General features: G+C 64.2%; 53 protein-coding genes and 2 pseudogenes (1 of these 55 cut by a window edge). 13 read left to right on the top strand and 42 right to left on the bottom strand.

What is annotated here, in order from left to right:
• The 25 genes from V0R59_RS22745 to V0R59_RS22625 form a co-directional block, all read right to left on the bottom strand.
• Window positions 1–972, bottom strand: the beginning of a protein-coding gene (locus tag V0R59_RS22745) for a TonB-dependent receptor family protein (protein ID WP_330077023.1). It extends 1,104 nt beyond the left edge of the window; only the first 972 of its 2,076 coding nucleotides appear in the window; the start codon lies at window positions 970–972; its stop codon lies beyond the left edge, outside the window.
• A 121-nt stretch (window positions 973–1,093) separates the two neighbouring features.
• A complete protein-coding gene (locus V0R59_RS22740) occupies window positions 1,094–1,477 on the bottom strand; it encodes a helix-turn-helix domain-containing protein (RefSeq protein WP_408005242.1) in 384 nt (127 codons plus the stop codon).
• Window positions 1,478–1,794: 317 nt separating this feature from the next.
• Complete coding sequence (gene nuoN, locus V0R59_RS22735; RefSeq protein WP_330077025.1) at window positions 1,795–3,264, bottom strand: NADH-quinone oxidoreductase subunit NuoN; 1,470 nt, start codon at window positions 3,262–3,264, stop codon at window positions 1,795–1,797.
• A 7-nt stretch (window positions 3,265–3,271) separates the two neighbouring features.
• Window positions 3,272–4,804: an NADH-quinone oxidoreductase subunit M gene (nuoM, locus tag V0R59_RS22730; protein ID WP_330077026.1), complete on the bottom strand. Its 1,533-nt coding sequence runs from the start codon at window positions 4,802–4,804 to the stop codon at window positions 3,272–3,274.
• A 39-nt stretch (window positions 4,805–4,843) separates the two neighbouring features.
• On the bottom strand, window positions 4,844–6,697 hold the full coding sequence (gene nuoL, locus V0R59_RS22725; RefSeq protein WP_330077027.1) for an NADH-quinone oxidoreductase subunit L: 1,854 nt from the start codon (window positions 6,695–6,697) through the stop codon (window positions 4,844–4,846).
• Window positions 6,694–7,002: an NADH-quinone oxidoreductase subunit NuoK gene (gene nuoK, locus V0R59_RS22720; RefSeq protein ID WP_042125487.1), complete on the bottom strand. Its 309-nt coding sequence runs from the start codon at window positions 7,000–7,002 to the stop codon at window positions 6,694–6,696. Before nuoK ends, nuoL begins: the two co-directional genes overlap by 4 nt.
• 4 nt (window positions 7,003–7,006) lie before the next feature.
• On the bottom strand, window positions 7,007–7,507 hold the full coding sequence (nuoJ, locus tag V0R59_RS22715; protein ID WP_330077028.1) for an NADH-quinone oxidoreductase subunit J: 501 nt from the start codon (window positions 7,505–7,507) through the stop codon (window positions 7,007–7,009).
• Between the two features lie 9 nt (window positions 7,508–7,516).
• Window positions 7,517–8,065, bottom strand: coding sequence for an NADH-quinone oxidoreductase subunit NuoI (gene nuoI, locus V0R59_RS22710; protein ID WP_042125483.1), 549 nt, complete (start codon window positions 8,063–8,065; stop codon window positions 7,517–7,519).
• Between the two features lie 11 nt (window positions 8,066–8,076).
• Window positions 8,077–9,084 (bottom strand): NADH-quinone oxidoreductase subunit NuoH, encoded by a 1,008-nt coding sequence (gene nuoH / locus V0R59_RS22705; protein WP_330077029.1) that lies wholly within the window; start codon window positions 9,082–9,084, stop codon window positions 8,077–8,079.
• Complete coding sequence (gene nuoG / locus V0R59_RS22700) at window positions 9,081–11,795, bottom strand: NADH-quinone oxidoreductase subunit NuoG (protein WP_330077030.1); 2,715 nt, start codon at window positions 11,793–11,795, stop codon at window positions 9,081–9,083. The genes nuoH and nuoG overlap by 4 nt, the downstream gene beginning before the upstream one ends.
• 133 nt (window positions 11,796–11,928) lie before the next feature.
• Window positions 11,929–13,293, bottom strand: a complete 1,365-nt coding sequence (gene nuoF / locus V0R59_RS22695; RefSeq protein WP_330077031.1) for an NADH-quinone oxidoreductase subunit NuoF — start codon at window positions 13,291–13,293, stop codon at window positions 11,929–11,931.
• Complete coding sequence (gene nuoE / locus V0R59_RS22690; protein WP_042125476.1) at window positions 13,290–13,787, bottom strand: NADH-quinone oxidoreductase subunit NuoE; 498 nt, start codon at window positions 13,785–13,787, stop codon at window positions 13,290–13,292. Before nuoE ends, nuoF begins: the two co-directional genes overlap by 4 nt.
• 2 nt (window positions 13,788–13,789) lie before the next feature.
• Window positions 13,790–15,571 carry an NADH-quinone oxidoreductase subunit C/D gene (nuoC, locus tag V0R59_RS22685; protein WP_330077032.1) on the bottom strand — a complete coding sequence of 594 codons (1,782 nt, stop codon included), beginning with the start codon at window positions 15,569–15,571 and terminating at the stop codon, window positions 13,790–13,792.
• 77 nt (window positions 15,572–15,648) lie between these two features.
• Entirely contained in the window at window positions 15,649–16,326 is a 678-nt protein-coding gene (locus V0R59_RS22680; RefSeq protein WP_330077033.1) for an NADH-quinone oxidoreductase subunit B, read from the bottom strand.
• 10 nt (window positions 16,327–16,336) lie between these two features.
• Window positions 16,337–16,750: an NADH-quinone oxidoreductase subunit A gene (locus V0R59_RS22675; RefSeq protein ID WP_009400986.1), complete on the bottom strand. Its 414-nt coding sequence runs from the start codon at window positions 16,748–16,750 to the stop codon at window positions 16,337–16,339.
• A 356-nt stretch (window positions 16,751–17,106) separates the two neighbouring features.
• Window positions 17,107–17,769: a lysoplasmalogenase gene (locus V0R59_RS22670; RefSeq protein WP_330077034.1), complete on the bottom strand. Its 663-nt coding sequence runs from the start codon at window positions 17,767–17,769 to the stop codon at window positions 17,107–17,109.
• A 137-nt stretch (window positions 17,770–17,906) separates the two neighbouring features.
• Window positions 17,907–19,232, bottom strand: a complete 1,326-nt coding sequence (gene aceA, locus V0R59_RS22665) for an isocitrate lyase (protein ID WP_075803220.1) — start codon at window positions 19,230–19,232, stop codon at window positions 17,907–17,909.
• A 525-nt stretch (window positions 19,233–19,757) separates the two neighbouring features.
• Window positions 19,758–20,492: a secretin N-terminal domain-containing protein gene (locus V0R59_RS22660; RefSeq protein WP_330077035.1), complete on the bottom strand. Its 735-nt coding sequence runs from the start codon at window positions 20,490–20,492 to the stop codon at window positions 19,758–19,760.
• A gap of 176 nt (window positions 20,493–20,668) precedes the next feature.
• Complete coding sequence (locus V0R59_RS22655) at window positions 20,669–21,100, bottom strand: GNAT family N-acetyltransferase (protein ID WP_330077036.1); 432 nt, start codon at window positions 21,098–21,100, stop codon at window positions 20,669–20,671.
• A complete protein-coding gene (locus V0R59_RS22650) occupies window positions 21,093–22,262 on the bottom strand; it encodes a ribosomal protein uL16 3-hydroxylase (RefSeq protein WP_330077037.1) in 1,170 nt (389 codons plus the stop codon). Before V0R59_RS22650 ends, V0R59_RS22655 begins: the two co-directional genes overlap by 8 nt.
• A gap of 82 nt (window positions 22,263–22,344) precedes the next feature.
• Entirely contained in the window at window positions 22,345–23,715 is a 1,371-nt protein-coding gene (gene purB / locus V0R59_RS22645) for an adenylosuccinate lyase (protein WP_330077038.1), read from the bottom strand.
• 89 nt (window positions 23,716–23,804) lie between these two features.
• Window positions 23,805–24,425, bottom strand: a complete 621-nt coding sequence (gene hflD / locus V0R59_RS22640; protein ID WP_330077039.1) for a high frequency lysogenization protein HflD — start codon at window positions 24,423–24,425, stop codon at window positions 23,805–23,807.
• Complete coding sequence (mnmA, locus tag V0R59_RS22635) at window positions 24,422–25,546, bottom strand: tRNA 2-thiouridine(34) synthase MnmA (RefSeq protein WP_330077040.1); 1,125 nt, start codon at window positions 25,544–25,546, stop codon at window positions 24,422–24,424. Before mnmA ends, hflD begins: the two co-directional genes overlap by 4 nt.
• A gap of 69 nt (window positions 25,547–25,615) precedes the next feature.
• The gene (locus V0R59_RS22630) at window positions 25,616–26,056 is read right to left on the bottom strand and encodes an NUDIX hydrolase (RefSeq protein WP_330077041.1); all 441 of its coding nucleotides are present in this window, start codon (window positions 26,054–26,056) and stop codon (window positions 25,616–25,618) included.
• Window positions 26,057–26,140: 84 nt separating this feature from the next.
• Complete coding sequence (locus tag V0R59_RS22625; protein ID WP_330077042.1) at window positions 26,141–28,366, bottom strand: NADP-dependent isocitrate dehydrogenase; 2,226 nt, start codon at window positions 28,364–28,366, stop codon at window positions 26,141–26,143.
• 415 nt (window positions 28,367–28,781) lie between these two features.
• On the opposite strand from V0R59_RS22625, the gene icd reads away from it, so the two are divergent.
• The gene (icd, locus tag V0R59_RS22620; protein ID WP_330077043.1) at window positions 28,782–30,038 is read left to right on the top strand and encodes an NADP-dependent isocitrate dehydrogenase; all 1,257 of its coding nucleotides are present in this window, start codon (window positions 28,782–28,784) and stop codon (window positions 30,036–30,038) included.
• 62 nt (window positions 30,039–30,100) lie between these two features.
• Here icd and cspD read toward each other — a convergent pair whose 3' ends face one another.
• Entirely contained in the window at window positions 30,101–30,358 is a 258-nt protein-coding gene (gene cspD / locus V0R59_RS22615) for a cold shock domain-containing protein CspD (RefSeq protein ID WP_330077044.1), read from the bottom strand.
• A 222-nt stretch (window positions 30,359–30,580) separates the two neighbouring features.
• Between cspD and clpS the strand changes: the two genes are divergently transcribed.
• Both clpS and clpA read left to right on the top strand, forming a co-directional pair.
• Window positions 30,581–30,943 (top strand): ATP-dependent Clp protease adapter ClpS, encoded by a 363-nt coding sequence (gene clpS / locus V0R59_RS22610; RefSeq protein ID WP_045188377.1) that lies wholly within the window; start codon window positions 30,581–30,583, stop codon window positions 30,941–30,943.
• A gap of 30 nt (window positions 30,944–30,973) precedes the next feature.
• Window positions 30,974–33,244: an ATP-dependent Clp protease ATP-binding subunit ClpA gene (gene clpA / locus V0R59_RS22605; protein ID WP_330077045.1), complete on the top strand. Its 2,271-nt coding sequence runs from the start codon at window positions 30,974–30,976 to the stop codon at window positions 33,242–33,244.
• A gap of 84 nt (window positions 33,245–33,328) precedes the next feature.
• On the opposite strand, the gene infA is transcribed toward clpA, so the two are convergent.
• The 3 genes from infA to aat form a co-directional block, all read right to left on the bottom strand.
• Complete coding sequence (gene infA / locus V0R59_RS22600) at window positions 33,329–33,547, bottom strand: translation initiation factor IF-1 (RefSeq protein ID WP_002553999.1); 219 nt, start codon at window positions 33,545–33,547, stop codon at window positions 33,329–33,331.
• 102 nt (window positions 33,548–33,649) lie between these two features.
• Window positions 33,650–34,357 carry an arginyltransferase gene (locus V0R59_RS22595; RefSeq protein ID WP_330077046.1) on the bottom strand — a complete coding sequence of 236 codons (708 nt, stop codon included), beginning with the start codon at window positions 34,355–34,357 and terminating at the stop codon, window positions 33,650–33,652.
• Window positions 34,358–34,411: 54 nt separating this feature from the next.
• Window positions 34,412–35,107 carry a leucyl/phenylalanyl-tRNA--protein transferase gene (aat, locus tag V0R59_RS22590; RefSeq protein WP_330077047.1) on the bottom strand — a complete coding sequence of 232 codons (696 nt, stop codon included), beginning with the start codon at window positions 35,105–35,107 and terminating at the stop codon, window positions 34,412–34,414.
• Between the two features lie 354 nt (window positions 35,108–35,461).
• Between aat and ftsK the strand changes: the two genes are divergently transcribed.
• The 6 genes from ftsK (at window position 35,462) to cysG (ending at window position 42,966) form a co-directional block, all read left to right on the top strand.
• Window positions 35,462–37,867, top strand: a complete 2,406-nt coding sequence (gene ftsK / locus V0R59_RS22585) for a DNA translocase FtsK (protein ID WP_330077048.1) — start codon at window positions 35,462–35,464, stop codon at window positions 37,865–37,867.
• Between the two features lie 64 nt (window positions 37,868–37,931).
• Window positions 37,932–38,555 (top strand): outer membrane lipoprotein chaperone LolA, encoded by a 624-nt coding sequence (gene lolA / locus V0R59_RS22580; protein WP_330077049.1) that lies wholly within the window; start codon window positions 37,932–37,934, stop codon window positions 38,553–38,555.
• Window positions 38,556–38,573: 18 nt separating this feature from the next.
• Window positions 38,574–39,899 carry a replication-associated recombination protein A gene (locus V0R59_RS22575; RefSeq protein WP_330077050.1) on the top strand — a complete coding sequence of 442 codons (1,326 nt, stop codon included), beginning with the start codon at window positions 38,574–38,576 and terminating at the stop codon, window positions 39,897–39,899.
• Window positions 39,896–40,270, top strand: coding sequence for a fluoride efflux transporter CrcB (gene crcB, locus V0R59_RS22570; protein WP_330077051.1), 375 nt, complete (start codon window positions 39,896–39,898; stop codon window positions 40,268–40,270). The genes V0R59_RS22575 and crcB overlap by 4 nt, the downstream gene beginning before the upstream one ends.
• A gap of 29 nt (window positions 40,271–40,299) precedes the next feature.
• Window positions 40,300–41,580 (top strand): serine--tRNA ligase, encoded by a 1,281-nt coding sequence (gene serS / locus V0R59_RS22565; protein WP_330077052.1) that lies wholly within the window; start codon window positions 40,300–40,302, stop codon window positions 41,578–41,580.
• Window positions 41,581–42,966: a siroheme synthase CysG gene (gene cysG / locus V0R59_RS22560; RefSeq protein ID WP_330077053.1), complete on the top strand. Its 1,386-nt coding sequence runs from the start codon at window positions 41,581–41,583 to the stop codon at window positions 42,964–42,966.
• A 112-nt stretch (window positions 42,967–43,078) separates the two neighbouring features.
• Here cysG and V0R59_RS22555 read toward each other — a convergent pair whose 3' ends face one another.
• From V0R59_RS22555 to V0R59_RS22520, 8 genes are all read right to left on the bottom strand, one after another.
• Window positions 43,079–44,047 (bottom strand): glutathione S-transferase family protein, encoded by a 969-nt coding sequence (locus tag V0R59_RS22555; RefSeq protein WP_330077054.1) that lies wholly within the window; start codon window positions 44,045–44,047, stop codon window positions 43,079–43,081.
• Between the two features lie 114 nt (window positions 44,048–44,161).
• Window positions 44,162–45,157: a glycosyl transferase family protein gene (locus V0R59_RS22550; protein ID WP_330077055.1), complete on the bottom strand. Its 996-nt coding sequence runs from the start codon at window positions 45,155–45,157 to the stop codon at window positions 44,162–44,164.
• Complete coding sequence (locus V0R59_RS22545; protein ID WP_330077056.1) at window positions 45,154–45,489, bottom strand: TusE/DsrC/DsvC family sulfur relay protein; 336 nt, start codon at window positions 45,487–45,489, stop codon at window positions 45,154–45,156. The genes V0R59_RS22550 and V0R59_RS22545 overlap by 4 nt, the downstream gene beginning before the upstream one ends.
• Window positions 45,486–45,776 (bottom strand): sulfurtransferase complex subunit TusB, encoded by a 291-nt coding sequence (gene tusB / locus V0R59_RS22540; protein ID WP_330077057.1) that lies wholly within the window; start codon window positions 45,774–45,776, stop codon window positions 45,486–45,488. Before tusB ends, V0R59_RS22545 begins: the two co-directional genes overlap by 4 nt.
• Window positions 45,776–46,135, bottom strand: a complete 360-nt coding sequence (gene tusC, locus V0R59_RS22535) for a sulfurtransferase complex subunit TusC (RefSeq protein ID WP_330077058.1) — start codon at window positions 46,133–46,135, stop codon at window positions 45,776–45,778. The genes tusB and tusC overlap by 1 nt, the downstream gene beginning before the upstream one ends.
• 1 nt (window position 46,136) lies before the next feature.
• Window positions 46,137–46,529: a sulfurtransferase complex subunit TusD gene (gene tusD / locus V0R59_RS22530; protein WP_330077059.1), complete on the bottom strand. Its 393-nt coding sequence runs from the start codon at window positions 46,527–46,529 to the stop codon at window positions 46,137–46,139.
• Window positions 46,530–46,613: 84 nt separating this feature from the next.
• Window positions 46,614–47,990, bottom strand: coding sequence for a nucleobase:cation symporter-2 family protein (locus V0R59_RS22525; protein WP_330077060.1), 1,377 nt, complete (start codon window positions 47,988–47,990; stop codon window positions 46,614–46,616).
• Window positions 47,991–48,077: 87 nt separating this feature from the next.
• The gene (locus tag V0R59_RS22520) at window positions 48,078–48,773 is read right to left on the bottom strand and encodes a class I SAM-dependent methyltransferase (protein ID WP_330077061.1); all 696 of its coding nucleotides are present in this window, start codon (window positions 48,771–48,773) and stop codon (window positions 48,078–48,080) included.
• 118 nt (window positions 48,774–48,891) lie between these two features.
• Between V0R59_RS22520 and V0R59_RS22515 the strand changes: the two genes are divergently transcribed.
• Together V0R59_RS22515 and V0R59_RS22510 are read left to right on the top strand one after the other, a co-directional pair.
• Complete coding sequence (locus V0R59_RS22515) at window positions 48,892–49,317, top strand: hypothetical protein (protein ID WP_330077062.1); 426 nt, start codon at window positions 48,892–48,894, stop codon at window positions 49,315–49,317.
• A gap of 78 nt (window positions 49,318–49,395) precedes the next feature.
• Window positions 49,396–49,623: a hypothetical protein gene (locus tag V0R59_RS22510; protein ID WP_330077063.1), complete on the top strand. Its 228-nt coding sequence runs from the start codon at window positions 49,396–49,398 to the stop codon at window positions 49,621–49,623.
• Window positions 49,624–49,629: 6 nt separating this feature from the next.
• Here the strand turns inward: V0R59_RS22510 and V0R59_RS22505 are convergent, their stop codons facing one another.
• The 3 genes from V0R59_RS22505 to V0R59_RS22495 form a co-directional block, all read right to left on the bottom strand.
• A complete protein-coding gene (locus V0R59_RS22505) occupies window positions 49,630–52,041 on the bottom strand; it encodes a TonB-dependent siderophore receptor (protein WP_330077064.1) in 2,412 nt (803 codons plus the stop codon).
• Between the two features lie 101 nt (window positions 52,042–52,142).
• The gene (locus V0R59_RS22500; RefSeq protein WP_330077065.1) at window positions 52,143–53,027 is read right to left on the bottom strand and encodes a FecR domain-containing protein; all 885 of its coding nucleotides are present in this window, start codon (window positions 53,025–53,027) and stop codon (window positions 52,143–52,145) included.
• A gap of 68 nt (window positions 53,028–53,095) precedes the next feature.
• Window positions 53,096–53,620: a sigma-70 family RNA polymerase sigma factor gene (locus V0R59_RS22495; protein ID WP_330077066.1), complete on the bottom strand. Its 525-nt coding sequence runs from the start codon at window positions 53,618–53,620 to the stop codon at window positions 53,096–53,098.
• A gap of 142 nt (window positions 53,621–53,762) precedes the next feature.
• Here V0R59_RS22495 and V0R59_RS22490 point away from each other — a divergent pair.
• Window positions 53,763–54,637, top strand: a pseudogene (locus V0R59_RS22490) (AEC family transporter).
• A 45-nt stretch (window positions 54,638–54,682) separates the two neighbouring features.
• On the top strand, window positions 54,683–55,153 hold the full coding sequence (locus V0R59_RS22485; protein WP_330077067.1) for a VOC family protein: 471 nt from the start codon (window positions 54,683–54,685) through the stop codon (window positions 55,151–55,153).
• Between the two features lie 27 nt (window positions 55,154–55,180).
• Here V0R59_RS22485 and V0R59_RS22480 read toward each other — a convergent pair.
• A pseudogene (locus V0R59_RS22480) lies at window positions 55,181–55,336 on the bottom strand (general stress protein); the annotation flags it as partial.
• Between the two features lie 194 nt (window positions 55,337–55,530).
• On the bottom strand, window positions 55,531–55,935 hold the full coding sequence (locus V0R59_RS22475) for a hypothetical protein (RefSeq protein WP_330077068.1): 405 nt from the start codon (window positions 55,933–55,935) through the stop codon (window positions 55,531–55,533).
• Between the last annotated feature and the right edge of the window lie 235 nt (window positions 55,936–56,170).

Below are 56,170 nucleotides of genomic sequence, written 5' to 3'. Positions count from 1 at the left end.
CACCTTCAGGCGCATGGCGCCTTCGCGCAGGTCCATCGGGAAGTCGTGGTAGACCAGTCCCGCCACCAGCTGCGAATCGTCGTCGAGGAAGAAGGTGGTCTTGTTCGCCAGCCAGGTGCTGCCGGGCTGCGGGCGGCTGTCGTTGCGGCTCAGGTAGCCGGGGTTGGCATCCCGCGGGTGATGCTTGATCTGGTCCTTGGTCAGGCGGCCGGCCAGTTCGTTGTCGGTTTCCCGGTAGCGCAGGTAGAAGCGGGTTTCCAGGTTCGGGTTGAAGCGATAGCCGACGTTCGCCGCGATGCCCTTGCTGTCGCCGCTGCTGTGTTCCTGGTAGCCGTCGTATTCGCTGTCGGTGAGGGTGACGTAGTAGTCCAGGTTGCCCAGTACCTGGCCGGAACTGATGTGGCGCTTCTGGTAGCCACGGCTGCCGGCTTCGTAGCGCAGTTGCAGGGGCGCGGCATCGTAGCCGGTGTGGGTCACGTAGTTGATCGCGCCGCCCAGGGCCAGGGCGCCGCGCTCGAAACCGTTGGCCCCGCGCAGTACTTCGGCGCGGCTCAGCCACAGCGGCTCGAACAGCTCGTAGGGGGTGCCGCCGGGGCCGGTCAGCGGCAGGCCGTCGAACATCACGTAGGTACCGGAACCATGTGCCCCCGGCGCCCGGTTGATACCGGAACCGCGGATCGACAGGCGAATGCCGTCGTTGCCGGCGGACTGGGCGAACACCCCCGGCTGGTAGGCGAGCACGTCCTGGTTGCTGGCGACCCGGCCCTGTTCGACCCGGGCCATGTCCACCAGGCTGGTGCCGCCGGGCACGTCGCGCAGGCGTTCCCGTGCGGACTGCAGTTCGTCCTGCTCCTGGCCCTGGATGAGCACCTGGCCCAGTTCGACGGTCTCGGCAGCCTGGGCGACAGTGCCGCCGCAGAGGGTCAGGCCAAGCAGGTACAACGAGGAACGCAGGGACAGCGGTGACGGCATCGTACAGCTCCAACGGATTTGGTCTGGCAGGCAATGTGAGATCAGACGAACGAAAGGGCGGTGAAATCACCCCTTTCTTCCATTTCCGTTGAGTGAGCACGCCGCTGGTGGAAGCTTGAGCTCATGCGTCGTGCTTGTTGAGCTGCGGCAGCAGCTGGCTGATTTCCTCGACCTGCTGCTCCAGTTCGCGCAGGCGCTGCTTTTCCTGGATGGCCAGGGCGATGGCGCGTTGGTCCTGCGGGCTGAGCATGCGCAGCTCGGCGATCAGCTGGGTTTCCCAGTCCGGGTCGGCCAGCGGGTTCATGGCCTGGTGGCTGTGGGCGCGAAGGCGCGGTCCTTCTCCCACCAGCAACCAGTCGAGCGAGACGCCGTGCTTGTGGGCGAGGTCTACGCATATTGCGTATGGAATGCTGTCGCGGCCTTTCCAGCTGCTGACAGTCTGCGGGCTCACACCGAGCGCTGAAGAAAGCCCGGAATCGGTGGTTGACTGGGTGACTAGCTTCATCCGGGCAAGCACCGCAGCAAATCCATTAATACTCATCACGAGTAATCCTCTGGGGTGCTGAAATAGTGTTCGGCAAAAAACATGCAAATTGCATTTTTTCTCTTTGCAACATCGAGCACTACTCGTGTGGGGAAATTAAATGTCAGAAATTTCCGTCCGCAGCATGGGAAATTTCCTCTGCTGAGATTTTGAGCTTACAGGAGATTGGAATAGGAATGAATTACCGCTGTTTCCGCACCCCCGATCGGAGGCACGCGCGGATATGCGCTGGAAAAAAAACACCCCGCCGAAGCGGGGTGTCTGTTTTTCGCGGTGACTCAGCCGATCAGTTGCAGGCCGGCGTGTTGCACCATGTCCAGCAGCGGCTGCGGGTAGACGCCGAGGACGAAGGCCAGGATGGCGATGGCCAGCAGCATGACGCCGCCGGTGCGCTGTTCCCAGTTGAACGGTGCATCGTGACGACGCAGGTTCGGCTCGATCAGGTACAGGGTGACCATGACGCGCAGGTAGTAGAACACGCCGATGGCGCTACCCACGACCAGGGCGCCGGTCAGCCACCACAGTTGCGACTCGACGCCGGTGGCGATGATGTAGAACTTGCCGATGAAGCCGGCGGTCAGCGGGATGCCGGCCAGGGACAGCATCATCACGGTCAGTACGGCGGTCAGGTACGGACGGCGCCAGAACAGGCCGCGGTACTCGTACAGGGCGTCGGCGTCACGGCCGTTGTACGGCGAGGACATCAGGGTGATCACACCGAAGGCACCGAGGCTGGTGATCACGTAGGTGACCAGGTACACGCCGATGGCTTCCAGGGCCAGGCCCTTGCTCGCCACCAGGGCGATCAGCAGGTAGCCGAAGTGGGCGATCGACGAGTAACCCAGCAGGCGCTTGAGGTTGCTTTGGGTCAGGGCCAGCAGGTTGCCGACCAGGATCGAAGCCACGGCGATCACCGACAGCACCGTGGTCAGCACGCCGCTGCTGGCGGCAGGGGAGAGCATGAACAGGCGCACGACGACGGCGAACACCGCCACCTTGCTCGCGGTGGCGAGGAAGGCGGCGACTGGTGCCGGAGCACCTTCGTAGACGTCCGGGGTCCACAGGTGGAACGGTACCAGCGACAGCTTGAAGGCCAGGCCGACCAGCATCATGCCCAGGCCCAGTTGGGCCATCAGGCTAGGCATGCTGGTGGCGGCCAGGGCCTTGCCGATGGCGTCGAAGGCCAGGCTGCCGGCGTCGGCGTAGAGCAGGGCCATGCCGAACAGCAGGAAGGCCGAGCCGGCGGCGGACAGGACCATGTACTTGATCCCGGCTTCCAGCGAGCGCTTGTTGAAGAACGCGTACGCCACCAGGCCATAGACCGGTACCGACAGCAGTTCCAGGCCGATGAACAGACCCGCCAGGTGCTGCGCGCTGACCAGGACCAGGCCACCCAGGGCGGCCATCAGGATCAGCAGGTACAGCTCTTCGCGGTTGCCTGGGTAACCCGAGCCGCCGTCGCCGAGGTAGGCATGGGCGAGGGTTACGCAGGCCAGGGTGGCGACCAGGATCAGCGCCATGTACAGGCAGGCGAACTTGTCGATGGTCAGCAGCGGGGTGACCGCCAGGGGTACGACTTTCAGGACCGGCAGGATCGACAGCAGGGCCAGGTTGAGGCCCACGGTCGACAGCAGGAAGGTTTGCGAGTGGTTGCGGCGCCAGGCGATCGCCAGCATCACCACGACAACGGTGATGGTGGTGATCAGCATGGGCGCAAGCGCGATAAAGTGTTGAATCGTCAGGTCCATAGCGCTCTTACCGGGCCGAAGCGAGTTGAGTGAAGGCGGAGCCGAGCCACTGCTGCACACCGCTCATGGTGGCGGCGGAGGTGTCGAGGAACGGCTGCGGGTAGACGCCCAGCACGATCAGCAGGACTGCCAGGCCCAGTACCATGATCATTTCGCGGGTATCCATGCCGGCCAGGACTTCTTCCGACTTGGCCGGACCGAAGTAGGCGCGGTGGATCATGATCAGCGAGTAGACCGAGCCGAACACCAGGCCGGAGGTGGCGATGACGGTGACCCATGGGGCGCTGACGAAGCTGCCGATCAGGATCAGGAACTCGCCGACGAAGTTGCCGGTGCCCGGCAGGCCCAGGGACGCCGCGGCGAAGAACAGGCTGATGGCCGGCAGGTAGGCGATGCGGTGCCACAGGCCGCCCATCTGGCGCATGTCACGGGTGTGCAGGCGCTCGTACAGCTGGCCGCTGAGGATGAACAGTGCCGCTGCCGAAAGACCGTGGGCCAGCATCTGGATCACCGCACCTTGCAGGGCCTGCTGGCTGCCGGAATAGATGCCGATCAGCACGAAGCCCATGTGCGAGACGCTGGAGAAGGCGATCAGGCGCTTGATGTCGGTCTGCGCGAAGGCCAGGAAGGCACCGTAGAAGATCCCGATCAGGCCCAGGGTCATGGCGATCGGTGCGAACTCTGCCGAAGCATTCGGGAACAGCGGCAGGGCGAAGCGCAGCAGGCCGTAGGCCGCGGTCTTCAGCAGGATACCGGCGAGGTCGACGGAACCGGCGGTTGGTGCCTGGGCGTGAGCGTCAGGCAGCCAGGAGTGGAACGGTACCACCGGCAGCTTGACCGCGAAGGCGATGAAGAAGCCGAGCATCAGCAGGTATTCGGTACCGGCCGGCAGGTCGGCCTTCAGCAACTGGGTGTAGTCGAAGGTGATCACGCCGGTGTTGTTGAAGTTGACCAGCACCAGGCCAAGGATCGCCACCAGCATGATCAGGCCGCTGGCCTGGGTGAAGATGAAGAACTTGGTCGCTGCGTAGATCCGGGTCTTCTTGCCGTCGGAGGAGCTGTGACCCCAGAGCGCGATGAGGAAATACATCGGCACCAGCATCATTTCCCAGAAGAAGAAGAACAGGAACAGGTCGAGGGCGAGGAACACGCCGACCACGCCGCCGAGGATCCACATCAGGTTGAGGTGGAAGAAGCCGACGTGGCGCTGGATCTCTTTCCACGAGCAGAGTACGGACAGCACACCGAGCAGGCCGGTGAGCAGGATCATCAGCAGCGACAGGCCGTCGAGGGCCAGGTGCAGGCTGATGCCGAAACGCTCGATCCAGAGGACCTTGAATTCCACCGCCCACTGCGGCGCGGCGCCGGGAGCGGGGGCGAGGGTGTAGTCACCGTGTGCCCACAGCCAGAGGCCGATACCGAGCAGCAGGGACATGGTCAGCAGCGCGATGTAGCGCGGCAGGGTGGCGCCGAAGCGCTCACCCAGCCAGCACAGCAGGCCGCCGATGAAGGGGATCAGGATCAGCCAAGGCAAAATCATGACGGGCTCAATTCCTTTCGCAAAGTCGCAAGGTTCATGTCAGGCCGCAGCCATCAGGACGGCGCCGAGTACAAGCACGGCACCCACGGCGATCGAAGCGGTGTACCAGCGCAGCTGACCGGTTTCGGTCTTGCTCATGGCGGCGTGTCCGCCACGGGCCATGCGCGGGATCAGGCCGATGGTGCGGTCGACCGGGTCGCGACGCAGGATATGGCTGATCAGCAGGTAAGGCTTGACGAACAGCTTGTCGTAGATCCAGTCGAAGCCCCAGGCGGCGAACCACCAGGCCGACAGGACACGGCCGATGCTGCTGTTGGCCACCGCAGTGACGAAGCGGCGCTTGCCGAGGAACAGCAGGGCCGACAGCAGGATACCGGCGATGGCAATGGCACCCGAGGCGATTTCCAGGCTGTGCTTGGCTTCGCCGCCGGCATGGCCCGCGCTTTCCGGCAGCACGCCGGCCAGCGGTGGGTGGATCCAGGCGCCGACGAAGGTCGACAGGACGATCAGCACGCCCAGTGGCAGCCAGTGGGAGATGCCGTGGCCGGCATGGGCTTCGGTCTTGGCTTCGCCGTGGAAGGCGATGAAGATCAGGCGGAAGGTGTACAGCGAGGTCATGAAGGCACCGACCAGGCCGGCGTACAGCAAGCCGGTGTTGCCGCTGGCGAAGGCTTCCCAGAGGATCTCGTCCTTGGAATAGAAGCCCACGGTCACCAGTGGCAGGGCCGCCAGGGCCGCGCCGCCGACGACGAAGCTGGCGTAGGCCAGCGGCAGTTTCTTCCACAGGCCGCCCATCTTGAAGATGTTCTGCTCGTGGTGGCAGGCGACGATCACCGCACCGGAAGCAAGGAACAGCAGGGCCTTGAAGAAGGCGTGGGTCATCAGGTGGAAGATCGCCGCGTCCCAGGCACCGACGCCCAGGGCGAGGAACATGTAGCCGATCTGGCTCATGGTCGAGTAGGCGAGGATACGCTTGATGTCGGTCTGTACCAGGGCGGCGAAGCCGGCCAGGACCAGGGTGACACCGCCGACCACGCCGACCAGGTGCAGCACGTCCGGCGCGAGCAGGAACAGGCCGTGGGTACGGGCGATCAGGTAGACACCGGCGGTAACCATGGTCGCGGCGTGGATCAGTGCCGAAACCGGGGTCGGACCGGCCATCGCGTCCGCCAGCCAGGTCTGCAGCGGCAGCTGGGCGGATTTACCGACGGCACCACCGAGCAGCATCAGGGTCGCCAGGACCATCCAGGTGTCGCCCGCCTGGAACTTCTGCGGGGCCAGCACCAGCAGTTCCTGGATGTTCAGGGTGCCGAGCTGCTGGAACAGGATGAACAGGCCGATGGCCATGAACACGTCGCCGATACGGGTGACGATGAAGGCTTTCAGTGCGGCGTTACCGTTGTTGCGGTTGCTGTAGTAGAAACCGATCAACAGGTACGAGCACAGGCCCACGCCTTCCCAACCGAAGTAGATGAACAGCAGGTTGTCGCCCAGGATCAGGAACAACATGCTGGCAATGAACAGGTTGGTGTAGGAGAAGAAGCGCGAGTAGCCCGCTTCACCGCGCATGTACCAGGAGGCGAACAGGTGGATCAGGAAGCCGACGCCGACCACCACGCCGAGCATGGTGACCGACAGGCCATCCAGGTGCAGGGTGAAGGTCGGGGCGAAGCCGTCGACCGACATCCACGTCCACAGCAGTTGCGAGTACACGCCGTTTTCCGGTGGCGCGACGTTGAACTGGAAGATCACCCAGGCGGCGACGATGGCCGACAGGCCGATCGAACCGACACCGATCAGCGCCGACAGGTTCTCCGAGAAACGACCGCGGGAGAACGACAGCAGCAGGAAGCCGATCAAGGGGAATACGAAAGTCAGGAAGAGAAGGTTCATCCGCGCATCTCACTGGCTGCATCGATATCGAGAGTGTGGAAGCGGCGATACAGCTGCAGCAGGATCGCCAGGCCGATACTGGCCTCGGCGGCTGCCAGGCTGATCACCAGGATGAACATGATCTGCCCATCCGGCTGCGCCCAGCGGGCGCCAGCGACGATGAACGCCAGTGCCGAGGCGTTCATCATGATTTCCAGACTCATCAGCACGAAGAGAATGTTGCGGCGGACCATCAGGCCGACCAGACCGAGGCAGAACAGGATGCCGGCGACAGCCAGGCCGTGTTCGAGAGGAATTGCAGGCATGTGATTACTCCTTCGCCTCGTTGCGGCCGACATGGAAGGCCGTGACCACTGCGGCGAGCAGCAGCATGGAGGCCAGTTCAACTACCAGCAGGTACGGACCGAACAGGCTGATGCCGACTGCCTTGGCATCCACCGTGGTGTGGCCGATGGCTGCACCGCTCGGGGTGACGAACAGCACGTAGAGCAGTTCGAGCAGCAGCAGGGCGGCGAGGAACACCGGTCCCGCCCAGATGCCCGGGGTCAGCCAGCCACGTTCCTGGGCGACCGAGGCCGGCCCCAGGTTGAGCATCATCACCACGAAGACGAACAGCACCATGATGGCGCCGGCGTAGGCGATCACTTCCAGGGCCCCGGCGAACGGGGCGCCGAGGGCGAAGAAGGTCATCGCCACGGAGATCAGGGAGATGATCAGGTAGAGCAGGGCGTGCACGGGGTTGGTGTTGGTGATCACCCGCAGGGTGGACACCACGGCAACGCCGGATGCGAAATAGAAAGCGAATTCCATCTTTCTTCCTTAAGGGAGCAAGCTCTTCACGTTGATCGGCTCGGCTTCGTTCTGCGCGGCGCCTTTCGGCTTGCCGGCAACAGCCATACCTGCAACACGGTAGAAGTTGTAGTCGGGATTCTTGCCGGGGCCGGAGATCAGCAGATCTTCTTTCTCGTACACCAGGTCCTGACGCTTGAACTCGGCCATTTCGAAATCCGGGGTCAGCTGGATCGCGGTGGTCGGGCAGGCTTCCTCGCAGAGGCCGCAGAAGATGCAGCGCGAGAAGTTGATGCGGAAGAACTCGGGGTACCAGCGTCCGTCATCGGTCTCGGCTTTCTGCAGCGAGATGCAACCCACCGGGCAGGCCACGGCACACAGGTTGCACGCCACGCAGCGCTCTTCGCCATCGGGGTCGCGGGTCAGGACGATGCGGCCACGGTAGCGTGGCGGCAGGTAGACCGGCTCTTCCGGGTATTGCAGGGTGTCGCGCTTGCGGAACCCGTGGGAGAACACCATCACCAGGCTGCGCAGCTGGGTGCCGGTGCCTTTAACGATGTCGCCAATATACTTGAACATGGGTCAAATCCTCACTGGGCCGCAACAGCTGGCGTGTTGAGCAACACGATCGCAGCGGTCACCAGCAAATTGATCAGGGTCAGCGGCAGGCAGAACTTCCAGCTGAAGTCCATCACCTGGTCATAGCGTGGGCGCGGGATCGAGGCGCGCAGCAGGATGAACAGCATGATGAAGAAGCCGGTCTTCAGGGCGAACCAGACGAACGGGATCTGCGGCAGGATATCGAACGGACCGTGCCAGCCACCGAAGAACAGGGTTACCAGCAGCGCCGAGACCAGGATGATGCCGATGTACTCGCCGACGAAGAACATGCCCCATTTCATGCCGGCATATTCGATGTGGTAACCGTCGGCCAGTTCCTGCTCCGCTTCCGGCTGGTCGAACGGGTGACGGTGGGTCACGGCCACGCCAGCGATGAAGAAGGTACAGAAGCCGAAGAACTGCGGAATGATGAACCACAGGTTCTGCGCCTGGTACTCGACGATGTCGCGCATGTTGAACGAACCGGCCTGGACCACCACGCCCATCAGCGCCAGGCCCATGAACACTTCATAGGACACGGTCTGGGCCGAGGCCCGCAGGCTGCCGAGCAGGGCGTACTTGTTGTTCGACGACCAGCCGGCGAACAGTACGGCGTACACCGACAGGCCGGCCATGGCGAAGAAGAACAGCAGGCCGATGTTCAGGTCCGCGACACCCCAGGTCGGGGTGATCGGGATGATCGCGAAGGCGATCAGCAGCGCGCTCATGGCGACTACCGGGGCCAGGGTGAAGATCATCCGGTCGACGAAGGGCGGGTTCCAGTCTTCCTTGAAGAACATCTTCAGCATGTCGGCAGCGATCTGGAACATGCCGAACGGGCCGACGCGGTTCGGACCGTAGCGGTCCTGCCACCAGCCCAGCAGGCGGCGCTCGACGAAGCTGAGCAGGGCGCCGCAGACCACCACCGCCAGCAGGACCACGACGGCCTTGAGGACGGTGAGGATCACATCGATCACTTCGGGGGTGAACCAGCTCATTGTGCTGCCTCCTGCAGGCCTTCGACGGATGCACCGAAGATGGCAGGCGGGATGCCGGCCAGGCCTTTCGGCAGGGCAACCAGGCCAGCGCCCAGTTCTTCATTGATGCGCAGTGGCAGACGCAGGGTCTGGCCGGCGACGTTCAGGCTGAGCAGCGCGCCTTCGTTGACACCCAGGCGGTCGGCTTCCGACTTGGCCAGCGCGACGTATGGCTGCGGGATGCGCTCCTGCACCGGGGCGGCGCGGGAAGAGTTTTCCTCGCTGCCGAACAGGTGGTAGAACGGCACGGCCTTCCAGGTGCCGCGGGCCGGGGCGAAGGCGCCCGGAACGCTGGCGAACCAGGTCAGGTTGTCGCCCTGGCTTTCGATCAGGCGGGTGCCCGGGTCGCCAGCACGCAGGTGACCACCGACCTCGTCCTGGAACTTGTTCCAGGCTTGCGGCGAGTTCCAGCCCGGCGACCAGGCGAACGGCACCTGGGAACGCGGTTCGGCGGAGCCCGAGTAGCCTTCCATGGAGAAGGCGAAGGCGGTGTCCTTGTCCTGCGGGGTACGCGGCTCGTGCACGCTGATGTTGGCACGCATGGCAGTACGACCGGAGTAGCGCAGCGGCTCGCGGGCCAGTTTCATGCCCTTGATGCGGAACGCGGCGGACGGTGCGGCGTTGACGATGCCGGCCAGTTGCGGTGCGGCAGCGGCGGTGGCGCTGGTGACATGGTCCAGCTGGGTCCAGTCCACCGGCTTGTTCAGCAGGGTCGCACGCAGGGCGTGCATCCAGCGCCAGCCTTCGTGGACCAGGATGCTGCTGTCCAGGTAGGTCGGATCGAACACCTGGAAGAAGCGCTGGGCGCGGCCTTCCTGGCTGACCAGGGTGCCGTCGCCTTCGGCGAAGGACGCCGCCGGCAGCACCAGGTGGGCGCGGTCGGTGGTGGCGGTCTTCGAGTGGTCGGCAACGATGATGACCTTGGCGGCAGCGAAGGCGGCATCGACCTTGGCGGCCGGCACGCGGCTGTACAGGTCGTTTTCCAGGACGACGATGGCGTCGGCCTTGCCGGAGATCACGGCGTCCAGGGCGGCGTCGACGGAATCGCCACCGAGCATGGCCATGCCGATGCTGTTGGCTTCCGGCACCACCAGGCTCAGGGAGCCGGCTTTTTCACGCAGCTTCAGGGCCTTGGCGATGTTGGCGGCGGCTTCGATCAGGGCTTTCTCGCCCAGCGAGCCACCGGACACGATCAGCGGACGCTTGGCAGCGACCAGGGCATCGGCGATGCGCTTGGCCAGTTCCAGTGCTTCGGCGTCCAGGCCGTCGACGGCCGGGGCGCTCGGGTCGATGGCGTGGGCCACGGCGAAGCCGATGCGGGCCAGGTCGGCCGGGGCGGCGTGCACGCATTCTTCGGCGACGTCATCCAGCTTGGTCTCGGCCAGGCTGGCGATGAACAGCGGGTACAGGGCGTGCTGGCCGATGTTCTTCACCGCGGCGTCGAGCCATGGCTGCACCTTCATCGCTTCGGCCATGGCCTCGGCCTTGCCCTTGGTGGCCTGGCGTACAGCCAGGGCGACGCGGGCAGCGGTCTGGGTCAGGTCTTCACCGAGGACGAACACGGCGTCGTGGTCCTCGATGTCGCGCAGGGTAGGGACCGGCAGCGGGCTGTCGTTGAGGACCTGCAGGACCAGGCGCACGCGCTCCAGTTCAGCGGCTTCCATACCCGAGTAGAAGTACTCGGCACCGACCAGCTCGCGCAGGCCGTAGTTGCTTTCCAGGCTGGCGCGTGGCGAGCCGATGCCGACGATGGTGCGGCCGCGCAGCAGGTCGGCGGCCTTGTCCAGGGCGGCGTCCAGGCCCAGCTTGCTGCCGTCGGCGAGCAGTGGCTGGCGTGGGCGGTCGGCACGGTTGACGTAGCCGTAGCCGAAGCGGCCGCGGTCGCAGAGGAAGTACTGGTTGACCGAGCCGTTGAAGCGGTTCTCGATCCGGCGCAGTTCGCCGTAGCGTTCACCCGGGCTGATGTTGCAGCCGCTGGAGCAGCCGTGGCAGATGCTCGGGGCGAACTGCATGTCCCACTTGCGGTTGTAGCGCTCGGAGTGGGTCTTGTCGGTGAACACACCGGTCGGGCAGACCTCGGTCAGGTTGCCGGAGAACTCGCTCTCCAGGGCACCGTCCTCGACGCGGCCGAAATAGACGTTGTCGTGGGCACCGTAGACGCCCAGGTCGGTACCGCCGGCGTAGTCCTTGTAGTAGCGCACGCAGCGATAGCAGGCGATGCAGCGGTTCATCTCGTGGGCGATGAACGGGCCGAGTTCCTGGTTCTGGTGGGTACGCTTGGTGAAACGGTAGCGGCGCTCGTTGTGGCCGGTCATTACCGTCATGTCCTGCAGATGGCAGTGACCGCCTTCCTCGCAGACCGGGCAGTCGTGCGGGTGGTTGGTCATCAGCCATTCGACGACGCTGGCGCGGAACGCCTTGGACTCGTCGTCGTCGATGGAAATCCAGGTGCCGTCGGAGGCTGGGGTCATGCAGGACATGACGATGCGACCACGGGTGTCGTTCTCGTCGGTGTACTGCTTGACCGCGCACTGCCGGCAGGCGCCGACGCTACCGAGCGCCGGGTGCCAGCAGAAATAGGGGATGTCGAGGCCGAGCGACAGACACGCCTGTAACAGGTTGTCCGCACCGTTGACTTCGAGCGCTTTGCCGTCTACGTGGATAGTGGCCATGGTTCAAAGTTCTTCGTTGGCCCGCGTGAGCGGGTGTGGCTAATGGAAATCGGTGTGCCCGCGGCTCGCGCGAAACATTCGGGCGAGCCTGCGTGGCTGGCGGAGAGCACGGACCCTCCGCTTTTTCATCTTGTTATGCGCCGACCACAATCGGCTTCGCCAGGTTCGGGCGCAGGGTGTCGCCAGCGCTTGCTGGGGCGACACCGGCCTCGAACTCAGGACGGAAGTATTTGATGGCACTGCCCAGCGGCTCGACGGCACCCGGTGCGTGAGCACAGAAGGTACGGCCTGGGCCGAGGAAGTTGACCAGCTGCAACAGGGTGTCGATGTCCTCGCGCTTGCCCTGGCCTTTCTCCAGTGCGCGCAGCATCTTCACGCTCCATGGCAGGCCGTCGCGGCACGGGGTGCACCAGCCGCAGGATTCGCGGGCGAAGAACTCTTCCATGTTGCGCAGCAGGGAAACCATGCTGATGCTGTCGTCCACCGCCATGGCCAGGCCGGTACCCATCCGGGTGCCGACCTTGGCGATGCCGCCGGCGTACATCTGGGCATCGAGGTGCTCGGGCAGGAGGAAGCCGGTACCGGCGCCGCCTGGCTGCCAGCACTTGAGCTTGTAGCCGTCGCGCATGCCGCCGGCGTAGTCCTCGAACAGCTCGCGGGCGGTGACGCCGAACGGCAGTTCCCACAGGCCCGGGTTCTTCACCTTGCCGGAGAAGCCCATCAGCTTGGTGCCGTGGTCTTCGCTGCCTTCGCGGGCCAGCGACTTGTACCAGTCGACGCCGCCATCGACGATCGCCGGCACGTTGCACAGGGTCTCGACGTTGTTGACGCAGGTCGGCTTGCCCCAGACGCCGACGGCGGCAGGGAAAGGCGGCTTGGAGCGCGGGTTGGCACGGCGGCCTTCCAGCGAGTTGATCAGTGCGGTTTCTTCACCGCAGATGTAGCGGCCGGCACCGGTGTGCACGAACAGCTCGAAATCGAAGCCGCTGCCGAGGATGTTCTTGCCCAGGAGGCCTGCGGCCTTGGCTTCGTCGATGGCGCGGTTCAGGTTGCGCGCGGCGGTGGTGTACTCGCCCCGCAGGAAGATGTAGCCGCGGTAGGCCTTGAGGGCACGAGCGCTGATCAGCATGCCCTCGACCAGCAGATGGGGCTGTTGCTCCATCAGCATGCGGTCCTTCCAGGTGTTCGGCTCCATTTCGTCCGCGTTGCACAGCAGGTAGCGGATGTTCATGGATTCGTCTTTCGGCATCAGGCCCCACTTCACGCCGGTGGGGAAGCCCGCACCGCCGCGGCCCTTGAGGCCGGAGTCCTTGACGGTCTGGACGATATCGTCCTGGGACATCTGCGAGAACGCCTTGCGCGCGGCGGCATAGCCGTTCTTCGCCTGGTACTCGTCGAACCAGACCGGCTCGCCGTCGTCACGCAGGCGCCAGGTCAGCGGATGGGTCTCGGCGCTGCGCGCGATGCGGTTGGCCGGGCCGAAGGAAGTGATGGTCATACGTAACCCTCCAGCAATTTGGCAACACCGGCCGGCTGCACGTCACCGAAGGTGTCGTCGTCGATCATCAGCGCCGGGGCCTTGTCGCAGTTGCCCAGGCAGCACACCGGCAGCAGGGTGAAGCGGCCATCCGGGGTGGTCTGGCCGAGGCCGATGCCCAGTTCGCTCTGGATCTGGCCGACCACGGACTCGTGGCCGCCGATGTAGCAGACCATGCTGTCGCACACGCGGATGATGTGGCGACCGACCGGCTGGCGGAAGATCTGGCTATAGAAGGTGGCCACGCCTTCGACGTCGCTGGCCGGGATGCCGAGGATCTCGCCGATGGCGTGGATGGCGCCGTCCGGCACCCAGCCGCGCTGCTTCTGGACGATCTTCAGGGCTTCGATGGACGCCGCGCGCGGGTCCTCGTAGTGGTGCATCTCGTGCTCGATGGCCGAGCGCTCGGTTTCGCTCAGGGCGAAACGGTCGGTTTGGATAAGCGTGCTGTTCATGCTTAGCGGTCCACGTCAGCCATAACGAAGTCGATACTGCCCAGGTACGCGATGAGGTCCGCGACCATGCTGCCGCGGATCACCGAAGGGATCTGCTGCAGGTGCGGGTAGCTCGGGGTGCGGATCCGGGTGCGGTAGCTCATGGTGCCGCCATCGCTCGTCAGGTAGTAACTGTTGATGCCCTTGGTCGCCTCGATCATCTGGAAGGACTCGTTGGCCGGCATGACCGGACCCCACGAAACCTGCAGGAAGTGGGTGATCAGGGTTTCGATGTGCTGCAGGGTGCGCTCTTTCGGCGGCGGCGTGGTCAGCGGGTGGTCCGCCTTGTACGGGCCTTCCGGCATGTTGCGCAGGCACTGGTCGATGATGCGGATACTCTGGCGCATCTCCTCGACGCGGACCATGCAGCGATCGTAGGCATCGCCGTTGTGGGCCAGCGGCACTTCGAACTCGAAGTTCTCGTAGCCGGAGTAAGGACGGGCCTTGCGCAGGTCGAAGTCCAGGCCGGTGGAACGCAGGCCGGCACCGGTGACGCCCCAGGCCAGGGCTTCCTTGGTGTTGTACTGGGCAACGCCGATGGTGCGGCCCTTGAGGATGCTGTTCTGCAGGGCGGCCTTGGTGTACTCGTCGAGGCGCTTGGGCAGCCATTCGACGAAGTCCTTGACCAGCTTGTCCCAGCCGCGCGGCAGGTCGTGGGCGACGCCACCGATGCGGTACCAGGCCGGGTGCAGGCGGAAGCCGGTGATGGCCTCGATCACGGTGTAGGCACGCTGGCGGTCGGTGAAGGTGAAGAACACCGGGGTCATGGCGCCGACGTCCTGGATGTAGGTACCCAGGAACAGCAGGTGGCTGGTGATGCGGAAGAACTCGGCCAGCATCACGCGGATGGTGTCGACCTTCTGTGGCACCTTGATCCCGGCCAGTTTCTCGACAGCCAGCACGTACGGCAGGTTGTTCATCACCCCGCCGAGGTAGTCGATACGGTCGGTGTACGGGATGAAGCTGTGCCAGGACTGACGCTCGGCCATCTTCTCGGCGCCACGGTGGTGGTAGCCGATGTCCGGGACGCAGTCGACGATCTCTTCGCCGTCCAGCTGCAGGACGATACGGAAGGCACCGTGGGCGGACGGGTGGTTCGGGCCGAGGTTGAGGAACATGTAGTCCTCGTTCGCGCCCTGGCGCTTCATGCCCCAGGCTTCCGGATTGAAGCGCGCGGCTTCTTCTTCCAGCTGCTGCTTGGCCAGGTTCAGGGTGAACGGGTCGAACTCGGTGGCACGGGCCGGGAAGTCCTTGCGCAGCGGGTGACCTTCCCAGGTCGGCGGCATCATGATGCGGGTCAGGTGCGGGTGGCCCGGGAAGTCGATGCCGAACATGTCCCAGACTTCGCGCTCGTACCAGTTGGCGTTCGGCCAGATACCGGTGACGGTCGGCACGCTCAGGTCGGTTTCGCTCAGGGAGACCTTGATCATCACATCGCTGTTCCGTTCCACCGAGAGCAGGTGGTAGAACACGGTGAAGTCGGCGCCCGGCAGGCCGCGACGCTGGGTGCGCAGGCGCTCGTCGACGCCATGCAGGTCGTACAGCATGCTGTACGGCTTGGCGACGTTGCGCAGGAAGGTCAGTACTTCGATCAGGCGGGCGCGGTCAACCCACAGCACCGGCATGCCGGTACGGGTGTCCTGGGCGGTGAACGCCTCGGCGCCAAAACGGTTGTGCAGTTCGACGACCACATCCTGGTCGTCAGCCTTGTAAGGCGGAATATAAATAGCGGTGTCCGCTGTCATGGTCTCGGTCGCTTTCGGTCAACGTAGAGAATGAAGCCAGGCCGCCGGTTCCTGGGAACGGGCGGCAGGTCGCTGGATCAGACTTCGTCGGGGCTGCGCAGGTTGGTCACCTGCATGCGCTGTTCACGACGCAGATCTTTCTGGGCCGGCATCTCGGCGCGGTACACGCCTTGATCGCCGACGACCCAGGAAAGAGGGCGTCGCTCCTGGCCGATCGATTCCTGCAAGAGCATCAGGCCTTGCAGGAACGCTTCAGGGCGAGGCGGGCAGCCGGGTACGTAGACATCCACGGGGAGGAACTTGTCGACCCCCTGGACGACCGAGTAGATGTCGTACATGCCGCCGGAGTTGGCGCACGAACCCATGGAGATGACCCACTTCGGCTCCAGCATCTGCTCGTACAGGCGCTGGATGATCGGCGCCATCTTGATGAAGCAGGTACCGGCGACGACCATGAAGTCGGCCTGACGCGGTGATGCCCGGATCACTTCGGCGCCGAAACGGGCGATGTCGTGCGGCGCGGTGAACGCCGTGGTCATCTCCACGTAGCAGCAGGACAGGCCGAAGTTGTACGGCCACAGGGAGTTCTTGCGACCCCAGTTGACCGCGCCACTCAGCACATCCTCAAGCTTGCCCATGAAGATGTTCTTGTGGACCTGGTCCTCTAGCAGCGAATCGGAGACGGTTTCCCGTTCTCCGATTGGATACTGCTCGTTGGGCGCATCCGGATCGATTCTGGTGAGATTGTATTGCATTGCCAAAGCCTCATTGTTTCAGCTTCGCTTGCCGCTTGCGGCGACCCACGGGAGCCCAATCGAGCGCCCCGACCCGCCAAAGGTAGACAAGACCAGCCAACAGAATTGCTATGAAAACGAGTGCTTCGACGAATCCGGTCCAGCCGCTTTCGCGGACGGACACAGACCATGCAAAGAGAAAGAGGGCTTCGATATCGAAGATCACGAACAGCATCGCGACCAGATAGAATTTGGCCGACAGGCGCAGACGGGCGCCGCCGGTAGGCAGCATGCCGGATTCGAACGGTTCGTTCTTGCTGCGACCCCAGGCCTTGCTACCGAGCAGGCTGGACAGGCCGAGCATGAAGGCACAGAGGCCGACGACACCCAACAGGAAAATGGCGAAACCCCAGTTGTGGGCGATCAGTCCGGTCGAATCGGGCATGCTGAGAATCCTTAACAGAGCACGTGGTCTCTGAGCGTGAAAAGAAGTAGAGCAGTGACGATATGTCGCAGCGGAATCTATCGCGCTGATTTTATGGGTAAACCTGGTGCAAGTAAAATTTCTGCTGCAAATTTATTCGTAGGATTAAGAACAAAAATCTTTCGTAACTCGCTGAAAGCCTTGTGTTTCGGGCATTGTCGTCGCTTTCGTTAATTATGTTTCTTTCCTGGCGTAATGAACGGCAAGTTTCGGAATGATAATTAATATCATTTGAGCGGTTGCTGTTATTCCTACTGTTCCAGTCAACTAAGAAGTTCATTGCTTGTTTGGCCTGCAAGTTATTTGCAGCCCTTGTTCTAGACGCTTTTGTTCGGGGTCGTTGCGCCATGGGTCAATGTTCCGGTGGGTGCTGCTGGTTGCGCCGACGCCGCGATTGCCCACTGGCCCAGCCAGTAGAACAGGATGATCAGGTAGGGGGCGGCAGCGAAGGGACTGACGAAGCGGTCGATGCCGATCAGGCTGTCGGAGAACACGAAGCTCACCGCGCCGATGCCCGCCAGGCCACCACAGGCGAGGGCGCGCCAGAGCATGGCGCTGATGGTCAGGGCGTAGAGTGCCACTGGTATCAGCAACGGGCCGAGGCCGTGCCAGGCCAGCAGGCCGAACAGTCCCGTGCCGCACAGCGTAGCGATCAGCAGGGCGCCGGTGGCGGGCGTGCGGGTCTTGTCCAGGTAGGCCCAGAGGTAGGCCAGGTGGGCGCAGAGGAACGCCGCCAAGCCGGCGGCAAACAGGTCGCCTGGCCATGCCAGGGCCAGGTCACCGACGATGGACAGGCTGAGGCCAAACACTATTCCGCGGCGATACGGGGTTGTCGGTGCGTCGAGCAGCCAGATCAGCAGCATCAGCACTGGAACCGGCTTGGCTGCCAGGGCCAGCCAGATGCTGTCGGCGGACAGTGCATATAGATAGAGGGCGCCGCCCAGCAGGGCGAGGGCGAGCAGGGTCACGGAGCGGGGCATGGCCGGTCCTTTCGTATGGCGTGCCTGCAAGCATAGCCAAAGGATCGCCACGCGCAGGGCGCAGATAATAAAACGAAGCCCGGAACCCCATCACAGGTCCCGGGCTTCGAGTGTCACCCGAATTTACAGCGTGTGTATCAGTGGAACTGCTCTTCTTCGGTGGAGCCGGTCAGCGCGGTCACCGAAGACTTGCCACCCTGGATCACGGTGGTCATGTCGTCGAAGTAGCCGGTGCCGACTTCCTGCTGGTGGGCAACGAAGGTGTAGCCCTTCGATGCGTCAGCGAATTCCTGCTCCTGCAGCTTGACGTAGGCGGTCATGTCGTTGCGGGCGTAGTCGTGCGCCAGGTTGAACATGCCGTGCCACATGTTGTGGATGCCGGCCAGGGTGATGAACTGATGCTTGTAGCCCATTGCCGACAGTTCGCGCTGGAACTTGGCGATGGTGGCGTCGTCCAGGTTCTTCTTCCAGTTGAAGGAAGGCGAGCAGTTGTACGACAGGATCTGGTCCGGGTATTCCTTCTTGATCGCTTCGGCGAAGCGACGGGCCTCGTCCAGGTCCGGCTTGGCGGTTTCGCACCAGATCAGGTCTGCATAAGGGGCGTAGGCCAGGCCGCGGGCGATAGCCTGGTCCAGGCCGGCGCGAACCTTGTAGAAACCTTCCGGAGTGCGGTCGCCGACCACGAACGGTTGGTCGTACGGGTCGCAGTCGCTGGTCAGCAGGTCAGCGGCGTTGGCGTCGGTACGGGCCAGGATGATGGTCGGTACGCCAGCAACGTCGGCGGCCAGGCGGGCAGCGGTCAGTTTCTGCACGGCTTCCTGGGTCGGAACCAGTACCTTGCCGCCCATGTGGCCGCACTTCTTCACGGAAGCCAGCTGGTCTTCGAAGTGAACGCCGGCGGCGCCTGCTTCGATCATGTTCTTCATCAGTTCGTAGGCGTTCAGGACGCCGCCGAAACCGGCTTCGGCGTCAGCCACGATTGGCGCGAAGTAGTCGACGTAGCCTTCGTCGCCCGGGTTCTTGCCGGCTTTCCACTGGATCTGGTCGGCGCGACGGAACGAGTTGTTGATGCGCTTGACCACGGTCGGTACCGAGTCCACTGGGTACAGGGACTGGTCTGGGTACATGGATTCGGCCGAGTTGTTGTCGGCAGCCACTTGCCAGCCGGACAGGTAGATGGCCTGGATGCCGGCCTTGACCTGTTGTACAGCCTGGCCGCCGGTCAGGGCGCCCATGCAGTTGACGAAATCTTTCTCAGGGCGGAAGGACGGATGCGCGCCCTTGGTCACCAGGTTCCACAGTTTTTCCGCGCCCAGACGAGCCAGGGTGTGCTCTGGCTGGATCGAACCACGCAGACGGACGACATCGGCAGCGGTGTAGGTACGGGTCACGCCTTTCCAGCGCGGGTTCTCGGCCCAGTCTTTTTCGAGGGCTGCAATTTGCTGTTCGCGTGTCAGTGCCATGGAAATAAACCTCGTCGCATAGGTCTTGGTGAAAAATGTTCGCTCTGTCGGCTGCGCTGTTCGTACAGGGGCAGCACCGAATGCTCGCGGCTCAGGGGCGCTGGCGATGTATCAGTCTAGTTGGGCGAAATCGCGACGTTGAACGATGGGGCTCGGAGGAGGAAGTGAGCAGGTGCGGGCGTCCGTCGGGCAGGTTGGCTCGTGGTTGCCGTGCTGCTTCGATCAGGGTGTGCCATGTACCGTTTGATGCGCTTCCGTCCCTCGGGACAACTTCGTTCCAGTCGTAATCTCGTCCAACGCGCCTTGTGGGCTGTACAGACACGAACCGGCTTCGGGGGTAGTTCGAAGCGCGACCCGAAGGCCCTTGCCAGGGCCCCTGATTAGCGGGAGCGGGGCCATCATGCCTCTGCGATTCGGGGGCGTCAAATGTTTTGTAGTGCTTTTTTCACTCCACTACATCTTTGGTCTAATACGACTCATCAGTCAGTTTCAAGGCCGTTGGTCGAGGCCTTGATTTCCGTGGGCTCAGTCCAATTCGTCGACTTTTACCCGCAATGTCATGTTTTCACCTCGCTGGGTGGAGTAGGAGAGGGCCGAAGCAGAGCGTTCGGCCTGACTTTGACCATTGACCCCTGCCAGAGTGATCCATTCACCCAGCTTGCCGGTGACCTTCGTGTCGGTACTTTGTACTTTCACTACATCGGGACGTTCCTGGCTCATACGGTCATTGTTGGTACTTATGTTCAGGTGCACGGTGTCGCCGGCGACGCTGGCGGTGACGTAGAAGCCCTGGGTGACGTTGCGGTATTCGGTCTGGCTCTGCAGGCGGCCGTAGCTGTCGGTCTGGGCGGTGGTGACGGGGATGCTCTGGCCGACCTGGATCAGCGCCGGCGTGCCTTCACTGGCCTGGATCTGTTGCAGTCCACCTTCGCGGTTGGCCGTGCCATAGCGGATGATGCGGGCATTGCCGCGGTTGTCCTGGAAGTTGCTGTCGCTGTTGTCGACGCTGATCAGCAGGCGCTTCGGTGCGGTATCGAGATCACGCAGGAGGGTGCGAAGTTCGTCGATCTTGCCAGGATCGGCCTTGACGATCAGCTTGTTCTCGAAAGCGCTGACCGTGCCATCCTTGCCCAGGAAGGCTTGCGCGGTGGGGAGGATCTCGGCGCTGGTGCGGTGGTTCAGGGGCAGGACTTCGGTGGCGGCCAGCGCGTTGAGGCTGAACGACAGAAGCAGGGAGGCGAGCAGGGGGCGTAGCGGCATGTCCATGATCTCCGCAGGTGGGAGTGGACATGATGGCAAAGATTGTTTGCGCCCGGGAGGATTTGCTGTGGTTTTGAGGGCTTCATCGCTGGCAAGCCAGGCTCCCACAGGGTACGAGTCGCTTCGGACCCTGTGGGAGCCTGGCTTGTCGGGGCGCCGAACCGCAGCGATCAGGGTTACAGCGGTTTCGAGTCGCGCACCATGTCCACGTGCGGAATCCCGGCTTCCAGGAACTCCTCGCTGACCACGCGGAACCCCAGACGCTCGTAGAAGGCCGTGGCATGGGTCTGCGCCGTCAGCATCTGCTGGCTCAGGTCACGGTTCTGCGCCTCGACGATGGCCGCCTGCATCAGTGCATCGCCGACCTTCATTCCACGCCAGTCCTTGAGCACCGAAACCCGGCCGATCTGGCCGTCCTGCAGCAGGCGCGCGGTGCCGATGGCGTAGTCATCCTCGACGGCGAGGAAGTGGATCGCGTCGTTGTCGTCGGAATCCCATTCCAGCTCCGGCGGCACGCTCTGCTCGGCGATGAACACCGCCTCGCGGATGCGGCGGATATCCGCATTGTCCTTGTGCCAGTCGGCCAGGCGGACCTTGATCTTATTCATTGGCGAACCCCAGGCTTCCTTGCTTGACCAGTTGGCAGACCAGTTCCAGGCCGACTTCGTCGCCCAGCCAGTCGCCCAGGTTTTCGGCGTGCAGGGCATCGGCGGAGCAGATCAGCTTCAGCAGCTCGCGCAGGTTGCCCGGCAGCAGGCGGCTCTGGCCGCTGGCGAACAGCAGCAGGTTGTCGTCTACCTCGGACCAGGCCAGGCGTGCGCTCGGGTTGCGGATGATGATCGCGCCCTGTTCCAGGCTGTCGACCAGTTCTTCCTCGCTCAACTCTTCGCCGCTGACCAGCTCGGGGTAGCGCGGCTCGGTCATGAACTGGCCGAACCAGGTCAGCAGCAGGCGCTCGTCGCCCATGTGCTCGTTGAGCAGGCTTTTCAGGCGGCCGAGCGCGTCGTGCTGGATCTGGTGCGGATCGTCGCTGACTGGCTGGGCATCGGCATCGCTGTAGCGCTCTTCGTCGGTGAGGAACTGGCCGAGGAAGTCGGTGAAGTGGGTCAGGACTTCGGCAGCGCTCGGTGCGCGGAAACCTACCGAGTAGGTCAGGCAGTTGTCCTCGGCGACGCCGTAGTGGGCCAGGCGTGGCGGCAGGTAGAGCATGTCGCCCGGCTCCAGGACCCACTCGTCGCTCTGTTCGAAGTCGGCGAGGATGCGCAGGTCGGCGTGTTCCAGCAGCGGACTGTCGCTGTTGCACATCTGCCCGATCTTCCAGTTGCGCTTGCCATGGCCCTGGAGCAGGAACACGTCGTAGTTGTCGAAGTGCGGGCCGACGCTGCCGCCTGGCGCGGCGAAGCTGATCATCACGTCGTCGATGCGCCAGCTCGGCAGGAAGCGGAAGTGCTCCAGCAGTTCGCCGACTTCCGGGACGAACTGGTCGACCGATTGCACCAGCAGGGTCCAGTCGCGCTCCGGCAGGGTGCCGAAGGTTTCCTCGGTGAACGGGCCGCGGCGCAGCTCCCATAGGGTCTCGCCGTGTTCGAGGACCAGGCGCGATTCGACTTCCTCTTCCAGGGCCAGGCCGGCCAGTTCGTCGGCGTCGATGGGGCTTTCGAAATCGGTAAAGGCCTGACGGACCAGCAACGGTTTTTTCTGCCAGTAGTCGCGCATGAACTGGCGCGCGGTCAAACCGCCGAGAAGCTGCAGTGGGATATCAGGATTCATGAGTAACCTATTGAAAAAAGACAATTTTCTTTCAGGAATAAAAACGCCCGGCTCGGCCGGGCGTTAAAACGCGGGTCGTGGATCAGACGCGCTTGGCTTGCGCCGCTGCGTTGCCGATGTAGCTGGCCGGGGTCAGCTTCTTCAGTTCTTCGCGGGCGTCGGCCGGCATGTCCAGGCCGTCGATGAAGGTCAGCAGCGCTTCCGGGCTGATGCCCTTGCCACGAGTCAGCTCCTTGAGCTTCTCGTAGGGGTTTTCGATGTTGTAGCGACGCATCACGGTCTGGATCGGCTCGGCCAGGACTTCCCAGCAGGCGTCCAGGTCGTCGGCGATGCGTGCGGTGTTGATTTCCAGCTTGCCGATGCCTTTCAGGCTGGCTTCGTAGGCGATCACGCTGTGGGCGAAGCCGACACCGAGGTTGCGCAGTACGGTGGAGTCGGTCAGGTCGCGCTGCCAGCGCGAGACCGGCAGCTTGCTGGCCAGGTGCTGGAACAGGGCGTTGGCGATGCCCAGGTTGCCTTCGGAGTTCTCGAAGTCGATCGGGTTGACCTTGTGCGGCATGGTCGAGGAGCCGATTTCGCCAGCGACTGTCTTCTGCTTGAAGTAGCCCAGCGAGATGTAGCCCCAGACGTCACGGTCGAAGTCGATGAGGATGGTGTTGAAGCGGGCGATGGCGTCGAACAGCTCGGCGATGTAGTCGTGCGGCTCGATCTGCGTGGTGTACGGGTTGAACACCAGGCCCAGCTCGTCCTCGATGAAGGCGCGGGCGTTCGCTTCCCAGTCGATCTGCGGGTAGGCCGACAGGTGCGCGTTGTAGTTGCCCACGGCGCCGTTGATCTTGCCCAGCAGCGGGACGGCGGCAACCTGTGCGATCTGCCGCTCCAGGCGGTAGACGACGTTGGCCAGTTCCTTGCCCAGGGTGGTCGGCGAGGCCGGCTGGCCGTGGGTGCGCGACAGCATCGGCACGTCGGCGAAGCGGTGGGCTAGTTCGCGGATCGACTGGGCGATCTGGCGCATCAGCGGCAGCAGCACGCTGTCACGGCCTTCGCGCAGCATCAGGGCGTGGGACAGGTTGTTGATGTCCTCGCTGGTGCAGGCGAAGTGGATGAACTCGCTGACCTTGGCCAGTTCCGGCAGCTTGGCAGCCTGCTCCTTGAGCAGGTACTCGATGGCCTTCACGTCGTGGTTGGTGGTGCGCTCGATTTCCTTGACGCGCTCGGCGTGCTCGAGGGCGAACTCATCGGCCAGGCCGTTGAGCAGGGCATTGGCTTCGGCGGAGAAGGCCGGGACTTCGGCGATCTGCGGGTGGGCAGCCAGGCGCTGCAGCCAGCGCACTTCGACCAGGGCGCGGAAACGGATCAGGCCGTATTCGCTGAAAATGGGGCGCAAGGCCTGGGTTTTGCCGGCGTAGCGGCCGTCTACAGGGGAAACCGCAGTGAGCGAGGAAAGCTGCATGGGGTGTTCTCGGACAGTCAGGCTTTTAAGAGGGCGCATATCATACACGATAAATGCGCCCGAGTCGGGTGGCTGACAAAAGGTAATTATCAGCCGCGAAGCATTGGATACAGCTCGCGCAACAGCTTGCGGCGGCTGAACACCAGCTGCCAGCGATGCCCGCCAAGCTGGCGCCACAGCCGCGCGGCGCGGATGCCGGCGAGCAGCAGGGCACGGATCTTCGACGCGTTGCTGGTCTGCTGCAGGTGACGCATGTCGCCGTGGACCTGGATGCGCTGGCGCAGGGTGCTCAGCGTATCCTGATACAGCGCGCCGCTCGATGCGATGACGTTTTCGTGAACCAGGCCGAAGTGATCTGCCTGGGACTGGATCTGCGGCAGGCGGTTGCCGATGGTCTCCAGCATGTCGCCACGCTTGGCCAGCTGGCGCTCCAGGCCGAGCATCGACAGGGCGTAGCGCAGCGGCTCGCGCTGCAGGCTGCCGGGATCGCGCTCCAGGGCGCTGGCGAGGGCGCGGTAGCCGTCACGCAGGTTGATATCGTCGCCGCCGAAGACTTCCAGGGTGTCCTTGGGGTCGCGCACCAGCAGGCTGCCGAGCATGCAGCCGATGTTGGCTTCACTGGCCGAGCCGGTACGGGCGATGCGGTCCACCAGCACGGCGGCCTGGAATACGCCGCCCAGGGCGATCAATTGCTCCTGCGTCTGGTTCATCCGCGCGCGCTCCACGGCTCGGCGATCTCGATCACGCCGCCACCGAGGCAGACTTCGCCGTCGTAGAACACCACGGACTGGCCCGGGGTCACGGCGCGTTGTGGTTCGTCGAACACCGCGCGGTAGCCGCTGGCGGTGCGCTCCAGGGTGCAATCCTGGTCGCTCTGGCGGTAGCGCACCTTGGCAGTCAGGCGCCGCGGCACGGACAGGTCGATCGGGTTGACCCAGAAGATTTCCGAGGCGAGCAGCGCGCGGGAGAACAGCCACGGGTGTTCGTTACCCTGGCCGACCACCAGCACGTTGCGCGACAGGTCCTTTTCCAGCACGTACCACGGCTCGTCGCCGGCGTCCTTGAGGCCGCCGATGCCGAGGCCCTGGCGCTGGCCGATGGTGTGGTACATCAGGCCGTGGTGCTGGCCGATGACTTCGCCGTCGGTGGTCTGGATTTCGCCGGGCTGGGCTGGCAGGTACTGCTTGAGGAAGTCGCTGAAGCGGCGCTCACCGATAAAGCAGATGCCGGTGGAGTCCTTCTTCTTCGCCGTGGCCAGGCCGTGTTTCTCGGCGATGGCACGGACTTCCGGCTTCTCCAGCTCTCCCACCGGGAACAGGGTGCGGGCGATCTGCTCGCCGCCGACGGCGTGAAGGAAGTAGCTCTGGTCCTTGTTCGGGTCCAGGCCCTTGAGCAGTTCGGTGCGATCGTCGATATCGCGGCGGCGCACGTAGTGGCCGGTGGCGATCAGGTCGGCGCCGAGGGACAGCGCGTAGTCGAGGAACGCCTTGAACTTGATTTCCCGGTTGCACAGGATGTCCGGGTTCGGTGTACGGCCGGCCTTGTACTCTTCGAGGAAATGCTCGAAGACGTTGTCCCAGTATTCCGCGGCGAAGTTGGCGGTGTGCAGCTTGATGCCGATGCGGTCGCACACGGCCTGGGCGTCGGCCAGGTCTTCGCGGGCGGTGCAGTACTCGGTGCCGTCGTCCTCTTCCCAGTTCTTCATGAACAGGCCTTCCACCTGGTAGCCCTGCTCCATCAGCAGGAGGGCGGAAACGGAAGAGTCCACGCCGCCGGACATGCCGACGATGACGCGCGTCTTTTCGGGTTCTTGGAGAGCTGGTTCGGACATGGGCATGGGTGCGTATCTGGAAAAAGACGACGATTCTATCAGGCTGCGTCCTGCAAGGCTAAAGGCGCCTTAATTACGGATCAGTGCCAGGCTGTGCAGCGGTCCGGCGAGGTAGTCGTCGATGCACTGCGGCACCAGTTCGCTGCGCCAGCGCTGGGGATCGGCGAGCAGTTCCTCGCGGGTCATCCACACGGCGCGGACGATATCGCTGTCCAGGGCGCGATCGGCATGGTGCTTCACAGGCTTGGCGGCGAAGCAGATGCGCTGATAGGTCACGCCGTTGCTTGGGGCTGTGTAGAGGTAGATGCCGACCACGCCGGTGAGTTCGACATCCCAGGCGGTTTCTTCGAGGGTTTCGCGCAGGGCGGCCTGGAGCAGGCTTTCGTTGGCTTCGAGGTGGCCGGCGGGCTGGTTGAAGACGTGCTTGCCGGCCTTGAATTCCTCGACCATAAGGAAGCGGCCCTGGTCTTCGACGATGGTGGCGACGGTGATGTGGGGTTGCCAGGTCATGTTCGGTCCTTCGGAAAGTGTGGCGGAAAAGAAAAACCCCGGTGCGTGGCCGGGGTTTTCCTTCATTGCTTCAAGCTGACGCTCTTACAGTGCGGCGATCGCGCTGTTGAAGGTCTGGCTTGGGCGCATCACCTTGCTGGTCAGCTCGGCGTCGGTGAAGTAGTAGCCACCGATCTCGGCTGGTTTGCCTTGCACGGCGTTGAGCTCGGCGACGATGGTCGCTTCGTTCTCGGTCAGTGCCTTGGCCAGCGGGGCGAAGCGCGCCTGCAGTGCGGCGTCTTCGGTTTGTGCAGCCAGTGCCTGGGCCCAGTACAGGGTCAGGTAGAAGTGGCTGCCACGGTTGTCGATACCGCCGACCTTGCGCGCAGGGGACTTGTTGGTATCCAGGAACTGGCCGGTGGCCTGGTCCAGGGTAGCCGCCAGCACGTTGGCTTTCGGGTTGGCGTAGGCGTTGCCCAGGTGCTCCAGGGAAGCGGCCAGGGCGAGGAACTCACCCAGCGAGTCCCAGCGCAGGAAGTTTTCCTCGACCAGCTGCTGCACGTGCTTCGGTGCCGAACCGCCGGCGCCGGTCTCGAACAGGCCGCCGTTGTTCATCAGCGGGACGATCGACAGCATCTTGGCGCTGGTGCCCAGTTCCATGATCGGGAACAGGTCGGTCAGGTAGTCGCGCAGTACGTTGCCGGTGACCGAGATGGTGTCCTGGCCAGCGCGGATGCGCTCCAGGGAAACCTTCATCGCCTCGACCGGGGACAGGACGCGGATGTCCAGGCCGGTGGTGTCGTGGTTCTTCAGGTAGGCCTGGACCTTCTCGATCAGCACGCCGTCGTGGGCGCGTTGCGGGTCGAGCCAGAAGATCGCCGGGGTGCTGCTTGCGCGGGCACGGTTGACAGCCAGCTTGACCCAGTCCTGGATCGGCGCGTCCTTGGTCTGGCACATGCGGAAGATGTCGCCCGCTTCCACTTCCTGTTGCAGCAGCAGGTTGCCCTTGCTGTCCAGGACGCGGATGGTGCCATCGACCTTGGCCTGGAAGGTCTTGTCGTGGGAGCCGTACTCTTCGGCTTTCTGGGCCATCAGGCCGACGTTCGGCACGCTGCCCATGGTGGTCGGGTCGAAGGCGCCGTGTTTCTTGCAGTCTTCGATCACGGCCTGGTAGATGGTCGCGTAGCAGCGATCCGGGATCAGTGCCTTGGTGTCCTGCAGTTCGCCGGCGGCGTTCCACATCTTGCCCGAGTCACGGATCATGGCCGGCATCGAGGCGTCGACGATCACGTCGCTCGGCACGTGCAGGTTGGTGATGCCCTTGTCGGAGTTGACCATGGCCAGGGCCGGGCGAACGGCGTAGACGGCCTGGATGTCGGCTTCGATCTGTGCCTGCTGTTCGGCTGGCAGGGCCTTGATGCGGGCGTACAGGTCGCCGATGCCGTTGTTCAGGTTGAAGCCGATTTCTTCCAGGACTGCTGCGTGCTTGTTCAGCGCGTCGGCGTAGTACTCGGCGACGATCTGGCCGAACATGATCGGGTCGGAGACCTTCATCATGGTGGCTTTCAGGTGGGCCGAAAGCAGTACGCCGTTGGCCTTGGCGTCTTCGATTTCCTTGGCGACGAAGGCGCGCAGGGCCTTGGTGCTCATGACCGCGCAGTCGACGATCTCGCCGGCCTTGACCGCAGTCTTCTCTTTCAGGACGGTGGTGGCGCCGTCCTTGCCCAGCAGTTCGATGCGCAGGCTGTCATCGGCTTCGATCAGCGCGGCTTTCTCGCTGCCGTAGAAGTCGCCGCTGCTCATGTGCGCGACGTGGGATTTCGAATCGGCAGCCCAGGCGCCCATCTTGTGCGGGTGCTTGCGTGCGTAGTTCTTGACCGACAGCGGGGCGCGGCGGTCGGAGTTGCCTTCGCGCAGGACCGGGTTCACGGCGCTGCCCTTGATGCGGTCGTAGCGAGCGCGGGCTTCTTTTTCGGCATCGTTGGCCGGTGCTTCCGGGTAGTCCGGGACGTTGAAGCCCTTGCCTTGCAGTTCCTTGATCGCGGCCTTCAGCTGCGGTACCGAGGCGCTGATGTTCGGCAGCTTGATGATGTTGGCTTCCGGGGTGGTCGCCAGTTGGCCAAGTTCCGCCAGGTGGTCGGCCACTTGCTTGTCGGCGCCGAGCTGTTCTGGGAAGGCGGAAAGGATGCGGCCCGCGAGAGAGATGTCCCGGGTTTCTACCGCGATGTCGGCGGTAGCGGTGAAGGCTTCGACGATGGGCAGCAGGGAGAAGGTGGCGAGGGCGGGGGCTTCGTCGGTGAAGGTGTAGATGATCTTCGAACGGGTGGACATATTCGGGTTAACTCTCTGTTTTGCTGAGCGTGCTCGGAATCTCGGTAGGGCGCGCAGGGTAAGCGCTTCGCTCAGACACATCCATGAGCGGAAAGTCGAGGATTCCAGGCTGTGATGGTGGGTTGCATCAGTCGAGTGTCAAACGGCTGAACTGCGGTAACAGCTCAGTCTTGTCGGGGCCGTGGGGCCTGTAGCGGACATCTCGCCCCGAGTGACCCTTGAGTCACCGGCGCAGTATACCAATTCCTTCGTCCTAATCAGCAAGGTGAAGCTGTCGGATAGTCGTTTTTAGACCAAAGATGTAGAGCTTTTTTCGGCTTTGTGACGGTTTTTGCGACGAGGTTTCCGTTCGCCGCCAACTGGGTTAGGCTCTGGGGATTGCATGACTTCAAACCAAGAAAAAGCGGAGTGCAGCATGGGATACCAGAAAATCGAGGTTCCGGCAGTCGGCGACAAAATCACCGTCAACGCAGACCATTCTCTCAATGTTCCAGACAATCCGATCATCCCGTTCATCGAGGGCGACGGCATCGGCGTCGATGTCACCCCGGTCATGATCAAGGTGGTCGACGCTGCGGTCGAGAAGGCTTACGGCGGCAAGCGCAAGATTTCCTGGATGGAAGTCTATGCCGGCGAAAAGGCCACCCAGGTGTATGACCAGGACACCTGGCTGCCCCAGGAAACCCTCGATGCGGTGAAGGACTACGTGGTTTCCATCAAGGGCCCGCTGACCACCCCGGTCGGTGGCGGCATCCGCTCCCTCAACGTGGCCCTGCGCCAGCAACTCGACCTGTATGTCTGCCTGCGCCCGGTGGTGTGGTTCGACGGTGTGCCGAGCCCGGTGAAGAAGCCAGGCGACGTCGACATGGTGATCTTCCGCGAGAACTCCGAGGACATCTACGCCGGCATCGAGTGGAAGGCCGGCTCGCCCGAGGCGAACAAGGTCATCAAGTTCCTCAAGGAAGAAATGGGCGTCACCAAGATCCGTTTCGACCAGGACTGCGGTATCGGCGTCAAGCCGGTCTCGAAGGAGGGCACCCAGCGCCTGGTGCGCAAGGCCCTGCAGTATGTCGTGGACAACGACCGCAAGTCGCTGACCATCGTGCATAAAGGCAACATCATGAAGTTCACCGAAGGTGCCTTCAAGGACTGGGGCTACGAGGTGGCGAAGAACGAGTTCGGCGCCGAGCTGCTCGACGGCGGCCCGTGGATGAAGTTCAAGAACCCTAGGACCGGGCGTGAAGTCATCGTCAAGGACGCCATCGCCGACGCCATGCTCCAGCAGATCCTGCTGCGCCCTGCGGAGTATGACGTGATCGCCACCCTCAACCTCAATGGCGACTACCTCTCCGACGCCCTGGCGGCGGAAGTGGGCGGCATCGGTATCGCCCCGGGTGCCAACCTGTCCGACACCGTGGCCATGTTCGAGGCGACCCACGGAACCGCGCCGAAATATGCCGGCAAGGACCAGGTCAACCCGGGCTCGGTGATCCTCTCGGCCGAGATGATGCTGCGTCACCTGGGCTGGACCGAGGCGGCCGACCTGATCATCAAGGGCACCAACGGTGCGATCCGGGCCAAGACCGTGACCTATGACTTCGAGCGCCTGATGGAGGGCGCGACCCTGGTTTCGTCGTCCGGCTTCGGCGCGGCGCTGATCAAGCACATGTAACGCAAAACAGGCCATCCGCTTCCTGGCAGATGGCCTGTTTCACGCTGTGTCGCCGGTGCGGGTCAGACGTTCGCAGTGGTGTGGGAAGTGGTCTGCGCCTCGCTGGCGACCATGGCTCCACGAATGTTGATGGCTTGCGATCCCTTCGGGCCCTGGACGATTTCGAACGTCACGGACTGTCCGGCCTTCAGGGTCTTGTAGCCATCCATCTGGATTGCCGAGAAATGAGCGAACAGATCCTCGGGTTTGCCATCTTCATTGATGAAGCCGAAACCCTTGGCATTGTTGAACCACTTGACTTTACCGCTTGCCATCCTCATATCCCTCTGCAAAGGACTCCATCACTGGAGTATCATCCACTCCATCCGCATACGAACCTGCGAAATTCCTGGTTGACTGCGCGGATCTTTACGACCACGGTGGGTTCTTAATGGTTGTAACACCGTTTTGCCGATAGTCAAGGTCAGGCGACGGCCGTATTCTGCGCCGGTTACAGCGGTCAACCCACAACCTTAACCTGTCGAAATGATGAAATTCTTTCCATGCATGCACATAGCCAGATTCGACTAACATTCAATCAGGATCGCCCGCAATCGCATGAGGACGATGGTGCCGGCCTGGCCGTACAGGAGGCCAAGCCAGCGCTGCAGGCGCCACCGATGTACAAGGTGGTTTTGTTCAACGATGACTACACGCCGATGGATTTCGTCGTCGAAGTGCTCGAGGTGTTTTTCAACCTGAACCGCGAGCTGGCGACCAAGGTCATGCTGGCCGTCCATACAGAAGGACGGGCAGTGTGCGGATTGTTTACCCGCGACATCGCCGAGACCAAGGCCATGCAGGTCAACCAATACGCAAGGGAAAGCCAGCATCCGCTACTCTGTGAAATCGAGAAGGACGGTTAATCGCCGACCACTTGGGTATGAGGTGAAGCTATGTTAAACCGCGAGCTCGAAGTCACCCTCAATCTGGCCTTCAAGGAGGCGCGCTCGAAGCGTCATGAGTTCATGACCGTCGAGCACCTTCTGCTGGCATTGCTGGACAACGAGGCCGCCGCCACGGTATTGCGTGCATGCGGGGCAAATCTCGACAAGCTCAAACACGATCTGCAGGAGTTCATCGACTCCACCACGCCGTTGATCCCCGTCCATGACGAGGACCGCGAGACCCAGCCGACCCTGGGCTTCCAGCGGGTGCTGCAGCGTGCCGTTTTCCATGTACAGAGCTCGGGCAAGCGTGAAGTGACCGGCGCCAATGTGCTGGTAGCGATTTTCAGCGAGCAGGAAAGCCAGGCGGTGTTCCTGCTCAAGCAACAGAGTGTCGCCCGCATCGATGTGGTCAACTACATCGCCCATGGCATCTCCAAGGTGCCGGGGCACGGCGAACACCAGGAAGGCGAGCAGGACATGCAGGACGAAGATGGCGGGGAAACCTCGTCGTCGGGCAATCCGCTGGACGCCTATGCGAGCAACCTCAACGAACTCGCCCGCCAGGGCCGGATCGATCCTCTCGTCGGACGTGAGACCGAAGTCGAGCGGGTCGCGCAGATCCTTGCCCGGCGTCGCAAGAACAACCCGCTGCTGGTGGGTGAGGCCGGTGTCGGCAAGACCGCCATCGCCGAAGGCCTGGCCAAGCGTATCGTCGACGGCCAGGTGCCGGACCTGCTGTCCCACAGCGTGGTCTACTCGCTGGACCTCGGTGCCTTGCTGGCCGGGACCAAGTACCGCGGCGACTTCGAGAAACGCTTCAAGGCGCTGCTCGGCGAACTGCGCAAACGTCCGCAGGCAATCCTGTTCATCGACGAGATCCACACCATCATCGGCGCCGGTGCGGCATCCGGTGGGGTGATGGACGCCTCCAACCTGCTCAAGCCGCTGCTTTCCTCCGGTGATATCCGTTGCATCGGTTCCACCACCTTCCAGGAATTCCGCGGCATCTTCGAGAAGGATCGGGCCCTGGCGCGGCGCTTCCAGAAGGTCGATGTCAGCGAGCCATCGGTGGAGGACACCGTCGGCATCCTGCGCGGGCTGAAAGGTCGTTTCGAATCGCACCACAGCATCGAGTACAGCGACGAAGCCCTGCGTGCCGCGGCCGAGCTGGCGGCGCGCTACATCAATGACCGGCACATGCCGGACAAGGCCATCGACGTGATCGACGAGGCGGGTGCCTACCAGCGCCTGCAGCCGGTCGAGGCGCGGGTCAAGCGCATCGAAGTGCCGCAGGTCGAGGACATCGTTGCCAAGATCGCGCGGATTCCGCCAAAGCACGTCACCAGCTCCGACAAGGAACTGCTGCGTAACCTGGAGCGCGACCTGAAGCTGACGGTGTTCGGCCAGGATGCGGCGATCGATTCGCTTTCCACGGCGATCAAGCTGTCCCGTGCGGGCCTCAAGGCGCCGGACAAGCCGGTCGGTTCCTTCCTGTTCTCCGGTCCGACCGGGGTGGGCAAGACCGAAGTGGCGCGGCAACTGGCCAAAGCACTGGGGGTCGAGCTGGTACGCTTCGACATGTCCGAGTACATGGAGCGGCACACCGTGTCGCGCCTGATCGGTGCGCCTCCGGGCTATGTCGGTTTCGACCAGGGTGGCCTGCTCACCGAGGCGATCACCAAGCAGCCGCACTGCGTGTTGCTGCTCGACGAGATCGAGAAGGCGCATCCGGAAGTCTTCAACCTGCTGCTGCAGGTGATGGACCACGGCACGCTGACCGACAACAATGGGCGCAAGGCGGATTTCCGCAACGTGATCCTGATCATGACTACCAACGCCGGCGCGGAAACCGCGGCGCGTGCGTCGATCGGTTTCACCCACCAGGATCACTCGTCCGATGCGATGGAAGTGATCAAGAAAAGCTTCACGCCGGAGTTCCGCAACCGCCTGGATACCATCATCCAGTTCGGTCGCCTCACTCACGAGACCATCAAGAGCGTGGTGGACAAGTTCCTCACCGAACTGCAGGCGCAACTGGAGGACAAGCGTGTCCTTCTGGAAGTGTCCGACGCGGCGCGCAGCTGGCTGGCTACCGGTGGCTACGATGCGCAGATGGGCGCGCGGCCGATGGCCCGGCTTATTCAGGACAAGATCAAGCGGCCGCTGGCCGAGGAGATCCTGTTCGGCGAGCTGGCCGAGCATGGCGGCGTGGTGCATGTCGACATCCGCGATGGCGAACTGGTCTTCGACTTCGAAACCACGGCGGAAATGGCCTGACGATTGTCGCGGGGTTCGCCCCGCGATTTTCCCGCAGCAACGAAAAAGCCCGGCATCTGCCGGGCTTTTTCGTCGTATCGACTTTTAGCGGGCGCGGTAGGTGATGCGCCCTTTGCTCAGGTCGTACGGCGTCAGTTCGACGCGGACCTTGTCGCCAGTCAGGATACGGATGTAGTTCTTGCGCATCTTTCCGGAGATGTGCGCGGTTACGACGTGCCCGTTTTCCAACTCCACGCGGAACATGGTGTTGGGCAGGGTGTCGACGACAGTGCCTTCCATTTCGAAGCTGTCTTCTTTCGACATGCAGTAAAGCCCTCGGTGTTCAGTTATGGCCGGCCACAGAAGCACCCGGCTACAAAAAGTGGCGTGCATTGTGCCCGAAAAAGGGAGGTCAAGCCAAGGTTTTCAGTTCAGGGTGACCCAGCGCTGGTTGATCAGCAGTTCAATAGGGCGGTATTGGGTCTTGTAGTTCATTTTTTTGCAGTTCTTGATCCAGTAGCCCAGGTAGACCGCATCCAGTCCCAGGCGCAGGGTTTCACCGATCTGCCAGAGGATGGCAAAGCGGCCGAGGCTGCGTCGTTCCTCGTTCGGCTCGTAGAAGGTGTAGACCGCCGACAGGCCGTTGGGCAGCAGGTCTGTCACCGCCACGGCGACCAGGCGGCCGTCCAGGCGGAATTCGTAGAAGCGCGAGAACGGGAGGTCGCGGACCAGGAAGGTGGAAAACTGGTCGCGGCTGGGCGGGTACATGTCGCCGTCCGAATGGCGCTGCTCTATATAGCGCCGGTACAGGTCGAAGTACTCTTCATTGAAGGATGGCCGCGCGGCGGTCACCACCAGGTCGGTGTTGCGCTTGATGATGCGTTTCTGCTGGCGATTCGGGGTGAAGCGCGCAGCCGGGATCCGCGCCGGCACGCAGGCATTGCAGTTCTGGCAGTGGGGCCGATAAAGATGGTCGCCACTGCGACGAAAGCCCATTTCCGACAGGTCCGCATAGACGGTGGCGTCCATTGGCTGGCTCGGATCGAGGAACAGCGTGGTGGCCTGCTCGTCAGGCAGGTAGCTGCAGGCATGGGGTTGAGTGGCATAGAACTTCAGGCGCGCCAACTCGGTCATGATCAACCCCTCGGCAGGTGTTTTTCTAAGTGTAAGCCAGCTATGAAAACTCGCCTAGGTAACGACTTGTGTGCAGATCCACGTGGCGCGATTGGGCTGGTCCAGATATTGACGCAGATAATCGGCGAAGGTTGCCCTGGCGATGGGGCGGGCACCAAGACTGTGCAGGTGCTCGGTGGGCATCTGGCAGTCGATGAGGACGAAGCCGGCTTCGCGCAGGTGTTCGACCAGGCTTACGAAACCGACCTTGGAGGCATTGTCGGCGCGGCTGAACATCGACTCGCCGAAGAACAGCCTGCCCATGGCCAGGCCATACAGCCCGCCCACCAGTTCGCCGTCGCGGCGCACCTCCACGGAATGGGCGAGGCCCTGGCGATGCAGCTCGACATAGGCCGCCTGCATGCTGTCGGTGATCCAGGTGCCGTCGGCATAGGCCCGCGGCGCGGCGCAGGCGCTGATGACTGCGGTGAAGTCCTGGTCGAAGCTGACCTGGTAACGGCCCTGACGCATGACCTTGCGCAGCGAGCGCGAGACATGCAGTTCATCGGGGAACACCACCGTACGCGGGTCCGGCGACCACCAGAGGATAGGCTGGCCGTCCTGGTACCACGGGAAGCAGCCGTGGCGGTATGCCTGGACCAGGCGTTCCGGGCGCAGGTCACCGCCGGCGGCGAGCAGGCCGTTGGGCTCGCGCAGGGCTTTTTCCAGTGGTGGGAAGTCCAGGTTGGTACGGTTCAGCCAGGTCAGCATGGTGAAGGTTCGCGTGGTGGCGGGGCAGGGGAGGGCGCCCAGCATGACCCGAAAGCGCGCCGTGGGACAAGCCCGGCGCAGACGCATCCGCGCCTGGTCGGTAGTGGCCAGTTGCCCGGGGCGCAACTTAAGCGCAGGGCAGTTGTCCCAACTACGCAAAAACCCCGTATAAGCCTTTGTCACAAAAGAAAATGCGTGCTCAAATTGTTACATGGGAATTTGATCCCGTCATGGCTTGTTCCGCCGAGCCGCCATGGCGATCGATCGGCAGTAATGATAAAAGTAGTGATTTGTTGACCGGCCCCCTTGGTCAATCACGGTTGGACGCGCAAGTAGCGCAGGAATAGACGAGTTTTGAAGAAACCCACAGCAACACCCAATCCCGAGCCGCTCTGGCGCCAGCAGTTGCACTACAGGCTCAAGGAAGGTGCCCTGATTGCCATGGGCGCCCTGTGCCTTTATTTGTGGATGGCCTTGCTGACCTACGACCAGGCCGATCCTGGCTTCAGTCACACCAGCAACGTCGATCAGGTGCAGAACGCTGCGGGCCGTGCCGGTGCATTCTTCGCCGACATCCTGTTCATGGTCCTGGGTTACTTCGCCTATATCTTCCCGTTGTTGCTGGCGATCAAGACCTGGCAGATCTTCCGCGAGCGCCACCAGCCCTGGCAGTGGAGCGGCTGGCTGTTCTCCTGGCGCCTGATCGGGCTGGTGTTTCTGGTCCTCTCCGGCGCCGCCCTGGCGCATATCCATTTCCATTCCACGCCCAGCCTGCCGGCCTCGGCGGGCGGCGCGCTGGGCGAAAGCCTCGGCGACCTGGCGAAGAACGCCCTGAACGTGCAGGGCAGTACCCTGATGTTCATCGCCCTGTTCCTCTTCGGCCTGACCGTGTTCACCGACCTGTCGTGGTTCAAGGTCATGGACATCACCGGCAAGATCACCCTCGACCTCTTCGAGCTGTTCCAGGGCGCTGCCAGCCGCTGGTGGGCGGCGCGCAACGAGCGCAAGCAACTGGTCGCGCAATTGCGCGAGGTCGATGTGCAGGTCAATGAAGTGGTGGCCCCGGTGGTTCCGGACCGCCGCGAGCAGGCCAAGGCCCGCGAGCGCATCATCGAACGCGACCAGGCCCTGGCCAGGCATGTCGCCGAGCGCGAGGACAAGACCCCGCCCGTGATCATGCCCGCCCCGGCCAAGGCGCCGGAGCCGAGCAAGCGCGTGCAGAAGGAGAAACAGGCACCACTGTTCGTCGACAGCGCTGTCGAAGGCACCCTGCCACCGATCTCCATTCTCGATCCGGCCGAGCAGAAGAAGGTCAACTATTCCCCGGAATCCCTGGCCGGCGTCGGCCAGTTGCTGGAAATCAAGCTCAAGGAATTCGGCGTCGAGGTCTCGGTGGATTCGATCCACCCGGGCCCGGTGATCACCCGCTACGAAATCCAGCCGGCCGCTGGCGTCAAGGTCAGCCGCATTGCCAACCTGGCCAAGGACCTTGCCCGTTCCCTGGCAGTGACCAGCGTGCGCGTGGTCGAGGTGATTCCCGGCAAGACCACCGTCGGCATCGAGATCCCCAACGAAGACCGGCAGATCGTGCGCTTCTCCGAAGTGCTGTCGTCGCCGCAGTACGACGAGGCCAAGTCGCCGGTCACCATGGCCCTGGGGCATGACATCGGCGGCAAGCCGGTGATCACCGACCTGGCGAAGATGCCCCACCTGCTGGTGGCCGGTACCACCGGCTCGGGTAAGTCGGTGGGCGTCAACGCCATGATCCTGTCGATCCTGTTCAAGTCGAGCCCGCAGGACGCCAAGCTGATCATGATCGACCCGAAGATGCTCGAACTGTCGATCTACGAAGGCATCCCGCACCTGCTCTGCCCGGTGGTCACCGACATGAAGGACGCCGCCAACGCCCTGCGCTGGAGCGTCGCCGAGATGGAGCGGCGCTACAAGCTGATGGCGGCCATGGGCGTGCGCAACCTGGCGGGCTTCAACCGCAAGGTCAAGGACGCCGAGGAAGCCGGCGAACCGATCTTCGACCCGATGTTCCGCCGCGAAAGCATGGACGACGTGCCGCCGACCCTGACCACACTGCCGACCATCGTGGTGGTCGTGGACGAATTCGCCGACATGATGATGATCGTCGGCAAGAAGGTCGAAGAGCTGATCGCCCGTATCGCGCAGAAGGCGCGGGCCGCCGGCATCCACCTGATCCTCGCCACCCAGCGGCCGTCGGTGGACGTGATCACCGGCCTGATCAAGGCCAACATCCCGACGCGGATGGCCTTCCAGGTATCGAGCAAGATCGACTCGCGGACCATCATCGACCAGGGCGGCGCCGAGCAACTGCTCGGCCACGGTGACATGCTCTACATGCCGCCGGGTACCAGCCTGCCGATCCGTGTGCACGGCGCCTTCGTCTCCGACGACGAAGTGCACCGCGTCGTCGAGGCGTGGAAACTGCGTGGCGCCCCGGACTACAACGACGACATCCTCAATGGTGTCGAGGAAGCCGGCAGCGGCTTCGATGGCGGCGGCGGCGGTGAAGGCGGCGAGGACGCCGAGACCGACGCGCTCTACGACGAAGCCGTACAGTTCGTCCTGGAAAGCCGCCGTGCCTCGATTTCCGCGGTACAGCGCAAGCTGAAGATCGGTTACAACCGCGCCGCGCGGATGATCGAGGCCATGGAAATGGCCGGCGTGGTCACGCCGATGAACACCAACGGCTCCCGCGAAGTCATCGCGCCGGGATCGCCGCGGGACTGATACCCCGGTTTCACCGGCGGGCAACGACGCCTGCCGGTTCATTCATTCTGCAACGAGGATTGCCATGCGCCTGATTCGCATGATGTTGGTTTCCGCGCTGGGCCTGTCCAGCGCCGCGGTGTTCGCCGGTGAAGCCGACGTGGCCCGCCTGACCCAGCTGTTGAACAACTCGAAGACCATCAGTGCCAACTTCTCCCAGCTGACCCTCGACGCCAGCGGCACCCAGCTGCAGGAAACCACCGGGCAGATGGCGGTGCAGCGTCCGGGCCTGTTCTACTGGCACACCGACGCGCCGCAGGAGCAGGTGGTGGTCTCCGACGGTGCCAAGGTCACCCTGTGGGACCCGGACCTGGAGCAGGCGACCGTCAAGAAGCTCGACGAGCGCCTGACCCAGACGCCGGCGCTGCTGCTCTCCGGCGACGTGTCGAAGATCAGCCAGAGCTTCGACATCAGCTCGAAGGAGCAGGGCGAGATCATGGACTTCGAACTGCGCCCGAAGACCAAGGACACCCTGTTCGACTCCCTGCGCCTATCGTTCCGCAAAGGCCTGGTCAATGACATGCAACTGATCGACAGTGTCGGCCAGCGCACCAACATCATCTTCACCGGGGTCAAGGCCAACGAGGCGATCCCGGCGAGCAAGTTCAAGTTCGACATCCCCAAAGGCGCGGATGTGATCCAGGAATAAGAGGTCGTACAGCCGTCCATGGACCTGTTTCGCAGTGAACCGGTTGCCCAGCCCCTGGCCGCGCGCATGCGCCCGGCCAACCTGGACGAATACGTCGGGCAGCAGCATTTGCTGGCCCGCGGCAAGCCGCTGCGCGAGGCCCTGGAGCAGGGTGCGCTGCATTCGATGATCTTCTGGGGGCCGCCCGGGGTCGGCAAGACCACCCTGGCGCGGCTGCTGGCGCAGTTCTGCGACGCGCACTTCGAAACGGTCTCGGCGGTGCTCGCCGGGGTCAAGGAGATCCGCCAGGCGGTGGAAATCGCCAAGCAGCAGGCGGCCCAGTACGGCCGGCGGACCATCCTCTTCGTCGACGAAGTGCACCGTTTCAACAAGTCGCAGCAGGACGCCTTCCTGCCGTATGTCGAGGACGGCACGCTGATATTCATCGGCGCCACCACCGAAAACCCTTCGTTCGAACTGAACAACGCGCTGTTGTCGCGGGCGCGGGTCTACGTGCTCAAGAGCCTCGACGAAGAGGCCCTGCGCCGATTGGTGCAGCGGGCGCTGACGGAAGAGCGCGGCCTCGGCAAGCGCAACCTGCGCCTGTCCGATGAAGCCTTCGCCATGCTCCTGGCCGCGGCCGACGGCGATGGCCGGCGCATGCTCAACTTCCTGGAAAACGCCTCGGACCTGGCGGACGACGGTGGCGAGATCGGCGCCGAGCTCCTGCAGAGTCTGCTCGGCGACAGCCGCCGGCGCTTCGACAAGGGCGGCGAAGCCTTCTACGACCAGATTTCCGCACTGCACAAGTCCATCCGCGGCTCCAATCCCGATGCCGCGCTGTACTGGTTCGCGCGCATGCTCGACGGTGGCTGCGACCCGCTGTACCTCGCCCGCCGCGTAGTGCGCATGGCCAGCGAGGACATCGGCAACGCCGACCCCCGCGCCCTGAGCCTGTGCCTGTCGGCCTGGGACGTGCAGGAGCGCCTGGGCAGCCCGGAAGGCGAGCTGGCGGTGGCCCAGGCCATCACCTACCTGGCCTGCGCGCCGAAGAGCAACGCGGTGTACATGGGCTTCAAGGCCGCGCTGCGCGAAGCGTCCGAGCACGGCTCGCTGGAAGTGCCGCTGCACCTGCGCAATGCACCGACCAAGCTGATGAAGCAGCTCGGCTACGGCGAGGAATACCGCTACGCGCACGACGAACCTGGCGCCTACGCTGCCGGCGAAGACTACTTCCCCGACGAACTCGAACCGCGCCACTACTACCAGCCGGTGCCACGCGGCCTGGAACTGAAGATCGGCGAGAAGCTGCGCCAGTTGGCCGAACTCGACCGCAACAGCCCCCGCCAACGGAGAAAACCGTGATCGCACTCATCGCCGCCGTCAGCGCGGGTGGCATCGCCGGGACCCTGCTGCGCTTCGCCACCTCCAATTGGGTGGCTGGCCACTGGCCTCGACACTTTTATCTCGGTACGCTGGCGGTCAACCTGGTTGGCTGCCTGCTGATCGGCCTGCTCTACGGACTGTTCCTGCATCGGCCGTACGTGCCGGTCGAACTGCGTGGCGGCCTGATCGTCGGCTTCCTTGGCGGCCTGACGACGTTTTCATCCTTTTCACTGGATACCGTGCGCCTGTTCGAAAGCGGGCAGGCGCCGCTGGCTTTCGGCTATGCCGCGGTCAGCGTGCTGGGTGGCCTGCTTGCAACCTGGGCCGGCCTGGCAATCACCCGAATCTGAACCAACACCACCCATAACGAGAGAACGACATGCTCGATTCCAAACTGTTACGCGGCCAACTTCAGGAAGTGGCGGACCGCCTGGCCTCCCGTGGCTTCAGCCTGGATGTCGCGCGCATCGAATCCCTGGAAGAGCGCCGCAAGACGGTGCAGACCCGTACCGAACAACTGCAGGCCGAGCGTAACGCCCGTTCCAAGTCCATCGGCCAGGCCAAGGCCAAGGGCGAGGATATCGCCCCGCTGATGGCCGACGTCGAGCGCATGGCGGGCGAACTGGCTGCCGGCAAGGTCGAGCTGGACGAGATCCAGACCGAACTGGACCAGATCCTCCTGACCATCCCCAACCTGCCGGACGCCAGCGTGCCTGTCGGCGAAGACGAAGACGGCAACGTCGAAGTGCGCCGCTGGGGCACCCCGCGTGCGTTCGACTTCCCGATCCAGGACCACGTCGCTCTCGGCGAGCGCAACGGCTACCTCGATTTCGAGACCGCCGCCAAGCTGTCCGGCGCGCGCTTCGCCCTGCTGCGCGGTCCGATCGCCCGCCTGCACCGCGCCCTGGCGCAGTTCATGATCAACCTGCACATCAACGAGCACGGCTACGAAGAGGCCTACACCCCGTACCTGGTCCAGGCTCCGGCGCTGCAAGGCACCGGCCAGTTGCCGAAGTTCGAGGAAGACCTGTTCAAGATCAGCCGTGAAGGCGAGGCCGACTTCTACCTGATCCCGACCGCCGAAGTGTCGCTGACCAACATCGTTTCCAACGAGATCGTCGACGCCAAGGACCTGCCGATCAAGTTCGTCGCCCACACCCCGTGCTTCCGCAGCGAAGCCGGTGCGTCGGGTCGCGACACCCGCGGCATGATCCGCCAGCACCAGTTCGACAAGGTCGAGATGGTCCAGGTGGTCGAGCCTTCGAAGTCCATGGAAGCCCTGGAAGGCCTGACCGCCAACGCCGAGCGCGTGCTCCAGGCCCTGGAGCTGCCATACCGCGTATTGGCCCTGTGCACCGGCGACATGGGCTTCAGCGCCGTGAAGACCTACGACCTGGAAGTCTGGGTGCCGAGCCAGGACAAGTACCGCGAGATTTCCTCGTGCTCCAACTGTGGCGACTTCCAGGCCCGCCGCATGCAGGCGCGCTGGCGCAACCCGGAAACCGGCAAGCCGGAGCTGGTGCACACCCTCAATGGTTCGGGCCTGGCCGTCGGCCGGACCCTGGTCGCGGTGCTGGAAAACTACCAGCAGGCCGACGGCAGCATCCGTGTGCCGGAAGTCCTCAAGCCCTACATGGGCGGCATCGAGGTCATCGGCTAAATGGAATTCCTGCCGCTGTTCCACAATTTGCGCGGCAGCCAGGTACTGGTGGTCGGCGGCGGCGAGATTGCCTTGCGCAAATCCCGCCTGCTGGCCGATGCCGGGGCGAAGCTGCGGGTGGTTGCGCCGGAAATCGAAAGCCAGCTCGCCGAGTTGGCCGTCCAGAGTGGTGGCGAACTTCTGGCTCGTGGCTATGAGGAAGGCGATCTGGACGACTGCCAGCTGATCATCGCCGCCACCGACGACACCGCGCTCAATGCGCAGGTGTCGGCGGATGCGCGGCGGCGCTGCGTGCCGGTGAACGTGGTGGATGCGCCGGCGCTGTGCTCGGTGATCTTCCCGGCCATCGTCGACCGTTCGCCGCTGGTGGTCGCGGTTTCCAGTGGCGGTGACGCCCCGGTGCTGGCGCGTTTGATCCGCGCCCGCCTGGAAGCCTGGATTCCCTCCGCCTATGGCGAACTGGCCGGACTCGCCGCGCGTTTTCGCGATCGGGTCAAGCAGCTGTATCCGGACGTCAACCAGCGTCGCGGCTTCTGGGAAGACGTGTTCCAGGGCCCGATCGCCGAACGCCAGCTGGCCGGGCAGGGCGGCGAGGCCGAGCGCCTGTTGCAGGCCAAGGTCGACGGTGCGGCGGCACAGAATGGTGGCGAGGTGTACCTGGTCGGTGCCGGCCCGGGTGATCCGGACCTGCTGACCTTCCGTGCCTTGCGCCTGATGCAGCAGGCCGACGTGGTGCTCTACGACCGCCTGGTCGCCCCGGCGATCATCGAGATGTGCCGGCGCGATGCCGAGCGTATCTATGTCGGCAAGCGCCGCGCCGATCACGCCGTGCCACAGGAGCAGATCAACCAGCAGTTGGTGGATCTGGCGCGCCAGGGCAAGCGGGTGTTGCGCCTGAAAGGCGGTGATCCGTTCATCTTCGGCCGGGGTGGCGAAGAGATCGAGGAACTGGCGGAGCAGGGCATTCCCTTCCAGGTGGTGCCGGGTATCACGGCGGCCAGCGGTTGCTCGGCCTACGCCGGGATTCCGCTGACCCACCGGGATTACGCGCAGTCGGTGCGTTTCGTTACCGGGCACCTCAAGGACGGCACCAGCAACCTGCCCTGGAACGACCTGGTCGCGCCGGCGCAGACCCTGGTGTTCTACATGGGGCTGGTCGGCTTGCCGACCATCTGCGCCGAGCTGATCCGCCACGGCCGCGCCGCCGATACCCCGGCGGCGCTGGTGCAGCAGGGCACCACCAAGAACCAGCGGGTGTTCACCGGCACCCTGGCCGACCTGCCGCAACTGGTGGCGGAGCATGAAGTGCATGCGCCGACCCTGGTGATCGTCGGCGAGGTGGTGCAGTTGCGCGACAAGCTGGCCTGGTTCGAAGGCGCCCAGTAATATCCTCAAGCCCTACGCGGACCCTGTAGGAGCGGGTTTACCCGCGATTGCGATAGTGAATTCAGTGACGCAATCGCGGGTAAACCCGCTCCCACATCAATCGCGTTGGTCTTCAGATCCCGGTTTTCTTCCAGATCTTTTTCCCAACCAGCCTTTCCCGATCATGCGCCTGCCCGAAATCCTGCAACGGCCCCTTCGGCACGATGCCATTGGGATTGATGGTCTTGTGGCTCATGTAGTAATGGCGCTGGATATGCTCCATGTTCACCGTCTCCGCCACCCCCGGCCATTGGTACAGCTCGCGCAGCCAGTTGGACAGGTTCGGGTAGTCGCTGATCCGCCGCAGGTTGCACTTGAAGTGCCCGTAGTACACCGCGTCGAAGCGCACGATGGTGGTGAACAGACGGATATCCGCCTCGGTCAGGTACTCACCCGCCAGGTAGCGTTGCCCATCCAATAGCCGTTCCAGAGTATCCAGCTCGCTGAACAGCGCATCGAACGCTGCTTCATACGCCCCTTGCGACGTGGCGAATCCGGCGCGGTACACGCCATTGTTCACCGCCGGGTAGATGCGCTCGTTCAGTGCATCGATCTTCGCCCGCAGCGGCTCCGGATACAGGTCCAGGCGATTGCCGGTGAGGCCATCGAAAGCGCTGTTGAAGATGCGGATGATCTGCGACGACTCGTTGTTGACGATGCGCTGCTCGTGCTTGTCCCACAGCACCGGCACGGTGACGCGGCCGGTGTAGTGCGGATCGTCGCGGGTGTAGCGCTGGTGCAGGAAGTCGATGCCGTCGAGCTTGTCGCCGGTGGAGCCCTGGCTCTTGTCGAAGGTCCAGCCATGCTCGCCCATCAGCCAGCTGACCACGGACACGTCGATCAGGCTTTCCAGCCCCTTGAGCTTGCGATAGATCAAGGTGCGATGGGCCCACGGGCAGGCCAGCGACACATACAGGTGATAGCGCCCGGCCTCGGCGGCGGGCAGGGGGTTGTTGCGTTGCGCGCTTTCGCGCTCGAAGGCGCCGTCCTTGCTGCTTTTGTACCACTGGTCATGCCAGCGTCCGTCGATCAACAGGCCCATGGTGGGAATCCTTGGCAGTTCGTGTAGGAAATTGGAGCCCAGTTTACGGACTTCAGTTCGAACGAATAGCGCAAAGATCCCGGGTATTTGATCGACGGATTCGATGGTTTGTTGTCAGGCCAGGCGCGCTGCCCAGTATTCCCGGGCCTTGGCGAAAGCGTCGTCCTGGCTGTGACCCAGGCCGCGCAAGGCCAGGGCCATGGTCGCGACCACGGCCATTTCGCCGTAGCTATCGTTGGCCTCGCCACGCCAGACCCGCATCAGGTGCTCCGGCTCCAGGCTGGCCGGTTTCACATGGCGCTGGGCGGACATCTGCGGCCATTCCTCGTCCCACTCCACGCCGTCGGCGGTGCCGTAGAGATGGCTGGTGGCATCCGGGTTGATCTCGATCTCGCCGCCGTCGCCCTTGACCACGATGGCGCGATCGCCGAGCAGGCGACTGGCTTCACGGTGCACCGCCTGGTAGCCGGGGTGGAAGATGCTCTGCAGGCCGCAGCGGGCGCCCAGCGGGTTGAGCACCCGGGCCAGGGAGTGGATCGGCGAGCGCAGGCCGAGGGTGTTGCGCAGGTCGATCATCCGTTGCAGGCGCGGCGCCCAGTCCATCAGCGGAATGAAGGCGAGATTGCTGTTGTCCAGCGCCTGCTCTACCTGCGTCCAGTTGCGGCACAGCGCGATGCCCGCCAGCTCCAGCAGTTGCTCGGTGTACAGGCGCCCGGCGGTATGCGCGCCACCGCCGTGCATGAGGATGCGCACGCCGTTGCCCGCCAGGCAGCGCGCCGCCAGCAGGTACCAGGGCAGGTGGCGTTTCTTCCCGGCGTAGCTCGGCCAGTCGATGTCCACGGCAATCGCCGGGGCGTCCAGGCGCGCGCGCAGGGCTTCGGTGAAGCCGGCCAGTTCTTCCGGGCTTTCTTCCTTGTGCCGCAGCAGCATGAGGAAGGCGCCGAGCTGGGTGTCCTCGACCTTGCCGTCGAGCAGCATGCCCATGGCGTCGCGGGCTTCCTCGCGGGTCAGGCCGCGGGCGCCGCGCTTGCCCTTGCCGAGGATGCGCACGAACTCGGCGAAAGGATGTTCGGCCGGGGTTTCGGTAACGAGCGGGAGTGGCTGGGTCATATGCAGTTGGTCGGCTTGGGCAGGCCCGCCAGCTTGGCGGCGAGTTTGGCAGGAGTGCCGTTGAACAGGCGGTTGAGGTGCAGGCTGTTGCCTTTCTCCGGGCCCAGCTTGAGCGCGGTGTACTTGATCAGCGGACGGGTCGCCGGCGACAGCTGGTACTCGGCGTAGAACTGGCGCAGCAGCTCCAGCACTTCCCAGTGATCGGCGGACAGCTCGATGGACTCGCGTTCGGCCAGGGCGCGGGCGACGTCCGCCGACCAGTCGCCCAGATCCACCAGGTAGCCGTCCTTGTCGAGGGCGATGGCCTGGCCGTTGACGGTAAGGGTGCTCATAGCCAGCTGTTGACCTTGTCGTAGTCCAGGGACAGGGCCACGAAGCCCGGATAGTCCACGGCGCTGGCCGGACTGTCGGCGATGGCGCGGGCCAGCAGGTCCTCTTCCAGAGCAAACAGGCGCGGGCCCAGGGTGGCCAGGCCGGCCACCGTGGCGGTGCCGGGGTTCAGCGCGTACACGGCGTCGCCGCAGAGCAGCAGGCCGTCCTGGGGACCGAGCAGGCGCAGGCAACTGGCGAGACGGTCGTCGCCGAACGGCGAATGGGAAATGACGTGCAGGGTGCTCATCAGAGGGTTACCACCTGGTCGAATCGGTCGATCAAGGCCGCGAGGCCGGCGTCATCCAGCACCTGTACCGGCAACGCCAGGCCATCGGCGGCGAGGCCGCGTGCCTGGAGGCTGCTGGCGGCGACAAACAGTTCGTCGACGCCGAACATCGGCAGGGCCTGGAGGTTGGCCGCGAGGTTCTTCTGTTGCAGCAACGCCGGCTGCTGCTGGGCGGCGAGCTGGAACACGCCATCATCGAGAAAGAGCATGCCCAGCGGCAGGTCGAAGGCGCCGCCCGCCAGGGCGATATCCAGGGCTTCGCGGGCGGACGGGCCGCTCCACGGCGCCTGGCGGCTGATGATCAGCAAGGACTTGGCCATTTCAATCTCCTCCGAAGCAAACCAGGCGGTCGGCGACCTGCGCGGCTTCATGCAACTGGCCGAGGCCGGACAGCTCCCACGTCGCCGGCAGGTTCACCGCCGGGCGCTGGTAGCGGGTGGCTTCTTCTTCATTCAGCACGCCACGGCGCAGGGCGGCGGCGATGCACACCACGGCATCCAGTTGCTGCTCGTCGATGAAGGCGCGCCACTGCGCCGGAACATCGTTCTCGTCCTGCGGCGTGACCACGTTGGCCGAGGCGCTGTGCACGCCGTCCTGGTAGAAGAACAGGCGCACGATCTCATGGCCGCCGGCCAGGGCGGCCTGGGCGAACAGCAAGGCACGACGGGAGGAGGGCGCGTGGCCGGGGGAGAAAACCGCGATGGCGAACTTCATGGCAAGTCCTGTGGGAAAAACACCCGGCATTCTAAAGCAAAAAGCCCGCAGCAGGCTGCGGGCTTGTCTGGCACGACGGCGGGATCAGGCTTCGCGCCGGGCTTCCGGCAGGAACCAGTTCAGCACCAGGGCGCAGATGCCGCCGGTGGCGACGCCGGACTCCAGCACGTTGCGCAGCGCCGACGGCATGTGCGCGAGGAACTCCGGCACCTGTGCCACGCCCAGGCCGAGGGCCAGGGACACGGCGATGATCAGCAGGGCGCGCCGGTCCAGGCTGGTGCTGGCGAGGATATTGATGCCCGAGGCCGCCACGGCGCCGAACATGACCATGGCCGCGCCACCCAGCACCGGCTCCGGCACCGCCTGGATCACCCCGGCCACCGCCGGGAACAGGCCGAGCACCACCAGCATCAGGGCGATCCAGATGCCGATATGGCGGCTGGCGATGCCGGTCAGCTGAATCACCCCGTTGTTCTGCGCGAAGATCGAGCTGGGGAAGGTGTTGAACACTCCGGCCAGCAGCGAGTTGGCGCCGTTGACCAGCACGCCGCCCTTGATCCGCTGCATCCACAGCGGGCCTTCCACCGGCTGGCGCGAGACCTTGCTGGTGGCGGTGACGTCACCGATGGCTTCCAGCGAGGTGACCAGGTAGATCACCAGCATCGGGATGAACAGCGCCCAGGAGAAGCCGAGGCCGAAATGCAGCGGCACCGGCACCTGGAACAGCGCGGCCTCGTGCATGCCGGTGAAGTCCAGGCGGCCCAGGTAGCCGGCCAGGGCATAGCCCACGGCGAGGGCGATGACGATGGCGCAGCTGCGCATCCACACCAGCGGGATGCGGTTGAGCACGACGATGATCGCCAGCACCACGCCGGACAGCAGCAGGTTCTCGCCGTTGGCGAAGGTGCCGTTGCCCATGGCGGCGAAGCCGCCGCCCATGCTGATCAGGCCGACCTTGATCAGGGTCAGGCCGATCATCAGTACGACGATGCCGGTGACCAGCGGGGTGATCAGGCGCTTGACGAAGGGCAGGATGCGCGAGATGCCCATTTCCACGAACGAGCCGGCGATGACCACGCCGAAGATCGCCGCCATCACGGCTTCAACCGGCGTGCCTTGCTTGACCATCAATGCGCCGCCGGCGATCAGCGGGCCGACGAAGTTGAAGCTGGTGCCCTGGACGATCAGCAACCCGGCGCCGAATGGCCCGAAGCGGCGGCACTGGACGAAGGTGGCGATGCCGGAGATCACCAGCGACATCGACACGATCAGGTTGGTATCGCGGGCGGAGACGCCGAGGGCCTGGCAGATCAGCAGGCCCGGGGTGACGATCGGCACGATGATCGCCAGCAGGTGCTGCAGCGCGGCCAGCAGGCCGATCACCAGGCGCGGCCGGTCTTCCAGGCCGAGGACCAGTTCATTGGCCTGCGCGGGTGCCGGCCCTTGTTCGAGTGAGCTCATGGACGAAGTGCCCTGAAAAAATGGAGGCGCATTCTACGGTGCAGTGGGGGATTTCGGTAGTGGGCTGGTGCCGAAGGCCGGATGCCGTCAAGGCATCCGGCTGACCCACCCCTGCATCAGCCCTGCCTGGAAGAACACCACCGAACTGGCGAACCCCGCCGCCTCGATGATCTGCCCCACCCGCGCTGCCGGCAGGATCGCCACGTCCCGGGCATAGGCCGCGCGGGCACGCTCCAGCATTTCCGGCTGGACCCCGGCGCCTGACATCAGGGTCATCCAGGCGTGCAACAGCACTTCATAGGCCGGCGACGCGGTATCCGCCGCCAGGTCGGCGCTGGCCAGCACGCCACTCGGCTTCAGGCGCGCTGCAATCTCGCCGAAGAACGCGCTGCGCGCCGAGGGATCGAGGAAGAACTGCGAGACCAGGAAGCAGGTAGCGCCGTCATGCTTGCGAGCACTGTCGAGGGTGTCCAGGTAGCCCTCATGGAAATTGCAGCGCTCGACGAATCCGCCTCGCCGCGCACGTTCGCGACACACCTCCAGCATCGCCCCCGAAGGATCGACGGCGGTAAAACGCCAGCCCGGGAACCGCGCCGCGAGATAGCCGATCTCCACCCCGGTGCCGACGCCGACGCAGAGGATCCGCGCATCCTCCGGCAAGCCGCTGAACAGCGAGCCCATGAGGAAATGCAGGTTGTCGCGGATCGGCGCCATGCCGGCCCACTGCTGGTCGTAGCCGGCGGCCTGCTGGTCGAACAGGGCCTTGAGTTCTTCGTTGTGCATGGGAGGTCTGCCTTTGTCGAGGGAGAGAGTGCCGTGTTTCCTTCCATTCTCGCAGAGCTGTCAAGCCCTCCCGCGGCCGGTTATGCTCCGGAGCTTTCAAGGATGAGGACAACCGCCGATGGACTACAACCTCGCACTGCTGCTCGGTGCCGTGCTCAGTCTGCTTGCCGCCGTGATGCATCTCTGGTGCATCGCCGTCGGGCCAGCGGGTTATCGATGGATGGGGGCAGGGGAGCGGATGGTCCGCGCGGCGGAAAAGGGCAAGCGCTTTCCGACGTTGATCACCCTGGCGATCGCCCTGGTCCTGGTGATCTGGGCCGCCTACGCGCTGTCCGGCGCTGGCGTGATCGGCCCGCTGCCATTGCTGCGCCCAGCGCTGTGCGTCATCACCCTGGTCTATCTGCTGCGCGGTTTCGCCGGACCGCTGATGCTGCGCAACACCGGCCGCAGCACCGGGTTCATCGTCGTCAGTTCGGTGATCTGCGCGGGTTATGGACTGGTGCACCTGGCCGGGTTGATCCAGGTGTGGGATCGACTGGGGTAGGGAGACCGGGCAACTGAACCAAAAGCTGACCATGAAGTCAGTTCCTTCAGTTGCCCATCCCTTTCCCCGGAGACGTCCATGTATCGCTACACAGTCGACTACCTGTTCAACGACAAACCCCAATCCCACACCTTCGAACTCAAGCAGGCCCGACTGCCGCTGCACGAAGCGGCGATGCACCTGCTGATCCTGCATTTCGGCGATGGCGAGAACAGCCTGGTGATGCCTGCCGCCGACGCGACGCCGGCGCAGGTCATGGAGCAGGCGGAGCGGGTGGGGTTGAGGGGGATCGAAGTGGTCGGTTGAGGCGACTCAGAAATCCCAGCGCGTCGTCACCATCACATTGCGCGGTTCCCCATACACCGCCGAGTTGTAGAAGCCGATATTGGTGAAGTAGTACTGGTCGAACAGGTTGTTCAGGTTGACCGTCGCCGACAGCTTGGGGGTGATCTGGTAGCGGGTCATCAGGTCGACCACCCAGTACGACTTCTGCGCGAATTCCTCGTAGCGGTCCTTTGGCGAGTTCCAGATGTCCTGCCAGGCCTTGCTCTGCCAGCGGCCGCCGCCGCCCACGGTCCATTGGTCGAGGGCGCCGGGCAACTGGTAGCGGGTGTAGAGGGTGAACTGGTCCTGCGGTTCGAAGGTGGAGATCTTCTCGCCGTTGTCGTCGCGGACGATCTTGTGGGTGTAGCCGGCCTGCACCTGCCAGCCCGGTTGCAGTTCGCCGGACACCTCCAGCTCGTAGCCCCTGGTCTGCGCGTCGGTGCCCTTGAACGCCCAGTTCGGCGGCGTCGGCGTCTGGTTGTTCCAGGCGTCGTCGGACACCGGGCGGTTGCTTTCCTTGACTTCGAAGTAGGCCAGGCTGGCGTTGAGGCGGCCGTCGAGGAATTCGCCCTTGATGCCGATCTCGTAGTTTTCCCCCTGGTCCGGCTCCAGCAGCGCGCGGTTGCGGTCCAGGTAGTAGCTCTCCTGGGGCATGAAGATGTCGGTGTAGCTGGCGTACAGCGAGAACTGCTCGTCGAGGTCGTAGACCACGCCGGCGTAGGGGATCACCCGGCCCTGTTCGCGGTAGGTGTTGCTGGTCCCGGTCAGCGTGTAGTTGACCAGGCGGCCGCCGAGGATGAAGTGCAGATCGTCCAGCACGTTGAGGCGGGTCGCCAGGTAGACGCCGTTCTGGCGGACCACGTCGTCGGTGACCTGCGCCGCCTCGCCCCAGTTCGGCTTGGCCACGTTGCCGTGCCAGTTGAAGAAGTCGAGGGTGTTGGCACCGGGGAAGGTCACGTTCCAGAAGCCCTTGCCGTCCCACTTGGCGATGCTGGTCGAGCCCCCCAGGACCAGCTCGTGCTCCTGACCCAGCAGGCTGAACGGGCCGCTGACGTAGAGGTCGGCGGAATCACTGACGGTCTCGCCACGGTAGCGTTGCGCGGTGATGCTGGCGCTGCCGTCGGCGGCCGGTGTGGCGCCCTGGATGGTGCCCATCTGCGCGTCGTAGCCATTGACCTTGTGGTCCAGCTGCAGCTTGGTCACCCAGCCGTCGCCCAGGTCGTGTTCGAGGGTGGCGAACAGGGTGCGGGTGTACTGTTTCCAGCTGCTCCAGTCGGCGGCGTTGCTGAACGAGCGCGAGACCTTGTTGCGCTCGCCGTTGGCATTGAGCAGCGGAAAGCTGCCGGACCAGGTGGAGCCGCGCGGGTCGTTGTCCTGGTAGTCGCCGCCCACGGTGAGCAGGGTGTCGGGGGACAGGTCGAATTCGAGGATGCCGTAGTAGACCTGGCTCTGGCTGGAGTAGCGGTCCAGGTACGAGTGCTTGTCCTGGTACGCCGCCACCGCGCGCCCACGGACATTGCCGCTGTCGGTCAGCGGGCCGCTGACGTCCAGTTCGCTGCGGTAGTTGTCCCACGAGCCGGCGCCTAGGGTCAGGTGGCCCTGGAAGTCGTGGGTGGGTTTCTTGCGGATCAGGTTGATCGAGGCACCGAGGGAGCCTGCGCCCACAAGCAGGCCGGTGGAGCCCTTGAGCACCTCGATGCGGTCGTAGATGGCCATGTCGCTGAGGGTGTTGCCGGCGGAGTAGCCGACATTGCGCACTGCCGAGGGAATGCCGTCGTACTGGAAGTTGTTGATGGAGAAACCACGGGCATAGTAGTTGGTGCGGTCGCTGTCGTAGGCCGAGACGGTGATGCCCGGGGTATGGCGCATCACGTCGTCGACGTTGTCGAGGGCGAAGTCGTCCATGTGCTGGCGGGTCACCACGGTCACCGACTGTGGCGTCTGCCGCGGGCTCAGCACCAGGCGCGTGGCCGTGGCGATGGTGCCGGGGGTGTAGGCGCCGCTGCCTTCGGTAACGGTGCCGAGCTGGTTGGACACCACCTGCGTCGCGCCCAGTTCCATGATCCCGGTCGTGCTCGGCAGGGCACGCATCACATAGCGGCCGTCCTCCTGCTGCTCGGCTGAAAGGCCCGAGCCTTCCAGCAGGCGGCGCAGGGCTTCGTCCACCGGGTAGCGGCCATCGAGGCCACGGCTGGTGCGGCCATCGGTGAGCGCCGGGTCGAAGGACACCAGTACCCGCGCCTCGGTGGCGAAACGGGTCAGGGCGGTGCCCAGGTCGCCCTGGGCGATATGGTATTCCCGCAGGTCGTCGGTGCTGGCCGTGGCGGGCAGTGCCAGGCCGAGGAGGGTGGCAAACAGCAGTGCCTGGGCGATGGGAGAGGGTGTGAACGGGACTTTCATGGCGGCTTCGTGCTCGTCTGGTTGGCAGATGGGGGCGTGGCCCCTCTGCTGGATGAGTCGAAGCGGCGCGACGAAACCTATCAGCAAGGATGAAAAAAACTTCAGCGCGGCATCACCGTCACCCAGAAGCGGCTGCGCTGCACCACCCGCACCGGCAGGCTCGCCTCCAGCGCGCGCAGGGCGCCGTCGCTGTCGTCGAGGACGAAGGTGCCGCTGATCCTCAGGCCCGCCACCGCCGGATCGCAGCGCAGCCAGCCGCTGCGATAGCGCCCCAGTTCGGCGAGGAAGTCGTCCAGGCGCTGCCGGTTGGCTACCAGCAAGCCTTGGCCCCAGGCGTCCTGGCCGGGGGCGACCGCTGTCACGGCGCTCGTTCCCTGTGCGCCCAGCACGCACTGCTGCCCGCTCTCCAGCAGCAGCGGCTGACCACTGGCCGGCGTCAGGCGAACCCGGTGCTCGAACACCGCCACCTCGGCACCGGCGTCGCGCTGGCGCACGGAAAAGCGCGTGCCCAGCGCCTGCACCGTGCCCTGCGCGACCTCGACGAAGAAGGGGCGGTCGAGAACATCGTGGGCGGTGCTGACCAGCACTTCGCCACGGCGCAGGACCAGGCGTCGCTGGCGACCGTCGTAGAGCACGTCGACTGCGCTGTCGCTGTTCAGCTGGAGGCGGGTGCCATCGGCCAGGGTCGTGTCCAGACGCTGGCCGAAGGCGCTGTGCAGGTCGGCGTACCAGCCGGCTTCACGGCCCTGGCGCCAGCCGCCATAGCCCAGCGCCGAGGCGCCGGCCAGCAGCACGAAACCCTTGAGCATGCCGCGCCGCTGCACGCCGCGCTGGGCCTGCAGCAGCGCCTGCGCGCCGGGGCCGGGCACGCGCTGGAACTGGCCGACGGTCTGCTGCACCTGGTCCCAGGCCCAGGCGTTCTCGCTGCGCTGGGCCAGCCAGGCTTGCCACGCCGGCTCCTGGTCATGACCTCGCGCGCCGTGCAACCGGCTGTGCCAATGGGCCGCCTGTTCCAGTGCCTCGCGCTGGGCGGAATCGAGGCGGTCGAGCAGGCTCAGGGCTGCAGGCCCAGGCGGTATAGGGTGCAGTGGTGAGTGGCCTTGGCGATATAGCGGGTGATGGTCACCTCGCTGAGGCCTTCGGCTGCAGCGATGGCCTTGTAGGTCATGCCGTCGAGTTGCGACAGCAGGAAAGCACGGCGCACCGCCGGGCCGAGCCCGGCCAGCATGCGGTCGAGTTCGCACAGGGTTTCCAGGAGCAGGGCACGCTCTTCCTCGCTGATCTCGAAGGCTTCCGGCACCTGCGCCGGTGCGGCCAGCCAGGCTCGTTCCAGGCGGTCGCGACGGTAGTGATCGATCATCAGGCGGCGGGCGATGGTGGCCAGGTAGCCACGGGGTTCGCGCACCGCCTGCAAGCGATCCTCGGCATCGCGGGCGGCGAGGATGCGGATGAACACGTCATGTACCAGGTCGCGGGCCAGCTCGCGGCAGTCGACACGGGGCCGCAGCCAGCCGAGCAGCCAGCGATGATTGTCCTGGTAGAGGGTGCCCACCAGTGCCCGGGTGCGAGGTTCCGACATGTCGAGTCCGAAAACGTAAGTGAGAAGCGCTCGCATCTTATGCGCTTCATCGCTGCAACCGCAAGGCGCAGGGCACCGCAAAGCCTTGCGCCAATGGGCGGCAGCCTTCTAGCATGGCCGCTTTGCCCAAGGAACACGCCCCATGCTGGCTTCGCTGTTCGCCGTCCTGGCCCGGTCTTCATCGTCGCCGGTATCGGTTTCATCTGGGCGCGCAAGGGCCATGCCTACCCGACCGAGTTCATCGCCAGCCTGGTCATGACCATCGGCACGCCGTGCCTGGTGCTGTCGACCTTGCACCGTACCCGTCTCGACCCGCAGGCCTTCACCAGCATGGCCCTGGCCTGCGTGCTGTGCATGCTGGCGATGGCGGCGATCGGTTATGCGGTCAGCCGCGCATTCCGCCAGCACTGGCGGGTGCTGATGCCGGCGTTCATGTTCCCCAATACCGGCAACATGGGCCTGCCGGTGGCGCTGTATGCCTTCGGCGACCAGGGCCTGGCCCTGGCGGTGGCGTTCTTCCTGACCCTGTCCAGCTTCCAGTTCACCCTCGGTATCGCCATTTCCGGGGGCGCCACCACCTTCCGTTCGTTGCTCAGGAATCCCATCGTCATCAGCCTGGCCCTGGCCTTGCCGATGATCTTCTTCGACCTGCACCTGCCGCTGTGGCTCGCCAACACCGTGGACCTGGTGGGCGGCATGGTGATCCCGCTGATGCTGCTGACCCTCGGCGTGTCCCTGGCCAGCATCCGCCTGCAGCATGTCGGCAGCGGCATGCTGATCGGCGCGTTGCGCATCGTTCTTGGCGCCGCTATCGGCTGGGCCGTCGGCGTGCTGCTGGACATGGACACGCTGCCGCGCGCGGTGCTGGTAATGCAGTCGGCGATGCCGGTGGCGGTGTTCAACTACCTGCTGGCGGTGCGCGCCAACCGCTCGCCGGAGCAGGTGGCCAATGTGGTGATGTGCTCCACGGTCCTGTCGTTTGCCTGGCTGCCGATCGTGCTGGCGGGGTGGATGTAGCGCGGTTACCCTGAGCGCCTTGTCCCGGCCTTGTGGAAACCCGTCATGGACCTGAAATTCAGCCACGTGGATGTGCTGGTCAGCGATCTCGAAGCCGCCTGCGCGCATTACGCCCGGGTGTTCTCGGCGCGGGTGTCGCGGCCGTTCACCTGGCAGCGCGACAGCTTGCACGTGCGCTATGCGGTGGTCGTGTTCGGCAGCGAGCGCTTCATCCTGGTCCAGCCCCTGGCCGGCAACCTGCACGAGCTGCTGCTGCGCAACGGCGAGGGCACGATCTACCGGCAGTGCTACACCACCCCGGATATCCTCGTTGCCTACGACGAACTGCTGGCCAACGGCGAGCAGCCCGAAGACGAGAACGGCATGCCGCTGTCCCGCGACCAGCTGGACACTCCCAGCGGCGTGCGGATCATCTGGTTGCCCAAGCGCTTCGGGCATTTCTCCATCGAGATCCTCCAGGCTGACGAGCTGGAGCATTTCATTCGCAGTGCGTTTTCCGTTTCCGATCCGCAATAAGCGAAGGGCCGCAGAGCGGCCCTTTTTTCACTCGCTCTTGCGACCGCCGCCATGGCTTTTCTGCCCGCCGACGCGACCGGCTTCGGAGGCGCGCTGACGGTCGTTGGCGAAGTTGCCGCCGGAGGCCTGGCCCCCTTTGCGCCCGGCTTCCGATGCCTTCTGCCGGTCATTGGCGAAGTTGCCCGGGTTGGTATTGACTGGCTTGCCTTGATTGTTGGCCATGAGCCTCACCTCACTGTGATTTCACGTTCGAAGTCGCACAGGACAGCCTGTGTACAGGTACGACGGGGCCCGGCGAACGGGCGCTCAACGGAATTTGCCGAAGACCGACGAACTGCTCCAAAGGCCGGGCAGCCAATGGCTTGCGGGCCAAGGGCCTACAGGATGATCTCGGTCGTGGGGTAGAACAGCACGTTGAGCACGAACAGGATCATCCAGAAGCCGATCTCCAGGGTCTCGCTGATCGGCTGGATCTTCCTGATGGCGCCGTAGACGTGCACCACGAACATCAGGGCGAAGACCAGGAACAGCACGTCGAAGGCGTAGCTGAAGCTGGTGCCGGTGGTGGCGGAGCGCAGCATGGTGGCTTCCACCACCAGGATGAAGGCGCCGAGGCAACGGCCGAAGTAGATCGCCAGGTGTTCGTGTTCGGGAATCGTCCAGCCCATCAGCCGGGCCCAGCGCAGCGGGGCGAGGAAGATCGGCAGGGCGAAGAACAGGGTGGTGAGGATCATCAGGGTGGTGATGTATTCGCGGCTGTATTGCGCGTAATGGCCGAGCATGGTGGAACTCCTTGTCCCGCTTGTTTTTGTTGTGGCGGCAAGGATTGGTGGCGCGGGGGTGGGGCGTCAAGGCGGGGTGTACCAAAGGAGGTGGGTGTCGTTATTTCGGATGTGATCGCTGCATGGGTATCCGAGATTGGGAGAGCGACTCGGACCCTGTGGGAGCGGGGGGGCCCCGGCGTTGGATGTTGGGGGAACAGCCGCGAACAGGGGGGGCCACCCCCCCCCCCCGGCC

The sequence above is a fragment of the Pseudomonas ulcerans genome (genome assembly GCF_036324125.1).
GTDB classification, from domain to species: domain Bacteria; phylum Pseudomonadota; class Gammaproteobacteria; order Pseudomonadales; family Pseudomonadaceae; genus Aquipseudomonas; species Aquipseudomonas ulcerans.
Note: the sequence above shows the minus strand (reverse complement) of the source record. Positions and strands in the feature narration are given on the sequence as shown.

Bases quoted from the DNA above. Each gene is read 5' to 3' on its own strand.
- V0R59_RS22660 (WP_330077035.1), bottom strand. From the start codon at position 20,492: ATGCCGCTACGCCCCCTGCTCGCCTCCCTGCTTCTGTCGTTCAGCCTC.
- V0R59_RS22630 (WP_330077041.1), bottom strand. From the start codon at position 26,056: ATGACCTGGCAACCCCACATCACCGTCGCCACCATCGTCGAAGACCAG.
- aceA (WP_075803220.1), bottom strand. From the start codon at position 19,232: ATGGCACTGACACGCGAACAGCAAATTGCAGCCCTCGAAAAAGACTGG.
- V0R59_RS22505 (WP_330077064.1), bottom strand. From the start codon at position 52,041: ATGAAAGTCCCGTTCACACCCTCTCCCATCGCCCAGGCACTGCTGTTT.
- V0R59_RS22680 (WP_330077033.1), bottom strand. From the start codon at position 16,326: ATGCAATACAATCTCACCAGAATCGATCCGGATGCGCCCAACGAGCAG.
- V0R59_RS22675 (WP_009400986.1), bottom strand. From the start codon at position 16,750: ATGCCCGATTCGACCGGACTGATCGCCCACAACTGGGGTTTCGCCATT.
- mnmA (WP_330077040.1), bottom strand. From the start codon at position 25,546: ATGTCCGAACCAGCTCTCCAAGAACCCGAAAAGACGCGCGTCATCGTC.
- nuoI (WP_042125483.1), bottom strand. From the start codon at position 8,065: ATGTTCAAGTATATTGGCGACATCGTTAAAGGCACCGGCACCCAGCTG.
- nuoC (WP_330077032.1), bottom strand. From the start codon at position 15,571: ATGACAGCGGACACCGCTATTTATATTCCGCCTTACAAGGCTGACGAC.
- nuoJ (WP_330077028.1), bottom strand. From the start codon at position 7,507: ATGGAATTCGCTTTCTATTTCGCATCCGGCGTTGCCGTGGTGTCCACC.
- clpA (WP_330077045.1), top strand. From the start codon at position 30,974: ATGTTAAACCGCGAGCTCGAAGTCACCCTCAATCTGGCCTTCAAGGAG.
- V0R59_RS22595 (WP_330077046.1), bottom strand. From the start codon at position 34,357: ATGACCGAGTTGGCGCGCCTGAAGTTCTATGCCACTCAACCCCATGCC.
- V0R59_RS22485 (WP_330077067.1), top strand. From the start codon at position 54,683: ATGGACCTGAAATTCAGCCACGTGGATGTGCTGGTCAGCGATCTCGAA.
- tusC (WP_330077058.1), bottom strand. From the start codon at position 46,135: ATGGCCAAGTCCTTGCTGATCATCAGCCGCCAGGCGCCGTGGAGCGGC.
- tusD (WP_330077059.1), bottom strand. From the start codon at position 46,529: ATGAAGTTCGCCATCGCGGTTTTCTCCCCCGGCCACGCGCCCTCCTCC.
- aat (WP_330077047.1), bottom strand. From the start codon at position 35,107: ATGCTGACCTGGCTGAACCGTACCAACCTGGACTTCCCACCACTGGAA.
- tusB (WP_330077057.1), bottom strand. From the start codon at position 45,776: ATGAGCACCCTGCACGTCATTTCCCATTCGCCGTTCGGCGACGACCGT.
- nuoF (WP_330077031.1), bottom strand. From the start codon at position 13,293: ATGACCATCACTTCCTTCGGCCCGGCCAACCGCATCGCGCGCAGCGCC.
- V0R59_RS22655 (WP_330077036.1), bottom strand. From the start codon at position 21,100: ATGAATAAGATCAAGGTCCGCCTGGCCGACTGGCACAAGGACAATGCG.
- nuoH (WP_330077029.1), bottom strand. From the start codon at position 9,084: ATGAGCTGGTTCACCCCCGAAGTGATCGATGTGATCCTCACCGTCCTC.
- V0R59_RS22515 (WP_330077062.1), top strand. From the start codon at position 48,892: ATGGACTACAACCTCGCACTGCTGCTCGGTGCCGTGCTCAGTCTGCTT.
- V0R59_RS22550 (WP_330077055.1), bottom strand. From the start codon at position 45,157: ATGACCCAGCCACTCCCGCTCGTTACCGAAACCCCGGCCGAACATCCT.
- hflD (WP_330077039.1), bottom strand. From the start codon at position 24,425: ATGAACCAGACGCAGGAGCAATTGATCGCCCTGGGCGGCGTATTCCAG.
- nuoG (WP_330077030.1), bottom strand. From the start codon at position 11,795: ATGGCCACTATCCACGTAGACGGCAAAGCGCTCGAAGTCAACGGTGCG.
- V0R59_RS22475 (WP_330077068.1), bottom strand. From the start codon at position 55,935: ATGCTCGGCCATTACGCGCAATACAGCCGCGAATACATCACCACCCTG.
- infA (WP_002553999.1), bottom strand. From the start codon at position 33,547: ATGTCGAAAGAAGACAGCTTCGAAATGGAAGGCACTGTCGTCGACACC.
- nuoL (WP_330077027.1), bottom strand. From the start codon at position 6,697: ATGAACCTTCTCTTCCTGACTTTCGTATTCCCCTTGATCGGCTTCCTG.
- nuoE (WP_042125476.1), bottom strand. From the start codon at position 13,787: ATGAACAGCACGCTTATCCAAACCGACCGTTTCGCCCTGAGCGAAACC.
- icd (WP_330077043.1), top strand. From the start codon at position 28,782: ATGGGATACCAGAAAATCGAGGTTCCGGCAGTCGGCGACAAAATCACC.
- V0R59_RS22670 (WP_330077034.1), bottom strand. From the start codon at position 17,769: ATGCCCCGCTCCGTGACCCTGCTCGCCCTCGCCCTGCTGGGCGGCGCC.
- cysG (WP_330077053.1), top strand. From the start codon at position 41,581: ATGGAATTCCTGCCGCTGTTCCACAATTTGCGCGGCAGCCAGGTACTG.
- clpS (WP_045188377.1), top strand. From the start codon at position 30,581: ATGCATGCACATAGCCAGATTCGACTAACATTCAATCAGGATCGCCCG.
- V0R59_RS22525 (WP_330077060.1), bottom strand. From the start codon at position 47,990: ATGAGCTCACTCGAACAAGGGCCGGCACCCGCGCAGGCCAATGAACTG.
- purB (WP_330077038.1), bottom strand. From the start codon at position 23,715: ATGCAGCTTTCCTCGCTCACTGCGGTTTCCCCTGTAGACGGCCGCTAC.
- nuoN (WP_330077025.1), bottom strand. From the start codon at position 3,264: ATGGACCTGACGATTCAACACTTTATCGCGCTTGCGCCCATGCTGATC.
- nuoM (WP_330077026.1), bottom strand. From the start codon at position 4,804: ATGATTTTGCCTTGGCTGATCCTGATCCCCTTCATCGGCGGCCTGCTG.
- nuoK (WP_042125487.1), bottom strand. From the start codon at position 7,002: ATGCCTGCAATTCCTCTCGAACACGGCCTGGCTGTCGCCGGCATCCTG.
- V0R59_RS22495 (WP_330077066.1), bottom strand. From the start codon at position 53,620: ATGTCGGAACCTCGCACCCGGGCACTGGTGGGCACCCTCTACCAGGAC.
- V0R59_RS22520 (WP_330077061.1), bottom strand. From the start codon at position 48,773: ATGCACAACGAAGAACTCAAGGCCCTGTTCGACCAGCAGGCCGCCGGC.
- V0R59_RS22545 (WP_330077056.1), bottom strand. From the start codon at position 45,489: ATGAGCACCCTTACCGTCAACGGCCAGGCCATCGCCCTCGACAAGGAC.
- cspD (WP_330077044.1), bottom strand. From the start codon at position 30,358: ATGAGGATGGCAAGCGGTAAAGTCAAGTGGTTCAACAATGCCAAGGGT.
- serS (WP_330077052.1), top strand. From the start codon at position 40,300: ATGCTCGATTCCAAACTGTTACGCGGCCAACTTCAGGAAGTGGCGGAC.
- V0R59_RS22555 (WP_330077054.1), bottom strand. From the start codon at position 44,047: ATGGGCCTGTTGATCGACGGACGCTGGCATGACCAGTGGTACAAAAGC.
- V0R59_RS22625 (WP_330077042.1), bottom strand. From the start codon at position 28,366: ATGTCCACCCGTTCGAAGATCATCTACACCTTCACCGACGAAGCCCCC.
- V0R59_RS22740 (WP_408005242.1), bottom strand. From the start codon at position 1,477: ATGAAGCTAGTCACCCAGTCAACCACCGATTCCGGGCTTTCTTCAGCG.
- V0R59_RS22575 (WP_330077050.1), top strand. From the start codon at position 38,574: ATGGACCTGTTTCGCAGTGAACCGGTTGCCCAGCCCCTGGCCGCGCGC.
- V0R59_RS22650 (WP_330077037.1), bottom strand. From the start codon at position 22,262: ATGAATCCTGATATCCCACTGCAGCTTCTCGGCGGTTTGACCGCGCGC.
- lolA (WP_330077049.1), top strand. From the start codon at position 37,932: ATGCGCCTGATTCGCATGATGTTGGTTTCCGCGCTGGGCCTGTCCAGC.
- V0R59_RS22510 (WP_330077063.1), top strand. From the start codon at position 49,396: ATGTATCGCTACACAGTCGACTACCTGTTCAACGACAAACCCCAATCC.